52 protein-coding genes, 4 pseudogenes and 1 other annotated feature (1 of these 57 running past the window's edge) are annotated in these 57,671 nt (G+C 36.2%); of the genes and pseudogenes, 43 read left to right on the forward strand and 13 right to left on the reverse strand.

All coding sequences use genetic code 11. The features are described from left to right. Positions 1-232 precede the first annotated feature (232 nt). The 4 genes from AC3EA5_RS01185 (at position 233) to AC3EA5_RS01200 (ending at position 3,285) form a co-directional block, all read left to right on the forward strand. Complete coding sequence (locus AC3EA5_RS01185; RefSeq protein WP_488606723.1) at positions 233-607, forward strand: hypothetical protein; 375 nt, start codon at positions 233-235, stop codon at positions 605-607. A gap of 118 nt (positions 608-725) precedes the next feature. Further along, positions 726-1,076: a hypothetical protein gene (locus AC3EA5_RS01190; protein WP_488606724.1), complete on the forward strand. Its 351-nt coding sequence runs from the start codon at positions 726-728 to the stop codon at positions 1,074-1,076. 530 nt (positions 1,077-1,606) lie between these two features. Continuing rightward, positions 1,607-2,113 (forward strand): hypothetical protein, encoded by a 507-nt coding sequence (locus AC3EA5_RS01195; protein WP_488606725.1) that lies wholly within the window; start codon positions 1,607-1,609, stop codon positions 2,111-2,113. 464 nt (positions 2,114-2,577) lie between these two features. Then, positions 2,578-3,285, forward strand: coding sequence for a M48 family metallopeptidase (locus tag AC3EA5_RS01200; RefSeq protein ID WP_488606726.1), 708 nt, complete (start codon positions 2,578-2,580; stop codon positions 3,283-3,285). A 289-nt stretch (positions 3,286-3,574) separates the two neighbouring features. On the opposite strand, the gene AC3EA5_RS01205 is transcribed toward AC3EA5_RS01200, so the two are convergent. The 4 genes from AC3EA5_RS01205 to AC3EA5_RS01220 all read right to left on the reverse strand — a co-directional run bounded on the left by AC3EA5_RS01205 (position 3,575) and on the right by AC3EA5_RS01220 (position 8,066). Then, a complete protein-coding gene (locus AC3EA5_RS01205) occupies positions 3,575-5,518 on the reverse strand; it encodes an ABC transporter permease (protein ID WP_488606727.1) in 1,944 nt (647 codons plus the stop codon). After that, on the reverse strand, positions 5,508-6,269 hold the full coding sequence (locus AC3EA5_RS01210; RefSeq protein ID WP_488606728.1) for an ABC transporter ATP-binding protein: 762 nt from the start codon (positions 6,267-6,269) through the stop codon (positions 5,508-5,510). Before AC3EA5_RS01210 ends, AC3EA5_RS01205 begins: the two co-directional genes overlap by 11 nt. A gap of 104 nt (positions 6,270-6,373) precedes the next feature. Then, positions 6,374-7,378 carry a sensor histidine kinase gene (locus tag AC3EA5_RS01215; protein ID WP_488606729.1) on the reverse strand — a complete coding sequence of 335 codons (1,005 nt, stop codon included), beginning with the start codon at positions 7,376-7,378 and terminating at the stop codon, positions 6,374-6,376. Beyond that, the gene (locus tag AC3EA5_RS01220; RefSeq protein ID WP_488606730.1) at positions 7,368-8,066 is read right to left on the reverse strand and encodes a response regulator; all 699 of its coding nucleotides are present in this window, start codon (positions 8,064-8,066) and stop codon (positions 7,368-7,370) included. The genes AC3EA5_RS01215 and AC3EA5_RS01220 overlap by 11 nt, the downstream gene beginning before the upstream one ends. 586 nt (positions 8,067-8,652) lie before the next feature. Here AC3EA5_RS01220 and AC3EA5_RS01225 point away from each other — a divergent pair. The 8 genes and pseudogenes from AC3EA5_RS01225 to tnpB all read left to right on the forward strand — a co-directional run bounded on the left by AC3EA5_RS01225 (position 8,653) and on the right by tnpB (position 16,766). Further along, positions 8,653-9,417 carry a hypothetical protein gene (locus tag AC3EA5_RS01225; protein WP_488606731.1) on the forward strand — a complete coding sequence of 255 codons (765 nt, stop codon included), beginning with the start codon at positions 8,653-8,655 and terminating at the stop codon, positions 9,415-9,417. 21 nt (positions 9,418-9,438) lie between these two features. Further along, the gene (locus tag AC3EA5_RS01230) at positions 9,439-10,200 is read left to right on the forward strand and encodes a hypothetical protein (RefSeq protein ID WP_488606732.1); all 762 of its coding nucleotides are present in this window, start codon (positions 9,439-9,441) and stop codon (positions 10,198-10,200) included. A 642-nt stretch (positions 10,201-10,842) separates the two neighbouring features. Then, positions 10,843-12,090, forward strand: coding sequence for a serine/threonine transporter SstT (sstT, locus tag AC3EA5_RS01235; RefSeq protein ID WP_488606733.1), 1,248 nt, complete (start codon positions 10,843-10,845; stop codon positions 12,088-12,090). A gap of 608 nt (positions 12,091-12,698) precedes the next feature. Then, positions 12,699-13,733 (forward strand): Gfo/Idh/MocA family protein, encoded by a 1,035-nt coding sequence (locus tag AC3EA5_RS01240; protein WP_488606734.1) that lies wholly within the window; start codon positions 12,699-12,701, stop codon positions 13,731-13,733. Between the two features lie 382 nt (positions 13,734-14,115). Then, on the forward strand, positions 14,116-14,517 hold the full coding sequence (locus AC3EA5_RS01245; protein ID WP_488606735.1) for a hypothetical protein: 402 nt from the start codon (positions 14,116-14,118) through the stop codon (positions 14,515-14,517). Between the two features lie 459 nt (positions 14,518-14,976). Continuing rightward, a pseudogene (locus tag AC3EA5_RS01250) lies at positions 14,977-15,205 on the forward strand (ATP-binding protein); the annotation flags it as partial. 100 nt (positions 15,206-15,305) lie between these two features. Further along, a complete protein-coding gene (gene vanY / locus AC3EA5_RS01255) occupies positions 15,306-16,208 on the forward strand; it encodes a VanY-A/VanY-F/VanY-M family D-Ala-D-Ala carboxypeptidase (RefSeq protein WP_488606736.1) in 903 nt (300 codons plus the stop codon). 339 nt (positions 16,209-16,547) lie between these two features. After that, complete coding sequence (gene tnpB / locus AC3EA5_RS01260) at positions 16,548-16,766, forward strand: IS66 family insertion sequence element accessory protein TnpB (protein ID WP_488606824.1); 219 nt, start codon at positions 16,548-16,550, stop codon at positions 16,764-16,766. 361 nt (positions 16,767-17,127) lie between these two features. Here tnpB and ptsG read toward each other — a convergent pair whose 3' ends face one another. Further along, a complete protein-coding gene (gene ptsG / locus AC3EA5_RS01265) occupies positions 17,128-19,197 on the reverse strand; it encodes a glucose-specific PTS transporter subunit IIBC (RefSeq protein ID WP_488606737.1) in 2,070 nt (689 codons plus the stop codon). Positions 19,198-19,370: 173 nt separating this feature from the next. Continuing rightward, a complete protein-coding gene (glcT, locus tag AC3EA5_RS01270) occupies positions 19,371-20,213 on the reverse strand; it encodes a glucose PTS transporter transcription antiterminator GlcT (RefSeq protein ID WP_488606738.1) in 843 nt (280 codons plus the stop codon). Between the two features lie 324 nt (positions 20,214-20,537). Between glcT and AC3EA5_RS01275 the strand changes: the two genes are divergently transcribed. The 7 genes and pseudogenes from AC3EA5_RS01275 to AC3EA5_RS01305 all read left to right on the forward strand — a co-directional run. Beyond that, positions 20,538-21,407, forward strand: a complete 870-nt coding sequence (locus AC3EA5_RS01275; RefSeq protein ID WP_488606739.1) for an HAD family hydrolase — start codon at positions 20,538-20,540, stop codon at positions 21,405-21,407. A gap of 223 nt (positions 21,408-21,630) precedes the next feature. Beyond that, positions 21,631-24,246: a calcium-translocating P-type ATPase, PMCA-type gene (locus AC3EA5_RS01280; RefSeq protein WP_488606740.1), complete on the forward strand. Its 2,616-nt coding sequence runs from the start codon at positions 21,631-21,633 to the stop codon at positions 24,244-24,246. A gap of 644 nt (positions 24,247-24,890) precedes the next feature. Then, on the forward strand, positions 24,891-25,550 hold the full coding sequence (locus tag AC3EA5_RS01285) for a DUF1643 domain-containing protein (RefSeq protein WP_488606741.1): 660 nt from the start codon (positions 24,891-24,893) through the stop codon (positions 25,548-25,550). A 275-nt stretch (positions 25,551-25,825) separates the two neighbouring features. Further along, entirely contained in the window at positions 25,826-26,803 is a 978-nt protein-coding gene (locus AC3EA5_RS01290; RefSeq protein ID WP_488606742.1) for an SMEK domain-containing protein, read from the forward strand. Then, positions 26,784-27,029, forward strand: a complete 246-nt coding sequence (locus AC3EA5_RS01295; RefSeq protein ID WP_488606743.1) for a hypothetical protein — start codon at positions 26,784-26,786, stop codon at positions 27,027-27,029. The genes AC3EA5_RS01290 and AC3EA5_RS01295 overlap by 20 nt, the downstream gene beginning before the upstream one ends. Beyond that, the gene (locus AC3EA5_RS01300) at positions 27,005-28,762 is read left to right on the forward strand and encodes a DUF2326 domain-containing protein (protein WP_488606744.1); all 1,758 of its coding nucleotides are present in this window, start codon (positions 27,005-27,007) and stop codon (positions 28,760-28,762) included. Before AC3EA5_RS01295 ends, AC3EA5_RS01300 begins: the two co-directional genes overlap by 25 nt. Before the next feature lie 62 nt (positions 28,763-28,824). Further along, a pseudogene (locus AC3EA5_RS01305) lies at positions 28,825-29,018 on the forward strand (HAD family hydrolase); the annotation flags it as partial. A gap of 180 nt (positions 29,019-29,198) precedes the next feature. Here AC3EA5_RS01305 and AC3EA5_RS01310 read toward each other — a convergent pair. Then, a complete protein-coding gene (locus AC3EA5_RS01310) occupies positions 29,199-30,170 on the reverse strand; it encodes a S1 family peptidase (RefSeq protein ID WP_488606745.1) in 972 nt (323 codons plus the stop codon). 93 nt (positions 30,171-30,263) lie between these two features. Here AC3EA5_RS01310 and AC3EA5_RS01315 point away from each other — a divergent pair, with 93 nt between their 5' ends. The 3 genes from AC3EA5_RS01315 (at position 30,264) to AC3EA5_RS01325 (ending at position 33,324) form a co-directional block, all read left to right on the forward strand. Next, positions 30,264-31,079, forward strand: a complete 816-nt coding sequence (locus tag AC3EA5_RS01315; RefSeq protein WP_488606746.1) for a hypothetical protein — start codon at positions 30,264-30,266, stop codon at positions 31,077-31,079. A gap of 433 nt (positions 31,080-31,512) precedes the next feature. After that, the gene (locus tag AC3EA5_RS01320; RefSeq protein WP_488606747.1) at positions 31,513-31,620 is read left to right on the forward strand and encodes a four-helix bundle copper-binding protein; all 108 of its coding nucleotides are present in this window, start codon (positions 31,513-31,515) and stop codon (positions 31,618-31,620) included. A 276-nt stretch (positions 31,621-31,896) separates the two neighbouring features. Beyond that, positions 31,897-33,324, forward strand: coding sequence for an MATE family efflux transporter (locus tag AC3EA5_RS01325; protein ID WP_488606748.1), 1,428 nt, complete (start codon positions 31,897-31,899; stop codon positions 33,322-33,324). 195 nt (positions 33,325-33,519) lie between these two features. Here the strand turns inward: AC3EA5_RS01325 and AC3EA5_RS01330 are convergent, their stop codons facing one another. Continuing rightward, a complete protein-coding gene (locus tag AC3EA5_RS01330; RefSeq protein WP_488606749.1) occupies positions 33,520-34,995 on the reverse strand; it encodes a protein adenylyltransferase SelO in 1,476 nt (491 codons plus the stop codon). A gap of 548 nt (positions 34,996-35,543) precedes the next feature. Here AC3EA5_RS01330 and AC3EA5_RS01335 point away from each other — a divergent pair. Continuing rightward, the gene (locus AC3EA5_RS01335) at positions 35,544-38,702 is read left to right on the forward strand and encodes a DEAD/DEAH box helicase (RefSeq protein ID WP_488606750.1); all 3,159 of its coding nucleotides are present in this window, start codon (positions 35,544-35,546) and stop codon (positions 38,700-38,702) included. 81 nt (positions 38,703-38,783) lie between these two features. Here AC3EA5_RS01335 and AC3EA5_RS01340 read toward each other — a convergent pair whose 3' ends face one another. Then, positions 38,784-39,170 carry a hypothetical protein gene (locus tag AC3EA5_RS01340; protein ID WP_488606751.1) on the reverse strand — a complete coding sequence of 129 codons (387 nt, stop codon included), beginning with the start codon at positions 39,168-39,170 and terminating at the stop codon, positions 38,784-38,786. Between the two features lie 259 nt (positions 39,171-39,429). On the opposite strand from AC3EA5_RS01340, the gene AC3EA5_RS01345 reads away from it, so the two are divergent. From AC3EA5_RS01345 to AC3EA5_RS01370, 6 genes are all read left to right on the forward strand, one after another. After that, a complete protein-coding gene (locus AC3EA5_RS01345; RefSeq protein WP_488606752.1) occupies positions 39,430-39,951 on the forward strand; it encodes a DinB family protein in 522 nt (173 codons plus the stop codon). A gap of 126 nt (positions 39,952-40,077) precedes the next feature. Then, entirely contained in the window at positions 40,078-40,824 is a 747-nt protein-coding gene (locus AC3EA5_RS01350; protein WP_488606753.1) for a uracil-DNA glycosylase family protein, read from the forward strand. A 131-nt stretch (positions 40,825-40,955) separates the two neighbouring features. Further along, a complete protein-coding gene (locus AC3EA5_RS01355) occupies positions 40,956-41,486 on the forward strand; it encodes a hypothetical protein (protein ID WP_488606754.1) in 531 nt (176 codons plus the stop codon). A 248-nt stretch (positions 41,487-41,734) separates the two neighbouring features. Then, positions 41,735-42,118 carry a DUF4871 domain-containing protein gene (locus AC3EA5_RS01360; protein WP_488606755.1) on the forward strand — a complete coding sequence of 128 codons (384 nt, stop codon included), beginning with the start codon at positions 41,735-41,737 and terminating at the stop codon, positions 42,116-42,118. A gap of 200 nt (positions 42,119-42,318) precedes the next feature. After that, positions 42,319-42,837, forward strand: a complete 519-nt coding sequence (locus tag AC3EA5_RS01365; RefSeq protein ID WP_488606756.1) for a YcxB family protein — start codon at positions 42,319-42,321, stop codon at positions 42,835-42,837. 186 nt (positions 42,838-43,023) lie between these two features. Next, the gene (locus AC3EA5_RS01370) at positions 43,024-43,407 is read left to right on the forward strand and encodes a VOC family protein (protein ID WP_488606757.1); all 384 of its coding nucleotides are present in this window, start codon (positions 43,024-43,026) and stop codon (positions 43,405-43,407) included. Between the two features lie 194 nt (positions 43,408-43,601). Here the strand turns inward: AC3EA5_RS01370 and AC3EA5_RS01375 are convergent, their stop codons facing one another. Continuing rightward, entirely contained in the window at positions 43,602-44,537 is a 936-nt protein-coding gene (locus AC3EA5_RS01375; RefSeq protein ID WP_488606758.1) for a hypothetical protein, read from the reverse strand. Positions 44,538-44,686: 149 nt separating this feature from the next. After that, positions 44,687-45,919: an MFS transporter gene (locus AC3EA5_RS01380; protein ID WP_488606759.1), complete on the reverse strand. Its 1,233-nt coding sequence runs from the start codon at positions 45,917-45,919 to the stop codon at positions 44,687-44,689. 251 nt (positions 45,920-46,170) lie between these two features. On the opposite strand from AC3EA5_RS01380, the pseudogene AC3EA5_RS01385 reads away from it, so the two are divergent. The 4 genes and pseudogenes from AC3EA5_RS01385 to AC3EA5_RS01400 all read left to right on the forward strand — a co-directional run. After that, positions 46,171-46,494, forward strand: a pseudogene (locus tag AC3EA5_RS01385) (VOC family protein); the annotation flags it as partial. Between the two features lie 339 nt (positions 46,495-46,833). Next, positions 46,834-47,223 (forward strand): VOC family protein, encoded by a 390-nt coding sequence (locus tag AC3EA5_RS01390; protein ID WP_488606825.1) that lies wholly within the window; start codon positions 46,834-46,836, stop codon positions 47,221-47,223. A 124-nt stretch (positions 47,224-47,347) separates the two neighbouring features. Then, on the forward strand, positions 47,348-47,968 hold the full coding sequence (locus AC3EA5_RS01395) for an NUDIX hydrolase (RefSeq protein WP_488606760.1): 621 nt from the start codon (positions 47,348-47,350) through the stop codon (positions 47,966-47,968). 93 nt (positions 47,969-48,061) lie between these two features. Continuing rightward, positions 48,062-48,577, forward strand: a complete 516-nt coding sequence (locus AC3EA5_RS01400) for a hypothetical protein (protein WP_488606761.1) — start codon at positions 48,062-48,064, stop codon at positions 48,575-48,577. A gap of 83 nt (positions 48,578-48,660) precedes the next feature. Here AC3EA5_RS01400 and AC3EA5_RS01405 read toward each other — a convergent pair whose 3' ends face one another. Further along, entirely contained in the window at positions 48,661-49,251 is a 591-nt protein-coding gene (locus tag AC3EA5_RS01405; RefSeq protein WP_488606762.1) for a hypothetical protein, read from the reverse strand. A 248-nt stretch (positions 49,252-49,499) separates the two neighbouring features. Here AC3EA5_RS01405 and AC3EA5_RS01410 point away from each other — a divergent pair, with 248 nt between their 5' ends. The 5 genes and pseudogenes from AC3EA5_RS01410 (at position 49,500) to AC3EA5_RS01430 (ending at position 52,829) form a co-directional block, all read left to right on the forward strand. Further along, complete coding sequence (locus tag AC3EA5_RS01410) at positions 49,500-49,724, forward strand: hypothetical protein (RefSeq protein WP_488606763.1); 225 nt, start codon at positions 49,500-49,502, stop codon at positions 49,722-49,724. Positions 49,725-49,844: 120 nt separating this feature from the next. Next, positions 49,845-50,336, forward strand: a complete 492-nt coding sequence (locus AC3EA5_RS01415; protein ID WP_488606764.1) for a DinB family protein — start codon at positions 49,845-49,847, stop codon at positions 50,334-50,336. 181 nt (positions 50,337-50,517) lie between these two features. Next, positions 50,518-50,988: a GNAT family N-acetyltransferase gene (locus tag AC3EA5_RS01420; protein WP_488606765.1), complete on the forward strand. Its 471-nt coding sequence runs from the start codon at positions 50,518-50,520 to the stop codon at positions 50,986-50,988. Between the two features lie 94 nt (positions 50,989-51,082). Then, positions 51,083-51,335: a binding site (T-box leader), on the forward strand. A gap of 80 nt (positions 51,336-51,415) precedes the next feature. Then, positions 51,416-51,997, forward strand: a pseudogene (locus AC3EA5_RS01425) (GNAT family N-acetyltransferase). 28 nt (positions 51,998-52,025) lie between these two features. Next, positions 52,026-52,829 carry a methyltransferase domain-containing protein gene (locus AC3EA5_RS01430; RefSeq protein WP_488606766.1) on the forward strand — a complete coding sequence of 268 codons (804 nt, stop codon included), beginning with the start codon at positions 52,026-52,028 and terminating at the stop codon, positions 52,827-52,829. Between the two features lie 325 nt (positions 52,830-53,154). On the opposite strand, the gene AC3EA5_RS01435 is transcribed toward AC3EA5_RS01430, so the two are convergent. Next, complete coding sequence (locus AC3EA5_RS01435; RefSeq protein WP_488606767.1) at positions 53,155-53,628, reverse strand: SRPBCC family protein; 474 nt, start codon at positions 53,626-53,628, stop codon at positions 53,155-53,157. Between the two features lie 362 nt (positions 53,629-53,990). Between AC3EA5_RS01435 and AC3EA5_RS01440 the strand changes: the two genes are divergently transcribed. The 5 genes from AC3EA5_RS01440 to AC3EA5_RS01460 all read left to right on the forward strand — a co-directional run. After that, positions 53,991-54,704, forward strand: coding sequence for an alpha/beta fold hydrolase (locus tag AC3EA5_RS01440; RefSeq protein WP_488606768.1), 714 nt, complete (start codon positions 53,991-53,993; stop codon positions 54,702-54,704). A 216-nt stretch (positions 54,705-54,920) separates the two neighbouring features. After that, a complete protein-coding gene (locus AC3EA5_RS01445) occupies positions 54,921-55,220 on the forward strand; it encodes a hypothetical protein (RefSeq protein WP_488606769.1) in 300 nt (99 codons plus the stop codon). Positions 55,221-55,325: 105 nt separating this feature from the next. Then, positions 55,326-55,625, forward strand: coding sequence for a hypothetical protein (locus tag AC3EA5_RS01450; RefSeq protein WP_488606770.1), 300 nt, complete (start codon positions 55,326-55,328; stop codon positions 55,623-55,625). A 551-nt stretch (positions 55,626-56,176) separates the two neighbouring features. Continuing rightward, positions 56,177-56,854, forward strand: a complete 678-nt coding sequence (locus tag AC3EA5_RS01455; RefSeq protein ID WP_488606771.1) for a serine hydrolase — start codon at positions 56,177-56,179, stop codon at positions 56,852-56,854. 52 nt (positions 56,855-56,906) lie between these two features. Beyond that, a protein-coding gene (locus AC3EA5_RS01460; RefSeq protein ID WP_488606772.1) for an amidohydrolase family protein crosses the window boundary here: on the forward strand, positions 56,907-57,671 show its 5' portion. The gene runs 573 nt beyond the window's last position; the window shows 765 of its 1,338 coding nt (coding positions 1-765); its start codon is at positions 56,907-56,909; its stop codon lies beyond the right edge, outside the window.

Consider the following 57,671-nt stretch of genomic DNA (forward strand, 5'->3'; position numbering starts at 1 on the left):
GAAGAACGAAAAGATGCACATCAATTTTATATAAATATGGGTTATAAGGATAAAAGTATTGGATTTACTAAGAACCTTGTTTAACTAAAGGGGTCTTTACTTCATTAAGGAGTAAAGCCTTTTTTCTTATTGAACTAACGCGGCAGTTTAGTTGAAGAAGTAAACTGAGTTATAATTGTAGTAAATTGCTTTAACTTAAGGTAGAGGTAGTATTGTTAGGGAGTGAACGACAATGAAAAAATATGATAAATATGTAAGTAAAGCGAATCGTTACGAAATTATTGGATTTAGAAAAAAAGCAATAAAAATAATGGAATTAGCAATAGAAGAGCCATTTTCAAAATTAGAAATAGGAAGTGGATTAATTTATATTGGTTTAATGCATCGTAAATTAAAGGATTTAAACAAAGCGAATAAATATTTTGAAAATGCTCTAAATTTATGCAAAGACGAACAGTATCCATATAGTTCTAACTATAAAATTATTATTCAAAGCTTTTTAGATAATGAAGAATTAGAAAAGGCAACGAAATGGATTCATCATCTAACTGAAAGAGCCAACTATGATACAAAATTTTCCGAATTTAAAAAACTGAAATTAGAATAAGGTCATTCAACTAACGGATGCTTTATTTCAAGAAGAGGTAAAGCCTTGTGCTTGTTGAACTAACGAGGCAGATTAGTTTAAGAATACTAATTACAATAACGAAGGGAGGAGTCTTCCTATGCTTTCAGTCATCAAGAATTCCGTTATCTTGCTTGTCGTGTTTCTATTGGTAGGTTGTACTGGTATTCCAGGTGAAAATACACCAGGTTATTTAACTAAAGAACAAGTCTTAAAAGAAGACCCTGAGGCAGATTATTTTGAACTAAATGATAAAGTTTACGTAAGTGGTATTGACTGGATAGAGGAAGTCGAATTAACAAATCACGAGATAATTGGGGAAATTAAAGATGGGATGGCAAGTGATTTACCTGTGGGAACAAAAATAATCGCACCTAAGGAAAGAAGAGATATCCTCATAGCTAAAGATAATGGGATTGAGAAAAGATATTTAATAATGCTTGGTGAATAGTAAATCTATTTTTCAACTAACGCAGCAGGTTAGTTGAACAAAGAAAAGTTAAAAGACAGTGAGATAGTAGAAAAAAATACCGAAGGTGTACGATGGTTAAAACGAAAAAATGATATGATGAAGCTAATTGAGGAAGGAACAAAAGAGTTCCCTTACGAGGTTTTATAATAGGTAAAGAAGAAAGGGAATTATAAATTATGGACTGGCTAAGAATAGCTGAAATACTATGTATGATTATTGCTGGTATTTTATGGGGAATTTCAATTTTACGAATGCTTAAGTTCGAAAAAGAAGACAACATAACGACTTACGAGGTTTTATTGAAATATTTAAAAAACCAGGTTGTCATAAATTTTGGTGCAGCTTTTTTCAGTATTACTATGATAGTTCTTCACTGGATTGGGAGTTAGTAGCAGGAGACCGTCGGGTACGGTCTTTTTTCTTCTTCTTCTTCAACTAACGGTGCAGGTTAGTTCAAGAAGAAATGGGCTTAATATTATGAAGAATATGTAATAAAGGAGGCGATGAAAATGATAGGGAAAGGTAAAGGGGAAATTAACGAAATAGTTTACAATCACACTGTTTACTACAATGGGAAATATAGATATTACCCAACCATTACAGAGTTAAAAGGAATATTAGATGAGATTATTAGTTCTGATTCAACTACCGAATACATTAGGATTACACCATTCTATATAAATGAAGAAGTAGATATGCAAACTGAATTCGAGGAATTTAAGTTTTATATAGAATGTAGAGATTGGTTTGATGAGAAAATTCAAGAGAAGCACATTTTGGAATGCATAGAACCCATAGATCAACCAAGATCCCTTAATGATTTGAGATTAGGGGCAATTTTATATCCTTTATGTAAGAATAATGACGTGGATTCTTATCAAAAAGCACTTAAAAAATATAAAGAATCTTTAAGGGAAATCATGCCTCAAATGATGGAAATTGCAAAATCAGAAATGGAATTAAAAGAAGAACATTTGCCTTTTGGATATTTCTGCTTTGAAATTCATAGTGGGTAATACGTTGTTCAACTAACGGGTGCTTTACTTAAAGATTCGGAATTCGAATTAAACAACTTTAAAGAGCCTTACTACATAATCAAATGTGGTAAGGCTCTAGTTTTATTAGAAGAAGATGAAATGACTTTATTAATTTTATACAGGTGACAAAGGAACTTTATAACTACATCCAGATAGACAGAAGCACTATGTTTAAGCATAAAGGAAGAAAAAACGGGATACTTTTCAGGTAATAACTTTATTGCAGAATGAGCTTATATATCGGCATATGTTATATTGATAATGTAAATTAGGATTGTCGCAATCAGTGTACGGCCTAAAGTAGGCAGGTTTGTCCTACAATAATATTTTGATAATGAATTAGTAGTCGATGAGAATGACAAACAGAATGAAGTGGATTAAAGTACAAGGGTTAAACTATAAACATGAGGATAGGCGCGTGAATCGCTACTAAAGGTGAATAAATGAGACATACTTACTTAGGTGATACGATACAATTTGAAATCAAGTACAAAAAGCGGGCATCCATAGGGGTTCATATAGACGTCTATGGACATGTTGAAGTCCAGACCCCTAAAGGGACATCGGATGAAAAAGTGATTCAATTACTAGAGCGAAATTGGGATCAGATTCAGCAAAAATCAAAAGAGATGAAAGAAAGATTGCTTGGGCCAAAGGAGAGAGAATATCATCATGGTGAAACTTTTCTCTATTTAGGGAAGACATATCCGATTCAGATTTCCCAAGACAGTACGATTAAGCAAAACCATGTCGTTTTTGAAGAGGGTATATTACATATATTCGTGAAACAACTTGAGGATGAAAAAATTAAACAAGCTTTAAAACGATTTTATAATCAACGTTGTAAAGCATTGGTAGAGAAAAGTGTCAGAAACCATCAAAGTGACTTTAAGGTAAAACCGCGCTCTATTCGTATAACTGATAGTATAAAAACATGGGGCACTTGTGATTCACAACTACAGTTAACATTTAATTGGAGGCTGGCAATGGCGCCTCTAGAGGTGATTGACTATGTGGTCGTTCATGAAATGTGCCATATGGTCCATCTTAATCATGATCGATCCTTCTGGCGTCTTGTTGGGAAGATGAGTCCCAATTTTAAGGAACAGGAAAATTGGTTAGCCCAATCAAGCTGGAAGATGACCGTTTAATCGCGCGTAATCTAAGGAACCTGTGCACGTGGTAACTGGTGGGAAATGAAGTTTGATGTGTTACAGTACGGTGAAGTAGTCGGTAAAGTGAGCAAGGAGTGGTTCACTTGGGGAGACAGTTACAAGACTTCCCTAAACATTAACAATGAACTCAATTAAGATGTTCCTTGTAATCATAATATAAATATAAAGAAACTGGAGTCCAAACTTGGGCTCCAGTTTTTTGTCATATTAATAAGCTAGTAATTAGTGAGAAGACTCTCTATTTGATTGTTGCTAATCGAAGCTATTAAAGAGCTTCCTTAATTACCTTCTTGGAATACAAAACTGACAATAGTCCAAAAATCGAGTACAAAGCTGTGTAAAGTCCCATGACGATGAACATTGGTGCCCAAAGCTCCGTCCCGAACAGGAACCAGCCAGATTGGACCGCAAAGTAGCTATGTACAAGTCCGACAATTAATGGAATGCCGAAATTGAAGAGCTGTTTTAAGCAAATTCCTTTCAGCAAATCGCCTTGCGTGAAACCAAGCTTTCGTAGAATGGTATAGCTAGGCTTTTCTTCATCACTTTCACCCATCTGCTTGAAGTACAGGATACAGCCAGATGTGATGAGGAAAGTGAGTCCGAGGAAGCCGACGATGAACATGACAAGGCCCATTGAATTTTTTTGGTTATTGCTGATGTCTAGTCGGGATTCGTTTAAATAGGGATTACCATTTTTAGGCTTGATTTCCGTGAACAGTTTGTTTGCTTGTTCAAGCTTTCCACCATCGGAAATTTTTATGCCAGTATAGAGAGTGGATTCCAATTGAATCTCGGGGTCCATATCTTTTTTCAGTTGTTCGAAAAGAGTCTCATCTACGATTGCCGTGGGAAGTCCTCCGTTAGTGAAGTAGGAGGAAACCACGAACTCATCTTCCAGGCCAATGAACTTTTGCGAGATGGATTCATTAGTTCCAATGAGCTCTATATTACCGGAATCTTTGATGGTGATTATTTTTAACAAAATGGAGCTTATTCCAGTGAAAAGAGTTTCATCAGCTGAAAGATCCATGTTGACACTTCGTTCACTTATGACTGGAAGCTCCATGTCATATGCAGGTAGATCGGCAAGTTCAGTATCCATAATATCCGAAACATCGAATTTCACCTGGAGAACATCGATTTGTTTTTCTTTATACCGTATATCTGCCCTTTCTAGGGACTGTTTAAATTGATCTGCAGTTGCCGCATCAGTCAGCGCAAAGTCTTCCGGTACATAATCCTGTGCAACCTTTTCTGCCGAATAGTAGGAGATGTAACTCAAGGACAGCAGACCAATCGCAAGAGCAGAAACAGTTGTAATGATGGTTAGTAAAAGCGCATTTGATTTAAGACGGAACTGGATGGATGATAGAGATAAGACTTCATGGACCGCCAAATGTCCATCTTTCTTCTTTCTTATCAAATGGGCAATGAAACTGACCGAGCCTTTATAAAAGAGGTAAGTCCCAATAATAACCGAAGCAAGCGTGTAGACCATCGCAATGAGCAGTCCCGTCATTTCAGAGAAATCACCATCGAATAATTTCGATGATACGAAATAGCCTGAAAAGATTAAAAACAAACCGACGATTCCAGTGAGAATTTCCAGCTTAGAAGTCTTTTTTACATTGCTTTCAGTTGAAGAGGTCAAATTGAACAACGAGAGAATGCTTTGTTTTCGGATGAATAGGTAATTCATGACCAGGATCAAGAAGAAAATCAAAACGAAGACAATTAATGTCTGGCTGAGAGCCTCTGTTGAAAACTGAAGAGTGGCAGCTGTATCCACCGCAGTCACCTTAAATAAAGTCATCAGAATCAATTTTGAAAAGGAAAAACCAATAAAAATACCCACTACAATCGAGCCGAAATAAAGGATGAGGTTCTCGATACTCAATACACGGAATATTTTCGCTTTATTCATACCGATCAATTGGAACAACCCGATTTCCTTGCTCCGTCGTTTGATGAAAATTGTATTGGCATATAGCACGAATATCGAGACGATGGCAACGAGAAGGAGCGATGCAGCCCGAATTGATGCTCCGCCTTTTACAGAACCCTTCGTTTCATCCATTGATGGATCGTATTGTAGCGTGACGAAAGAGAAATACAGTGCGACGCTGAAAACGAGGGCAAATACATACAGGTAATAGTTTTTAAGATTCTTTTTCAGGTTGCGGAAGATGAGAATATTAATATTCATTCTGCACGCCTCCCAGCACACCTTGCGTTTTGATGATATCTTCGAAAAAGGTCTTTCTCGATTGATCTCCTTTATGAAGTTGTGTATATACCTGACCATCCTTGATGAAAATCACCCGGCTACAGAAGCTTGCTGCAGTAGGGTCATGTGTTACCATGGCGATTGTTGCAAGGCGCTGCCGGTTCAATTCGCTCAGTTTGTTAAGCAAATCGGAAGCAGATTTTGAATCAAGTGCACCAGTCGGCTCATCCGCAAAAATGATGCTCGGTTCATGGATGAAAGCCCGTGCAGCAGATGTTCGTTGTTTCTGCCCTCCTGAAATTTCATTTGGGTATTTATGCGCGATATCCAATATGCCAAGATCACGAGCCAATGTGGAGAACTTATCTTCAGCCACTCGTTTTGGCAACTTTGTGATCGATAATGGCAGTAGGATATTCTCCTTCACGGTCAGAGTGTCGAGCAGATTGTATTCCTGGAAAATGAAACCTAGATGGTTTTTACGGAATTCAGCCAGCTTTTTCTCCTTCATCCGTGTCATTTCACTGCCATTGATTTGGATGATGCCTTCGCTTACATGGTCGATGGTGGAAAGAACATTGAGAAGCGTCGTCTTGCCAGATCCAGATGCACCCATAATGCCCACGAATTCACCTTTACGAATACTGATATCAACGCCTTTCAAAACTTCCTGTCTATTTAACTTGTTACCGTAGCTTTTACGGATTTTCGTTGCTTCTAATATGTTCATATGCCCGTACTCCTTTTGTTGTTGTGATAACTTCATTATAAAAAGGAATGGCATGGTAATCCTGCGATTAGCCGAACAAAAAACAAAAGCATGTGACACTTTTGTCACATGCCTTGTAAGTTCACAAATTCATTTTGTTTTGGGAAAGATAGGGTGGCAGTCGTCCCTTTGCCAATCTGAGACTTTACATTAATTTTGATGAGAAGGGGGAATGCCGCTTTTTTCGCCAAATAAAGACCTATACCAGTTGAGACCTGCTCCCGGTGATTGGTAGTCGACGTAAACCCTTTGTCAAAAATCCTTGGAAGGTCTTTCTGATCGATTCCTCTGCCTGTATCTGTCACATCCAGGCAGATTTGTCCTTCTTTTTCATAGCTCCTAATGAAGATATCGCTTTTCTCACTGTACTTGATGGCATTGGTCAATAGTTGCCTAATGATGAAGGACAACCACTTGGCATCACTAAACACATTGGTACTGTCGAGCTGAATGTCAAAGCCGATTCCTTTTTGTATACACCACGATTGCATCGTCTGGATTTCATTGAAAACGATTGATTCGAGATGAATCTGTTCGATATAAAGATCGTTCTCGATAACCGTTAGCCGTTTTTGATGTAGTTGCTGGTCCAAAAGCAAGTGAATCCGCAGCCACTCTTGGTTCAGCTGAGATTTCAGCGTGACGTTTTCGACGCGTCCGATCATTAATTGCATGGCGGTCATCGGGGTCTTCACTTCATGAATCCAGGAGAGAAGATCGTCTTTTTCCTGCTCCAGTTGAATACGGTTTTCTGACAGCTCCGCTTTCAAAAGCGCAGTTTGCTCCGTGATACTACGCACGACGATTGTTTCAAAAGGACTGACCGGTTCAGCGACTTCCGAAAGGTCGAGACTGCTTTCCCAATCTTGCAGGCTTCTATAAAATCTTGTCTCTTTAAAATAACGGAACAACAAAAAGACAGCAAAGAGCAGGAAGGACAAGAAAGAAATATAGAGCATTGACGCGAATGGGATGGTCGAATCAATATAGGCAATGAACAGACTCATGCCTTGCAATACGACGAACAGGAGAATCCAGCTGATCCGTTCGCTCAAGAAATTACGAATCATAATTGTTATCCTCATCGAGTGCCAAGTATCCCTGGCCAACTTTCGTTTGTATGTATTGTCCAAGTTCCAACTCGTCGAGCCGTTTGCGCAGTCGGTTAACATTGACCGTCAGCGTATTGTCGCTGATAAAGCGCTTGTCGTCCCAAAGGTGGTTCATCAAATCATCCCTGGTAACAATCTTGTTTTTCTGATCGATGAGAAGTTGAAGGATAAAGCTTTCATTTTTTGTCAGTTCAACGGATCCTAACTCATTTGAAACCATATTTTGTTCAAAATCAATTGTAGCTCCGCACCATTTTCGGATGCTGCTTGGTTCAGTATTATAGTTATAGGTACGGCGAAGAATCGCCTGGATTTTCGCAATCAGTACCTCGAAATGAAAAGGTTTTTGAATAAAATCATCCGCCCCCAGCTGCATCGACATGACCATGTCCGTGGGATGGTCCCTGGAGGATAGGAAGATAATCGGAACATTCGATTGCGACCGAATCGTTCGACACCAATGGAAGCCATCAAATTTGGGCAATTGGATATCTATGATAACTAGGTCCGGCTTTACCGAAGTAAACTCTTCCATAACATGACCGAAATTACTAATGCCAGTCACGTCAAATGACCACTGCGAGAGCCTGTCCTCCATTTCATCAAACAAGGAAATATCATCTTCAATCAACAATAATTTAAACACGAATATCACCACTCAGTTGTTTAGTCATACATAAAGTGTATAGCAAATTCTGTCAGTTTGCGAATGGAAATGAACATAGATATAACGAAAAAAACCAACTCGGGGGCAGTGCTGGAATGTACGTGCATTAATTAAGCAAAAATTAATCTTGTTTATTAAGACCTCCCTCATCTAGAAATCGAATGCGCCCCAGTTCTAACTGCCAAAGTGAAAGAATATGCATGTGGCCTAAATTTGAAAAAGTTAACTTTAAATAGTATATTTGCTAGGAAATAGTTACAATTAAAATAAATGGAAAATAATCATGCATGTAAGTAGAGATAAGATGTGGTAAATAAATACTCAATTAAGATTTGAGAAAATCCTGATGGTGATGAGATTATTGCAACAGCAGAGTAGTATCTCCCTAGGTTGGATGACAATCGGTGGATTTAGAAGGTCTATAGAAGGTTTTACATATTCTCTCGTAAGCAATTGTGTATTTACTAGAGCGTTGACGTTTTCATAGCAATACTAGACGTTTTGATCTGAGCCAACAGAACGAACCACTTTAAACTAAACGGTAATCAATAATGGAGGTAGTCATGTGTTTTCCAAACTGAAAGAAGAAGATTTCGAAGTACTAAGAGGACCTCTAGAATCGGGTAGACAGAGCCCATCAAATTTTGGTTTTATTCTAATACTAAGTATATTTATGCAATCATTGCTCTTTACCCTAGTATATTTTATGGCAGCTGCTACTACGATTTACCCGTATAAAGAGGAGATTTTAAACGTATATTTTTGGATAACTCTTATACTTATTGTTCTTTGTGTAATCTATGCGATTCCAATAGTTTATAAAAGAAGCGAAAAAATACAGTATTTAATTTCAATCCTTGTTACTCAAAATATGTCATCTATTCCCTTTCTACTAATGGCTTTATTTTTAATAGGAAAATCTAGAGAAGGAATGATCGCTACTCCAGAATCGCTTCTTAATTTTACATATATTTTATTATTCATAGGTCTTCTTGTTTTCGTAGCTACTTGTATCCGTTTCTATATTTTGTTGCGTAAGGGTCATTATAGAAAAGGCTCAAAAAAAGGAGAGTTAAGAGGGAAATTTGAAAAAACTTCTTATATCCCAACAGCGATCATTACAGGAGTAGGGCTTGTTTTTATCATCCAATACATCGCTCGAAATTCAGCAATTGATGATATTAATGTGATGATACTTATTGTTGGAGGAATTCTTGTATTTTTTGTAATGCTCTTTATATTACCAGAGCAGCTCGTTATTTTGTATTGTAAATATCGTTTCAAGAGCTTTAACTTTGATAAGCGAGGTTATATGAATAGTAAAGACTAATTTAAAGAGAGGGTGCTTTCATTGCTCGGAAGACTAATTGAAGAAGATTTCAAAGTATTAAGAGCACCACTTGAATCAGGGCGGCAGAGCCCATCCGCATTAGGTGGCGTTCTTGCATTGTCTACCTTCTTGCAAGCACTATTATTTGCTTTAGAATATTTTGTTGCGGGAGATTCAACAGTCTATCCGTATAAAGATGAAATTCTGACGGTGCATTTCTGGTTAACAGTGGGACTTATTGTGTTGTCTCTAATTTATGCAATTCCAGCAATCTATAATAGATATGGTAGAATTCAATATTTGCTATCTATTCTAGTATCTCAAAATTTGTTTTCTCTTTGTCTGTTCATGAGTGCACTATTTTTACTTGGGAAAGATGGAGATAAACACGGGATTACTTCGGAATCTTTACTTAATGTTACCTATATTATTCTAGCAATTGGGTTACTTATTTTTATTGTGACTTTTATCCGATTCTATCGATTATTAAAAAAAGGAGAGTACCGAAAAGATTCTAAAAAAGGCGAGTTAAGAGCAAAGTTTGAAACTAAATCATACTTTCCAATGGTTAGTATTGTTGGATTAGGTTTAGTTTTTGTCATTCAATATATGGTAAGACATTTAGCCATTGATGACATAAATATAATAGTAATCATTGTAATAGGTATTAGTTTGTTTTTTGTAATGCTCTTTGTATTACCTGAGCAAATGGTCATTTTGTATTGTAAGTATCGCTTTAAGAGCTTTAACTTTGATAAACGTGGTTATTTGAACAAGCAGTAATAACTGAAGTTCATTAAATTTTGATGACGTAATAACTTATGAGACTTAAAAGAAAGAGAACTGGCAAGAAGCCATATTTATGTTGGAAGGTTTTGCTCTTAATAAAGATGTTTATAAAAATCGGCCTTCCAAAACTGTCTAAGCGCTTGAACGTGGACAAGCCTTTTGGGGATATAAGTTTGAGTAGAAAAACGGGCAGTGTTTTGAGAAATCAAAGCACTGCTTTTTCCTTTGGTTATGAAAATATGATTTATGGTGAAGTCCATAAATTCAACAAATATTATCTTTATGGGAGTAATAAATATATTTGAATAGTATTAATTCACATAAATATTAACGCTAAGTATTGTATTTGCTTTAATCGTTTAAAAGAATATTCATATAATTACAATTAATTGAATAGTAATAATAGTATTGTAAAATACAGAAATATTCATTACAATACTAGTGATTGGATAAGTTTTTATAGAGTGGAATGTGAGGAAGGTAGTTACCTAACCTTATTCCTAGAGTTTAGCATTATATTTTCTCCGTCGATCTTATTTATTTGTCATAGACTTAATTCAATTAGGGCTATGAGAAATGAATAGCGCGATATTAGCAATGTTGTAATTTTATATGAAACTAGTGGGGGGAATATCTATGAAAAATCTAATGAAAAAGTGGAATCAAATAAGTATAGTAAAACAAATATCTATTGGTTTGATTATTGGGATCATCTTAGCTGTATTGATTCCGGAACAAGCCAAATCGTTAACCATTTTAGGTTCTTTATTTGTAGGTGCTTTAAAAGCAATCGCACCTGTCTTGGTACTGTTCTTGGTTATGTCTTCCATCGCTCAACACAAAAAAGGTCAGCAAACGAATATGAAATCCATTATATTCCTCTACCTTTTAGGAACGTTCTTAGCTGCATTAGTCGCAGTTATTGTAAGTTTCATTTTCCCTGTAAGTATTACACTTACAACGGGCGCAACGGATTTGGCAGCTCCTGGCGGTGTGGTTGAGGTACTGAAAACGTTAGTCTTGAACGTTGTCGATAACCCTGTCAGTGCTCTTTACAATGCTAACTATATTGGTATTTTAGCTTGGGCGATTGTTCTTGGATTGGCGTTGAGAACTGCTTCTGAAACAACAAAAACATTGATTACTAATTTTTCAGATGCTGTAGCTAAAATGGTTGGTTGGGTCATTAAGTTTGCGCCATTTGGTATTATGGGTCTAGTGATCGAGTCTATTACTACTAATGGAATTTCGTCACTGCTAGGCTATGGGAAATTGCTTGCGGTTTTAATTGGAAGTATGCTCTTTGTGGCTCTTGTGGTTAACCCACTCATCGTGTACGTTAACATACGTCAGAATCCATATCCACTTGTGATAAAGTGTATTAAGGAAAGTGGTATTACAGCATTCTTTACACGCAGCTCTGCTGCTAACATTCCTGTAAATATGACATTATGTGAAAAACTAGGTCTGGATAAAGATACCTATTCTGTATCCATTCCATTAGGCGCAACGGTCAATATGGCAGGTGCTGCGGTTACCATTTCAGTATTGACACTTGCTGCAGTGCATACACTTGGCATTCAAGTCGACATCCCTACAGCCATTATTCTCAGCGTATTGGCAGCAGTAAGTGCTTGTGGTGCCTCTGGTGTTGCTGGTGGCTCACTATTACTGATTCCTCTAGCGTGTAGCTTATTTGGAATTCCTGCTGATGTAGCTATGCAGGTAGTTGGAGTAGGTTTCATCATTGGTGTTTTACAAGATTCATTTGAAACGGCCCTTAACTCATCAACAGACGTACTCTTCACAGCAACAGCTGAATTTAAGAAGCGTCTAAAGGACGGGAAAAAAGTAGATATGAAAGAAGTATTAAATAACAAATAATAGCATGAAAAAACATTTTGCTGCGATAAGCTGCACCCCAATTGTTAGGCTTCACTAATAATTGGAGGTGCAGTTTTTTTTGGAAATTGTACTTTAGTTCAAAAATAAATTGTAGTTGGTGCATGTGAAGATAATACTTAATAAACCAGGCGTAAACTCACCAACACCCTATATGTTGCTACATAACTCTCGACATTGCGAAACAGTGGCTTGGTTGGAATTGAATGGCAGTTTAACAAAAGAGGGGATCTCACAAGTAATTCAATTGATTGCAAAAAAGCTCCAGTGTTTGTTTACTGGAGCTTTTGCTATGGTCATAAAGAGCCTGTTTGATGACTTTCTTTGAGTAAATTACGGACAATAGTCCAAAATTATAGCAGGGTATAAATTCCCATGACAATTAACATAGGTTTCGGGTGAAGTAATAGGGACTTTTTTATGTGAATATAATATGTCTAAATATAGTAGTATTAAATAATAAATAGAATTTTCTGAGTTTATTACAAGGGGGATGAAAATGGGGAAAAATGATTGGCTAATAAAAACAAAAATGCCTAAGTTAGTCGGTTGGTCTGAATCTAACGGCAGATCAATTAGGAGGAATCCAATTGAATATTAAAGTTGGTATTATCGGATGTGGCTCTATAGCCAGACATCGTCATGCCCCTGAATATAAAGCGAATCCATATGTAAGTGAAATTGTTTTTTTTGACAGAAACCCAGAACGAGCTGAAGAACTAGCTATGTTATTTAGTGGGAGTGTAGCTACTTCAGTAGAGGAACTTTTAGACGACCCGACGATACAAATCATCAGCGATTGCTCTTCTAATGAGTCTCATCATATATTTTCTGCGAAATCCCTAGAAGCGGGAAAGCATGTATTATGTGAAAAGCCAATTTCTTTAACCATTGAATTTGCAAACAAAATAGTCCAAGCTCAGAAGAAATCAGGAAAAAAATTGATGGTCGATCATAACCAACGATTTACCAAAGCACATATAAGGGCAAAAGAAATGCTTGAAAACGAAGAGCTTGGCAAAGTACTAACATTCAGAACAACTTTTGGACATGCTGGTCCTGAGCATTGGGGAGTAAATAAGACAAACTCTACGTGGTTCTTTAAACATAATCGCTCTGCCCTTGGAGTGGGTGGTGATTTAGGTATTCATAAAATCGATTTAGTGCAATATTTATTGGGTGATGAAATCGAGCAAGTTAGTGCATTTCAAGGCGCACTTGATAAAGTTGACGAAAATGGTAAGCCTATCGAAGTATGCGATAACATTGTATGTAGTCTAAAAACAAAACGAGGTTATATAGGTACAGCTTCTTTTTCCTGGACGTATTACGGTGAAGAAGACAATAGTACAATTTTCTATTGCGAAAAGGGAATCATGAAAATTTATCACAGTGATGAATATCAAATTGAAGTGATTACTAAAGATGGTGAAAGAGTAAAATATCAAATAGAATGCATACAAACTAATGATCACCAAACAAGCAGTGGAGTAATCGATGCGTTCGTTGAAAGTGTCCGACTTGATAAAGAACCACTTGTTTCAGGTGAGGATGCATTATCTTCACTAAAAGTCATATTGGCAATATTAAAAGCAGCTGAAACGAATACGGTTGTGACTATATAAGAGATAGGTCTATCAGAAGGATTCAGGAGTTTCATAACAGACTAATAAATGCGCTTGGAGATCCATTTCTGAGCGTATTTTTCTATGCAAAATCAACCAATAACTTAAACATAGCCTATGACAAAGAGCAGATTTTGCAGCCCGATGTTTGAAATAGAAGTTGATAAACCCATTAATATCCATTGTTTTGCCACACACCCCGCACATTGTGAAGCGGTGGCAATGGGAGTCATTTAATATTTATTGTAACTAGAGAAAAACGTGAAGAAAACGTGAATGAGGTTGAGTTTAGCAAGGAAAACGTTGCAATACGGTGAAAAATATAGGAATAGAACATTAACAGCTTAAGTAAAATGATAACGGGAAGAAATGAGGTGATTGCATGATAGAAAAGCTTAGAAGAATTAATATGAAAACTGCAGTATTAATGGGGCTTAGTTTTTACTTTTTAACCATCTTGATCAATGTGCTTATTATTAGCGGAGTTATTCCATTCACCTGGGTTAATGGTGGCCGGTCTGAATCATTCGCTACTCAGCTACCAATCTCTATTATCAATATCATGATCTCTATTATTGGAGGAGTTTTTACGCTAATTGTTGGCGGGAATTTATTATATAAATACAGAAGAGGAATAACCATTATATGTTGGTTTTTTGCTGTACTTTGGTCTTTTGGATTTATACTACAATTGTTAGGAACACCTTTTGAAAAATTGGTTTGTTCATTCATATTGCTTCTTGGTGTTATCTCAAATTTGCGCATGGCGATTGAAAAAAGATAGAAATGAACACTATTAAACATGAATTAAAGGGATTCATTTTGAGTCCCTTTGATTCATGTTATATTTCTTTAAACAGACCCTTTATATCAAAAAAATCTTATTCAATAGCAACAATCTTTTAGAAAAGAGCATTCTATTAAGATTTGCAATCAATCAGGCAAATTTAAGGTTAAATAAAGTCTTAAATGATCAAGGGAGTCTTACTTGCAAATTTTGATTGGAAAAAACCCTGGGAACAAGCGAACAATTGTCGCTAGTACCCGGGGTTTTAATTTTAAAAAATCACATGTTTCAGTTCGTTCCATCAGTAAGCACAAAATGCCAGAGTGAAATAGAGTCAAATAACTTTTTTCGCTTGGACAGAAGGATGAGCATGGCGCTGATTTAGAGGTAGCCCGTCGAGCAACCAATTCAACTGCTGTGGTGTGAAGGGAAGTGGCTGGACAGTTCAGGTTACAGAATTATGGAGATAGTATTTCTCCGAAAGATCTGCCGCATCTCTTTGATATATTTTATACAGGCGACCAAGCGCGAACACATCAAGAAGATAGAACAGGACTTGGCTTGTTCATTGCGAAGAATATTTGTAGAGCAGCATAATGGAACTATTTCTGCAGAAAGCACTTTAATACTTACGCTATTTGAAGTTCGTTTACCGAAGAAAAGTGTACCAAAAGTTCAAGTTTGAAGCCAAGTAAAAATTTAAGGAAAACTTAATATTTACCCTACTTTTTTCTTCATAAGTTTATTCTATCCTATAAGGAAGAGGAAGAAGGAGGAAACTGAAAATGAAGAAGTGGGGATTTTTATTGATTTTAATTTTGTTTCTGGGTTTTGTAGTTCTTAATATAGCCCCGACTTTTGAAAATAAAGTAGAAGTTCAGGAAATTGAACAAAATCACAAAGATAATTTAGATTATAGAGGAACTACTGAAGATATCCAAAAGAAAGAGATTGTAAAAGAACAGATCTATCAAGGAAATCTACTTTTAGTAAACAATGAATATCCTGTTCACCCAGAGAGTGTGAAATCGGATGTAGTAAATTTATTTAAGCATAAAGAATTGGTAAAAGGATATGGGTTGCTTGATACTAAAATTTATTTATCAGAGGATGTGGCACTAAAATTTTCAGAGATGATAGATGCTGCAAATAGTGAAGGGGTTCTTCATTTTATAATTAATAGTGGCTATCGAGACTTTGAAATGCAAAGAGTTATTTACCAAAAAACGGATAAAGGATATGCCTTGCCAGCAGGCCATAGCGAACACAATTTAGGCTTATCTCTTGATGTAGGATCTACTCAGAAGGAGATGAATGAAGCACCTGAAGGTAAGTGGATAGAAAAAAATGCTTGGAAATACGGCTTTATTTTACGTTATCCAAAGGATAAAACGGATGTTACAGGAATTGAATATGAACCGTGGCATATCCGCTATGTTGGTTTGCCTCACAGCGCAATTATGAAGGAAAAGAATTTTGCTTTGGAAGAATATTTGGATTACCTAAAAGAAGAAAAAGACATTGTTACTAGTATCAATGGAAATAAATATTTTATTTCCTATTACCGCGTTTCTCAAAGTCATACAATTAAAGTGCGGGTGAATCACGATTATGAGATTTCAGGCAACAATATGGATGGAGTAATTGTGACCGAGCACGAAAGATATACGGATAAAATGGGGGATTAGAGAAACCTGGATGACCTGTTTATTGAGTTAGTATGTATGATTATTTGGTTGCTCCAGTCGCACTGTGGAACCTAACGACATATATTCGGACGCGAACAAAATAATAAAGCACTTCACTTTTTCGGTCGAATGATGTGTTTAAGCGGAAGCTAAACGAGTGAGACACCTTCAATGACAAACAAAGCGGAAAAGATTTCGAACGGACTCAATATCAACTCAGAAAATAGAAGCAACTGAGCAAATTATTCATAACATGTAAGTGGAATCAATGATTGAGGTGACAAGTGGCTTTCAAGAGGAACTGTTGCTCCAGATCATACGGACGCTTGACCGACTATGATGAATGGACGGTCAGTCGAACGGGTCTATCTGGCGGCTGGTCCGACAGACCTGAGAAAGTCGATCGATGGACTTGCTGTCATCGTACAGGAACTCTTCCAGCTCGACCCGTTCTCGAATGCACTCTTTGTTTTCTGTAATCGAAAGAAGGACAAGCTAAAGGTCCTATTCTGGGACACCTTAAATATCTTTTCGAAGAACTTCCTCAGCTCGATATGAGTGCGAATTTAGAAATCGACCATCTCAAGCCCTGGTCCAAGGATCTTCTGGCTGATTGTTATATCCAATCGAAGAAATAGAAAATGCCTTTCTGACAAAAGTCAGAAAGGCATTTTCTTTGAGAAGATACAATGTGTTCATTATTTGACGCTTACCATTCTTTAGCAGTGTCTTGGTTAGAATTAAGAAAGTAATTTAAAAGGAAGTCCTAGAATCAGATGAAGATTCTGGACTTTTTTGTTTTTATGATAAAAGTTTTGGACTTGTAGAACTTAAATATGTACTAATGAAAGATAAACCCCCCGAGTACCTGCGAAAATTCTTTGCAAGTACCCGGGGGGTTAAATTAATAATTTACTTATCAGTTGTTTCCATCAGTAATCTCAACAATGTTTTGATCATTTGCCTTCACATTGCCAGACTTCGTGATTTTCACAGCTTGTCCTGCTTCCAAATTCGTAAAGACGATTGGAGTGATGATAGATGGTGCGTTCTTTTCTACATAATCTAAATCTACTTCCATCAAGATTTGGCCTTGTTGTACGAGGTCACCTTGTTCAACCTTAGAAGTAAATCCTTCACCTTTCAGCTTAACGGTATCAATCCCGATGTGGATCAGGATTTCTGTGCCGTTATCTGCTACGAGGCCAATCGCATGTTTGGTTGGGAAAACAGTTACGACTTTACCGTTTACAGGTGAAACGACTTTACCATCTGTAGGTTTAATTGCAAACCCGTCGCCTACCATTTTGCCCGAGAACACTTGGTCAGGGACGTCGGTAATTGGTAAGATTTCGCCTGTTAGAGGACTACTGAACTCAAGTGCAGCCATGTTAACAGTAGCATCTTCAGTTTCGTTGACTTGCTTAACAGTTTTCGGTACGTTTTCTTTCGAACGTGGGGCTTTGCCATTCATAATATCTTGCATTTGCCCACGCAGACTGTCTGAAACGGGTCCGAAAATAGCTTGGATATTGTTGCCGACTTCCATAACACCAGAAGCGCCAAGTTTTTTCAATCTCTTTTTATCTACATGTTCTTTATCGTTAACACTGACACGTAGACGTGTGATACATGCATCAAGGTTGGTAATGTTTTCTTTTCCACCCATTGCTGCAAGAATCTCATAAGGAAGATCATCGATTACTTCGTTTGTATCATCGTCAGCATCGTCCTCTTCACGACCAGGAGTCATCAAGTTGAACTTCTGGATAGCAAAACGGAAACCAAAGTAATAGATGACCGAGAAGACTAGTCCTACAATGATTACCCAGAACCATTCAGTTCTGCCTGGCATAACACCGAAGAGCAGGAAGTCGATTAGACCACCAGAGAAGGTCATACCGATTTTAACGTCAAGTAAGTGCATCGTCATAAACGATAGTCCTGCGAAAACCGCATGGATACCGAATAATACGGGTGCTACAAACAAGAAAGAGAATTCAAGTGGTTCAGTAATACCTGTTAGGAATGAAGTAAGAGCACCAGACGCCATGATACCGCCGACAAGCTTCTTCTTCTCAGGACGAGCAGTGTGATAAATAGCAAGTGCTGCTGCAGGAAGACCGAACATCATGAACGGGAATTTACCCGTCATAAAGGTACCAGCAGTGAACTCTGTACCATCTTGTAATTGAGCAAAGAAAATACGTTGGTCGCCACGGAAGATATCTCCTGCAGCATTTGTATACGTTCCAAATTCAAACCAGAATGGTGAATAGAAAATATGGTGCAATCCAAATGGGATTAACGAACGTTCAACTAAACCGAATACGAAAGCCGCAAGTGTGCGGTTTGTTTCTAACATGAAATGTGATAATGTATTCAAGCCACTTTGTGCGAATGGCCAAACCATGAACATCACGATACCAAGTAAAACTGCTGAGAAAGCGGTAACAATTGGGACGAAACGCTTTCCTGCAAAGAATCCAAGGAACTGCGGCAATTGAATATTGTAAAACTTATTGTATAGAAAAGCCGCTAAAACACCGACAATAATACCACCAAAGACACCCGTTTGAAGCGTAGGAGTACCTAAGACGGTCGCATACGCAGGGGATTCGGTTACCATCTCTGGCGTTATATTGCCAATGGCTTTCATGGTTACATTCATAATTAAATACCCGATAATAGCTGCGAGACCAGCTACACCGTCACCACCTGCAAGTCCAATGGCAACCCCGACAGCAAACAGCAATGGTAGATTATCAAATACGACTCCACCAGCTTGGGCCATGATGTACAACAACTTTTGAATCCAGTCAGCACCCATGAATGGCACTGCTTCAATAAAGGTATCTTGTGCAAAGCTTGTACCAAATGCTAGCAGAATACCTGCTGCAGGCAAAAGGGCAACCGGAAGCATCAACGCTTTTCCGACCTTTTGCATAACGCCAAATAAATTAGATGATTTAGCAGTTTTAGTTGACATGACCATTCCTCCTTTATAAATAAGTTTTGATGAGTGAAAGCAAGTATTGAATAAGCCCAAAATAAAAAAGGCATGAGTAGAAAAGACAAGGTTAAAAAAGGGAGAAGTTCCCCTCGGATTTAACCAGGAATCTTTTCATACTCATGCCTGATCGAATCAGTAACACGTATGGTTTAGGATTTATTTATTAGGCGTTGAAGATGAATCGTTAAATATAGGACTTCAGCTTCATCTACAGGCTTATTCAATTGGTTTTGCATCACTTTTATTAGCTTCCATGCAAGATTATAGCATACAGGGTATTCGTTTTTCAACAATTCCTCCAGCTTATTCTCTTCTCCAATGGCTTGACCTTGGTGAGCACGGTCAATAGCTCGGTGCAGGTGCTGGATTAGGCGATGATAATCGACATCGTCCTTTTTCAATTGAATCGTAAGATTTATTTCGATAATTTCAACAAGTTGTGAAATTAAAAGATTGTAGCGGTTGATGTCAAGCAATGATTTATCTGAAACCGCACTATGGATATGAAGTGCGATAAAGCCTATTTCGCCATCTGGGAATACGATATCCATCCGATCTTCCACTTTTTTTACGACACCTTTTGCGACTTGATATTCTTTTGGATACAAAGCTTCGATTTCATATAAAAATGGATTGGAGAATTGCATGTCTTTTTTTGCTCGGCTGATGGCGAAAGCAAGATGGTCTGTCAATGCCACATGAATATGCTCATTCAGTTCTTTGTCCATTTGTTCTTCAACAAAAAGAAGCAGTTCATGGATAAAGATGATTAAGTTTTCTTCAATATGAGGGAGTAGGTTGACGTATTGTTCCTTTTCTTTTTCATCCTTCAACAAAAACGTTTTATCCGCTTTATCAAAAGATATAGGATCTCCTCTATTGGTGTTGAAGCCTATGCCTTTGCCAATCAAGACTACTTCTTTATACGTATCATGAACGGCAATTACCACATTATTGTTTAGCACTTTCTCAATGGTCAATATCTGTTTCATTTCAACCTCCATCCGCCGTCTGGTCTCTTTTTTCTGCCAGATTGACTTGCGCAAACGGACATTTTTACTTCTACACTCGATATGGTACCTTCATTATATTCAATAAATACGTTTAATCATACTGGGAAGTTGTTGGGAAATAGAACTTTTCGCCTTTACCTTCTATTATATAGGAACACTTTTAAAGAGCAGTGCCTCTCTATCATTCCACAAAAGAAATCAAATTGTTAGTTTTATTATGTTTTTGTGCATTCATTGAGTTTAGAAATAGCTAAGCGTATACTTGCTAAATAAATTATATTTACATAATTAGGAGGAAGTATTTTGGTAGTAAAACCTAAAGCGATATTTTTAGACATGGACGGAACCATCTTAAACCATCATAACAAGGTAAGCATTCACACGAAAGAAATCATAGACGAACTGCGAAACGAAGGGATTTTCGTTTTTATTGCCACTGGGAGAAACGCTGCGGAATTAAGAGAGATGCTACCTGAAGGATTTGCGGTAGACGCAATTATCACGGCGAACGGCATGGCCGGCTATATCGGAGAAGAAGTCGTGTTTGAACATTCACTATCACGTGAGCTAGTGGAAACCATCATTGAGAGAGCACGGGAAAACAAAGTGTATTATGAGCTTTTCCCATACGGCGAATCTCGAATGGTTTTACAGCAAGATAAAGATTATGTGTTACATGAAATGAGAGAACCCAAACCTGAAAGCGTAGAAATCAATGAGTGGATTTCACGCCAAAAAGCCATTAAAGATGAAATTGAGTGGACGGAAGAGATTACAGGAACTCATTTTTCGAAGTTCTATTTTTTCTCGAGAACCAAAGAGGCAATCAATAACTGGAAAATGGACCTTGAGCAGCTTCAGAGAGAAATGCCATTCACAATGACGCCTTCTTCTAAACACAATGCAGAAGTAATGGTCGCTAACGTCAGCAAAGCATCAGGTATCGAGCAGATGTTAGAGCGCTTTGGTTTAACTGGCTGTGAAACGTTAGCTATTGGCGACAGTGATAACGATTTGAAAATGTTCGAGTTTGTCAGTCACGCAGTAGCTATGAAAAATGCATCTGATCACGTTAAAGCAGCAGCTGATGACGTAACGGAATTCACTTGTGATGAAGATGGGGTTTATCATTACCTTAAAACGAATGTCTTGGCGCTAAAAATCCAGTCGTAATAGCTACAGTCTTTTTCGTAGAGAAAGACCATCTATTTAGTAGGATAATGGCAGGTATGAAGAGCCGTATTGTTGATTTCAAGTAAAAGAATTAGATACGTATAGTAGAACCTCATTCGCTACTGGAATGAGGTTCTACTATACTAAAGGGAAGCACCTGATTGTTCGGGGGAATTTTGCAGGTTTTATACATTATAAGCCTCTAATAAAAGGAGACAATTAAATGAAGGATGTTTTCAGAAAAACATCAAGTGAAGTCTTGAAGACTTTGGATGTAACAGAAGCGGGTTTGAATACAGATGATGTTCACAAAAGGCGTGAGCAGCATGGCTATAACGAGTTGGAAGAAAGCAAGCGAAAGAGCAGTTTACAAGTATTTGTTGAGCAACTTAAAGATTTCCTTGTCATCATCTTAATTGTTGCTGCCCTTATTTCTGCTTTTTTAGGTGAAATAGAAAATACAATTGTGATCATGATCGTCGTGATCCTTAATGCAATTCTCGGAACGGTCCAGCATGTAAAGGCGGAGCAAAGTTTAAACAGCTTAAAGGCTCTTTCCTCACCAACCGCTAAAGTTTTACGCAATGGGACAAAAGAGGAAGTGCCTTCTAGAGAAATCGTTGTTGGGGATATTCTTTATCTGGACACGGGTGATTTGGTCAGTGCAGATGGAAGATTGCATGAAAACAATAGCCTTCAGATTAATGAAAGTTCATTAACAGGCGAATCGCTTAATGCGTCAAAAGATTTGGAGCCAATCGATGAAGATGACGTCTCTATTGGAGACAAAAAGAATATGGTATTCTCGGGAAGCTTCGTTACATATGGAAGAGGCGTTGTCGTAGTTACAAACACCGGAATGAAGACTGAGATTGGCAAGATTGCCAATCTGCTGGAATCAGCTAAAGAGAAAAAGACACCTCTTCAAACTAGTCTTGATACATTCGGAAAATACTTAGCGGTTATCATTATTGCGATTGCCGTTTTAATATTTGCGATTGATTTATTTAGAGGAAACGATGTCGTTGATTCGTTTATGTTTGCAGTAGCACTTGCAGTAGCTGCCATTCCAGAAGCTTTAAGTTCCATTGTTACAATTGTGCTTGCTTTTGGTACTCAAAAGATGGCAAAGGAAAATGCAATCGTTAGAAAACTTCATGCCGTTGAAAGCCTCGGAGGCATATCTGTCATTTGTTCTGATAAGACAGGAACGCTTACCCAGAATAAGATGAGCGTCCAGCAGGTTTATGTAGATAATAAGGTCGTTGAGCATGACCAACTGGATCTTGATAAGGACATCGAAAACCGAATCCTATTGATGTCGCTTTTATGTAATGATTCGGAAACGGTTGATAATAAGGAAATTGGCGATCCCACTGAAATAGCCCTCGTCAACTTCGGTGATGATTATGATTATGATGAAAAAATCATTAGGGATAAGTATACGCGAGTTGAAGAGCTCCCATTTGATTCAGAACGGAAACTGATGAGTACCGTAAATAAATATGATGACAAATACTATATGGTCACTAAAGGGGCACTCGACGTCCTTATAGACAGATTAGTGAAGATTGAAACCTCTGAAGGAGTTTCACCATTTACCGACAGTACAAAACAAGAAATAGAGAAGGTAAATAAAGAGTTTTCAATGAATGGTCTTAGAGTGCTCGGATTCGCCTATAAAGAAATAGCTGAAGGCGAAAAGATTGATTTTAAAGATGAAAATGACTTAACCTTTATCGGGTTGATTTCCATGATGGATCCGCCACGAACTGAATCTGCTGATGCAGTTGCAGCATGTATTGACGCAGGTATCAAACCGGTCATGATCACAGGTGATCACAAAATTACCGCTTCAGCCATTGCAAAAAAGATTGGGATATTGAAGCATGAATCGGAAGCAGTCGAAGGGTTTGAAATCGAAAAGTGGAGTGACGATGAACTCAAGGAAAAAGTAGCCAATATTTCGGTCTATGCTAGAGTATCACCAGAGCATAAGATTAGGATTGTTCGGGCATGGCAAGAAAAAGGGAATGTAGTTGCCATGACTGGGGATGGCGTCAATGATGGGCCAGCTTTAAAGCAAGCTGACATTGGAGTAGCCATGGGAATCACCGGCACAGAAGTAGCCAAAGAAGCATCTGCCATCGTATTGACTGATGATAACTTCTCGACAATTGTCAAAGCCATATCAAATGGTCGGAGCATCTACGCCAATATCCAGAATTCAATCAAGTTTTTGTTAGCAGGAAATACAGGCGGGGTTTTGGCCGTCCTATATGCGTCCATATTAGCATTACCAGTTCCTTTTGCAGCTGTGCATTTGTTATTCATTAACTTGCTAACCGATAGCTTGCCTGCAATTGCGGTTGGACTTGAACCACATGATAAAGACATCATGAAAGAAAAACCAAGGGGTATCAACACACCTTTGCTGAACAAAAGCTTTGCCCTACGAGTTCTATCAGAAGGGCTAATCATCGCAAGTGCAACCTTGATTTCCTTCCATATTGGCTTATCAACGGGAGACCACATGGTAGCGAGCACAATGGCGTTCTCTACTTTATGTTTAGCACGATTGTTCCATGGATTTAATGCTAGAAGCAATCAGTCGTTATTTAAGATCGGGCTTTTCACAAACAAGTACCTTTGGTTTGCTGTCATTCTCGGTGTAGTCTTACTGCACATCGTACTATTGCTACCAGCACTTCAGGGAATATTTAAAATTGCCCCACTCAACGCAGCACAATTCGGTACAATTTACGCGATGTCACTAATGCCACTCGTAGTAATCCAGTTGTACAAAGTATTAGTTTGGAAAATGAATTTAGTTAAATAGAGAGTGCCTGATTCCTTTAGAGAGATAGAGGGATCAGGTTCTTTTTTATGAATACAGCCGTGAAAATGAGACATGCTCCAGGGCTGGAAACAACTCAGCGAGGGTAAAACCCCAATTCCGTAGCAGGATCAGCACAAGTCGTAATACCAAAATAGTACACAGAAGGCGACATACTAGTAGTCGATTCTCTATCAAAGGCTGGAGAAGCATTGCTTAAAACTATTATGGAGAAAAAAACAAAATGGGTTGTTTATGTATCATGTAACTCAGTAACATACCGTGATTTGAGAATTTTACAAGTTGGTGGTATTGGTTTGCGATACAAAATCAGCCAGAAGTGATTTGAATTATTGATTCTGGTACTTGATTTATTGTTAATAAGAATTGTTTTTAATAATAGTTTGTATAGATAAATGATTCAATTATTATATTATCAGGATTCGACAAATAACTACAAAAAATTAGGAATAATTGTGTTATTTTACAAGTAAGACTTTTTGAGAGTGAAAGAAATCATTAGATATTACAATAGATGGTCAATAAATCTATTATCACACTAGATAATCAAGGGAAATGCAGTATTGTGCAGCTGAGCCTTAGCTAGAATATCGCTTATAAATATTAGAATTGAAGGTGATGTATACTTGTGTACTCCATATCCTTTTGGAAAAATCGAGACCGTACTAGAATGTGAAAAAGAACTTCTCACAAAAAATATAGAGGGCAGATATATACTGAAAATCAAATTGAAAAATAGTTTTTCAAATACACTTACTGCAATAATGATGAATCCAAGCAAAGCAGATAATACTTGTTCCGATAACACTGTTAATAAGGTAATCTTATTCGTTTGTGAAATGAATTTATTAATTGACTCACCAATTAGAAATATCGGTTTTATTAATATTCTAAATATCTTTCCGGCATATGAATCTAATTCTATAGGAGTAAAGATGAAACTAGATGAAGTTATTACAAATGGAAAATGGAGTACTATGCGAAAGAATAATAATAGTGCACATATAACTGCTCTGAAAGAAGCGAACCATGTGCTTCTTGCATGGGGAGATGTTCCGAGTAAAGTAAAAGCTACTCTTCACAATCAAGAAGCGATGATGGTTCATGACTTAATAAATTTGTATGGTTTAGAAAAAGAAACATATGTATTGAAATATAAAGAATATGAAAAAGTTTTAACAAACAAAAAAAGACCGCGTCACCCTAGTAGAAATAAACCCGAAATGTATGTGAGAGTTAAAAGTTTCAGGGTACATAGAAGATTTTTGTATCTTAACCTCATCTAAATTATAAATTTAATATCCATTTGAAAAGCGTCTGAAATGTTTAATTGTTAGCGTCCATAAATCTTCCAAACAACCGATGTGTTATATCAACAAGGACTATACTATGCACAACAACTAACCGGTACATAAGCCGTCGTAAAAGCCAACTTTGGAATCTAAACCATGTCTCTAATCAATGAAATAAGAGACAGAAGATACCTATTCTCTCTTTGGGGATTTGACTACTATTTTGAGTAATTGCAACTTTAAATTAAAATGGAAAGTAGAGATGAGCCATGAATAAAGAAGTTTATTTAAAGTTAATAGCCGATGCTCTGGGAACACTTTCACATCAAGTGGAATATAGAAATTCAATTAATCTTTATGATATTAATATTATTTCTGAGGATTTTTTTAAAGAATTCTTAAATTTAGTTTATGGATATCGTTTAATTAATTTGAATTACTCTGAAAAAAATATTGCAGCAATTGATTTGGGTGATATAAATAAGAAGATTGCTATTCAAGTCACTTCTGATAGTTCAAGTACAAAGATTAATGAGACGATAGAAAAATTTATTGAGAAAAAATTATATGAAAAATATGAAAGAGTAATAATACTTATTATTACTCGAAAAAAAAAATATACAAAAGAATTTAAAACTCAAAACAAGTTTTCTTTTAATAAAGAGAAGGATATTTTAGATAGTAAAGATCTCCTCCACTGTATAAAAAACAAAAATACTGAGGAGATGATTTCAATATCCAATTTTCTGCAAAAAGAACTTGTCGTCCATGTTAATAATGAAAAAAAAAGACAAGCAAATGAAATTGTAACAATTATAGAACTCATTGAATATTTGACCAGTAATAAAGTAAAGATATCTAAAATATTAGAATCTCCCACAGATCCTGAGCATAAAATAAATAGAAGATTTAATGAATATGCAGACTTTTTAAAAGGCTTATATATAGAACTAGTGACTTTGTATGGTACAGCAGTTGAACAGGTAAATAATATTTTAGGACTCGATGAGGTCAAGTCAATGTTAATTGGACTTTACTTAAGAGATATTAGTAATCAATACTTAGAGGAATCAAATGGTAACCCGAGAATAGCACTTGAAAATATGACTAAATATTTTGAAACAGAACTTAGTGAGTCTGGAAAAGAATACGACCAAATGGCAATTAAATTTTACCTAATTAATGAAACAATAAAATGTAATGTTTTCCCCAATGGAGGATATCAAAATGAATCTATTAGTATCTGAAAAAGGACAAATAAAATCCTCATCGGTATTTATTGGTTTTTTAATATTGAAAGAGATTAATAAAAATAAAAATCAAAGAGTTTCTATTTATAAAATTTCCGATATGTTAAAAACACATGGAATTATTAATAGCAGACAGCTTATATTTGGTTTAACATTTTTATTCTCGCTAGGAATTATTAAGTTTGAGGAGCCATATCTATGGATAGACAAGTCAATAGAATAAGAATAAAAAAGCTTTATTCAAATCCTGAGATATTTATTCCAATCGTTTTTCATGATGGAGTAAATATTATTTTAGGAGAGAAATCCGATTCTACAACAGTTAAAGGAAGAAAAACAAATGGAGTAGGGAAATCTTTATCTATAGAGTTTTTAAATTTTTGTTTGTTAAAAAAATTTAATGAAAGTCGTGTTTCTTTAATACCTAATGAAGTATTCGATGATAGAGTGGACATAAAATTAGACATTGAAATTGGATCTAATCAATTAACGATTATTAGAAATAAAAAAAATCAAGATCAGCCTTCCATTGAAAACGATGGGAAAATAATTTTCTTTGAAAGTCTTGAAGATGCACAAATATATTTAAAAAATTTAGTATATATTAATTTTATTACAGAAACGGTGCCATCTTTCAGATCACTAATTGCTCCTCTTTTACGTGATGAAAGATCGGAATTTAAAAATATTTTAGAATGTTTCGATGTTACAAAAAAAATACCAATCGATTTTATACCTCATTTGTTTTTTTTGAATATTTCATTAGATGCTTATAAAAAAACACAAATCACAGTAAAAAAAATTGAAGATATTAAATCAGTTTCCTCAAACGCAAAAAAGATTATAACTGAAGGGAATAAGAAGAAACTAGCAGGGGTAAGGGCAGAATTAAATTCCCTGGATGATGAATTACATAAAATAAGTGCTGCTATTGAAAGTTTTAAAAGTAATGAAGCCTTTAGTTCAATTGAAAAAGATTTAATTAGACTAGAAGATTTATTAGATACACTTAGAAAAAGGCAAAAAGCTATTAGGTATGAACATAATAAAATAAAAAACTTACCGAAGCCTGAATTTATTGATAATAAAGAAATTGAAATAATTTACAATCAATTTAAAGAAGGGTTAGGAAATTTGATTGTCAAATCTTTAGAAGAAGCAGTCGGATTTAAAACAAAGGTAGAAAAATTTCAAAGTATTTTATTAAATCAAAGAGCCTCCGAATTGCAGGAGCTGTTAGATAAAACTACAGATGACATAAGTAGAATTGATGATCAATACTCAGAAAAGTTAAAAATTATTGATCAAAAGGGAGTTTTAAGAGATTTAAAAATTAGTCTAAAAATATATAATGATAAAAATGCTGAGTTTTCTAAAACTAAAGCTTTTTATAGTGATTATGAAAGTGCTGAAAAAGAAAAGAAAACATTATATTTAAGAAAGTCGGAAGAAATTTTGAAACTAGACGATGTAATAGAAGAAAATGATAAAGTACTAAATAGCTTTCTCATCACGTTACTTAATGTACATGAATTTATTATGGGAAATAAAGAGTGCTCCTTTTCAATTGATACAATAAATAAAAAAACAAGTAAAAAGACAATTGAAATAGATATGAGAATTTTTGATGATGGGAGTCACAGTGTAGAAAGAACCAAAGTTTTTATTTATGACATGGCATTAATGTTTAATGAATTTACACGAAAAAGACATCCAGGATTCTTAGTACATGATAATATTTTTGATGTTGATCAAGATACCCTTGTCCAAAGTCTGAATTTCCTCGATAACCAGGAAAATAATCAATTAGATTTTCAATATATATTAACTCTTAATAGAGACAAAATTGAAAAAGAAGAACAGTCGAATACAATCAAGATGAATATTGATAACCGCAGTGTTGCTACTTTCACAAAAGAATCAAAATTCTTAAAGCTGAATTATCAAGAAAATTAGATGATAAAAATTTTAATATAGTTTGTTTTAGGTGCGAGGGAATTATCCTCGGGATGGAAACAACTGGTTGTGAAACTTTAACAATTGGCGACAGTGACAAAGATCTGAAAATGTTCAAGTTTGTCAGCAACGCGGTGGCCAGAAAAATGCAACGGATCACGTTAAAGCAGCAGTAGATGACGTAACAGAATTTCCTTGTGATGAAGATGGAGTTTATCATTTTCTTAGAATTATTGTATTGGCTTTGAAAAATTAGGCGGCTTCAGGATTAGTAGAGTATTTAAGATTTTCGTTTCCATAGCTTGCAGAAGCATTTGATTGCAATAATCACTTTAATTAGACCATTAAATGGAAAACGCATAAGGGAACAGATTCGAAATAAGCGAATCTGTTCCCTTATTTTTTTGGAGAAATTGATCCAATGAATTATTTACTCCTATGTAACAATAGCAACTTCTTTAGGAAGTTTATTAAAGAGCTCTAATACATCCTTAATTCTAACTATAGTACTGACTGCAGTAATGTCTTCAATAGTATCAGCGGATATTCCTTTAAACCCTACAGTAGCGATTCCTATTACTTCATTGTTGGAATTAATAACAGGTCCACCACTATTACCTGAAACAATTCTAGAACTAATAATTGTCCTTTCTTGAGTCATTCCTAATTCTCCTGTTGCATCATTAATAATTTCATTAAAAAACACATCTCTAAATTGTAAAACTTTACCTTCTTGGATGTACAATGAATTGTCGCCTCCATGGTTAGGATAACCAAGCAAAGTTATATCTTCACCTTGAGAATGAAAAAGATTATTATTAAATCCGCTATCGACCTCATGATCATATACTTGAAGAATTGAAATATCTTTATTAGGATCACTTATTAAAATTCTTGCTTCTTTTTCTTCAGGATTATAACGTGATTGGGTTACTTTAATTTTATGAAGGCTCACATCAAAATTCTTTAGGACATGTGCATTTGTTATAAATCCTACACCTTTTAAAAAGAAACCTGTTCCTTGACCTTCTGGATAAAATTCTTCATCTACCTCAAATCCGAATTCTATAACTGCTACATTTGTGGTCCAAAAAGAAAACCAAGTTGAATACTTTTGATTGACATTAAATACAAAAGAACCAGCTATATTGTTATATCTACCGGCGATCCTTTGAAATATGATGTCGTCCATACCTTTGACATAACCAATGTAGTTAATCATACCTTTTACAACGTTTAATATATGAGGTTCATTCTTTGTCAGTCGACTAATGTGTTTTTCTCTAAATATTTCTTGTGCTTTTTCTATATCGTTAGTTTCTAAACATCTAAGAATTGCGCGTGTTTTTTTAATGTAATTCCTATTTAAATTAAGTCTTTTATTTACCGTTATCCCGGTGACACCCATATGTTGATATCGGTTTTGCAAGCGTGTTTTTTTATGATTAATTGTAAGGTTAATCATATTAATATAAGAATTGTTTTATAGAAAGGAGATTATATGGGTAAAAAGACTAATAATGCACAACTTATTTTTAATGTTTTTGATAAAATCAATGAAAGGAAAAAATGTGAAGCGTGCAGGAAAGAAAGATCTGATTATATAAAGCATGATTTAGTGCATGGTCAATTTTCTAACTTATCCCTTGGACTAATATCTTCGAATATCTTAGAGGGAACTCGTACATTTGATGTCATGATTGTATTAGATTCTCATGGTGGCCCTGCTAAAGATGGTTCTTTTCGAACAATTCAATTAAATACAAATGATGAATTAAAAGCGTATAAGAGATACTTTCAAGAAGACAAATTAATTTCTTTCAATCAGCAACAAATTCGTATTCTTCTCCAAGCATTAGACGATCAGGGATATACATATGTTGCAACGGATCTAGTTAAGTGCTTTGTAGCAAAAGCGAAAAAATTAAAAGATAAAAAAACAAATCTGGAAATTAGTATTCCGAAAGAAAACTTTAACATTGCAAAGAAGCATTGTTCTCCATATCTAATGAATCAAATAAAAGCATTTTCACCTAAAGTAGTACTAATGTTAGGAGACAATGTAAATAATCAGCTCCAAATTGCAAAATTAGAGCATGGGGATTATTGGCCAGCTAGTATAGTAGATGGTAATATTCTTACCGATAAAGAAAAGTATCAAAATCGTGTAGAAAAGGAGAGTCCTCTGTCTGGAGGAAAAAGAATATTCTTCGTCAAATCTGCCTTTCCATCACAAAGGACTGTTGATAATTTTATTGGAAAGGGAGAATGGAAACCTGTATTAAACAGAATTCATTCCTTACTGTCTGTTTTTTAAAATTGATACAATTATTAAAACATTGCCGGATAGTTGGTCATCCATTTTGGCTTCATATACGAATTTGGTGACAACTAGACAGCCAGATATATTCAGTAATTTCTTTATAGAACACTAAATGTATTTTGGCTATATGGTCTATGTCGTTCCGGCAAAGTGCTTCCTACTGTTAATGCGTTGAATGGAAGTGGCTTTTCTGGTGGGGATGACCATATTGAGCATATCAGGTTACTGGATAAGTTAGAGATAGAGACAGTTAAGTAGCATTGCCCAAAGCAATGCTATTTTTTTGGCCTTTCTTAGACAAGGAGGAATTTTTATCCCCTGATCCTCCCCATTTGTCTGCCACTAAAATCCTGTAGCCTTTGATTATTAGATTGATTAAACACGAACCTTCTCCTGTCTTGAATAGTATTTTATGTCAGCTGAAATAATGCCAAAATTATTGGGTTTTTTAATCAAATTCAAAGACCATCATTGCCAAGAATGTGCTAAGATTTGTCGCTCATGTGCTGAAATGTGCAGACAAATGGCATCATAGCATAAACCTGTGTAGCTAAAACACTGGTTTTACGTGATTTCTTTCAAATAATCCTAATATAAAAACTACCTTACTTTTATCCTTGAACTGTACCCCGAATAGTGGACACTTAAAAAACCCCCTATTCAGGGGTTTTTGTGTTTATCATCGATATTCCATTTTTAGAAGTAGAAACAATCGAAAAAAGTCTACATTAAAACTTGTGAATATTTTTGCGCTAATCTAACGAGTAAGGAATTGGTTATCGGGAACACTAACATTATTGGGAGGATTATCGTGAAAAATAATGATGTTACCATACCAAATTCAGAAAATATAAAGGATAAAATTAAGATTATTTTAGTGCTAGCAATGCCAGCAGTGATAGAAAATTTTTTTCAGACGATTCTCGGATTTGTTGATACTTACTTTGTCTCGAAAATTGGTCTTACTGAAGTTTCAGCAGTTGGTGTTACGAATGCTTTGCTCGCCATTTATTTTGCGTTGTTTATGGCAATTGGCGTTGCAGTTAATGTACGGATTGCGAATTTTATTGGAGCGAAGCAGCCAGAAAAAGCCCGACATATTGCCCAACAATCGGTTATATTAGCTATTTTGTTTGGCATATTGACAGGGATTATAACTATGTTCTTTGCAGAACCGTTATTAAAGTTGATGGGAATAGAAGATAATGTGCTAGAGGCAGGTGTTATTTACTTTAAAATCGTAGCAATTCCCTCTGTATTTATGTCTTTAATGTTTGTACTAAGTGCGGTTTTAAGAGGAGTTGGTAATACACGTGCTCCAATGAAAGCTAGCATTTTAATTAACATAGTTAACGGTGTGTTGGACTATATTTTAATTTTCGGCTTCTGGATAATTCCCGAAATGGGCATTGCCGGAGCTGCAATAGCAACTGTTGTCTCAAGAATTATTGGTAGCATCGCGCTCTTTTATTATATAAAGCGCTCTCCTGTTCTTGCTTTTAGGAAGGACTATTGGAAACCAGATAAACAACATATACGGGAATTAGTAACTCTCGGAGGCCCTGCTGCTGCTGAAAGGCTAGTCATGAGGCTTGGTCAAATCGTTTACTTTGGATTCGTTGTCGTACTTGGTACAAATATTTTTGCTGCTCATCAAATTGCAGGAAACGTGGAGGTTTTTTCGTATATGATTGGTTACGGTTTTGCGACCGCTGCAACCATCCTAGTTGGACAGCAAATTGGTGCCGGAAACATATGCGAAGCAAAGAAATATGCAGTCCTTTGCACAGGGATTGGTATTAGTTTAATGACTATTATAGGCGTTCTGCTTTTTACTCTAGGAGACTTGGTAGGCAGCATATTTACAAATGATGCTGAGGTAATTAAAAATATAGGAACCTCCTTAAAAGTATCGGGTGTTTTCCAACCATTCCTCGCCTTACAACTCATTCTTACTGGCGCATTTCAAGGAGCAAATAATACTAAGTTCCCAATGTATCTGACAGCAGTCGGCATGTGGGGGATTCGAACATTACTTGTGTATGTACTAGGAATACAACTTGGATGGGGCCTTCTCGGTGTGTGGATAGCAATCGGGATAGATATTGCTTTTAGAGCAGTGGTCTTAACTATACAGTTCACACGTGGGAAATGGATTTCTGTTAAAAAAAATCCGGAAGATGAATCTCATCCTCAGACGTCAAAAGAAACTATTTCCGGATGCGTTAATAACTATTAAATAAAACTGGAAGAATGTGTGATGTAACAACATTATAAAGATCATCTAAATTTCAGCAGTGGAAAACACGAGTAGCTCAATTTCATGGCTGTATTCAGAATTCAAGCATTATAAAAAATGCCTGTCACCAGACGAAGTAATTTCATACTTCATTCGATGACGGGCATTTTCTCTTGCAATTATTTTGATTATTATTCAAGTACCACAATAAGTACGATAAGGCCGAGATGATTCTGCCGGTACTGTGCAGAAATCCGTCTGCTCTTGTGTGTGTGCAAAAGGTTTTGAAAGAACTTCAAGCAGCTTCTCCATCACGCTATAATCTCCACGTTCAACTGCAGCTTCAAGTGCTTCTTCTACCCGGTGGTTGCGAGGAATGATTGCAGGATTGCTGTTTCGCATTAACTGTTGAGAGTCAGCTTTTGACTCCTGCTGTCTGCTTAGTCTTGCTTGCCAGTGCTCATTCCACTGTGCAAATTCTTCACTTTTAAACAGATCCGAATCTTCTAGTGTATCTAAAGTCAGTGCACGGAAAGTATTGGTATAATCCGTACTAAACTTCTGCATCATATTTAGGAGATCCTCAATAAGTTTTTCATCCGCTTCTTCTGCGTTGAAAATACCGAGTTTTGCTCTCACTCCCGCATACCAGTTCTCGTGATAGAACTTATCAAATTCCCCAATCGCCTCTGTGGCTATTTTAATTGCCTCATTCTGATCATCATGAAGAAGCGGTAATAGAGTTTCTGCAAATCGTGCGAGATTCCATCCACCAATATACGGTTGATTGCCATAGGCATAGCGACCTTGACGGTCAATGGAGCTGAATACGGTTGCTGGATCATAGGCATCCATGAAGGCGCAAGGACCGTAGTCAATCGTTTCTCCGCTAATGGTCATGTTGTCGGTGTTCATTACCCCGTGGATAAAGCCTACCAATTGCCATTTAGCAATGAGCGAAGCTTGACGTTTAATCACTTCTCGAAGGAACGATAAATATCGATTGTCATCAGCATCTACTTCAGGATAATGGCGTTTTATTGTATAATCAGCGAGTTCCCGCACTTCCTCGATTGAGCCAAAGTTTGCAGCATACTGGAACGTACCGACACGGATGTGACTAGCAGCAACACGGGTCAGAATTGCACCTTGCAGTTCGGTTTCGCGGAGTACGGATTCACCAGTTGTCACCACTGCCAGACTCCGGGTGGTAGGAATATCAAGTGCATGCATGGCTTCGCTAATGATGTATTCGCGTAGCATTTGTCCGAGTCCCGCTCGACCATCGCCGCCTCGTGAGTATGGCGTTCTACCTGAACCTTTGAACTGAATATCAAACCGTTCACCATCAGGAGTGATTTGCTCTCCTAGTAAAAGAGCTCGACCGTCTCCTAACATGTTGAAATTCCCGAATTGATGCCCTGCGTAAGCTTGAGCAAGAGGTGCTGCGCCTTCTGGAATTTTGTTACCTGCAAGTTCGGCTACACCGTATTTGCTTTGCAATGCATCAGCATTTAACCCTAATTGGGAAGCTAATGGAGTATTGATAATAATCAAACCTGGCGAACGTACTGCATCAGGAGTGAAGCTTGTGAAAAATACTTGCGGTAGTCGAGCATAACTATTGTCGAAGTTCCATCCTGTTTCTAACATCGCTTTTTCCTCTGTCATCAAATCACCTTTTCTTCTAATGTCTTTTTGTTGATTTTTCACATATGATTTTTTATTATTTTAGTCGATTTCATAAATGCCTTTTGATGAGTAGTGCACGAATAGTTGAAGTGTATTCTTTTGAATTTGTTAAGAATTTCTGCCCTTTGATTGGAGTGAAGAGCGGCGACTCCGGCGGGAAAAGTGTGTCCAGGTGTGACCCCGCAGAAAGCGAAGCGAACGAGGAGGCACACGGACCACCCGCGGAAAGCGTCCGCTCGTAACGGAAATCGACTTATTTACTTTCTATATAAAACACATCTCGTTTAATGTTTACTTCTTCCAATTTATTATACCCTTCAAACACTTAGATAGCGTCCAATTAGCATTTTCTAAATGTGTACTTAAATCAGAAACGGTAGGATTAAACACGAGAAAGCGAGCAGTGGAATTCAACGTTTTGTGGCACGATGCTTGTAACGACAACCTCAGTTCGAGATAATAGGGAAAACACTTAAACATTAACTGGATTTTTCTAATCAACCTTGAGCTTCAGGAAGGATCACCCCATGAATTTTTCATTAAATGAGTCAAAAATAAAAAGACTATGCGGAATGGTCGCATATAAAAAAGGCAAAATCATTAACCAAGCAGGGAAAATCTTGCTCGAGCCCGATGCAGAAGACGATTTATCCATAAAGGCTACTGTAGAGGGAAGGGACAAGTTCCAGATAAGCGTGCGGCAAACGCAAGATGGAAAAATTCTAGCTTCTTGCAGTTGTCCGCCGGTCGGATTCGTAACGACTTACTGCCATCATATTGCGGGCGTTCTTTTGGCAATCGATGAAAACCAACAACGGGAAAATCCCATGACTGCTAAAATGCTGGATTTATTCACTCAGCAAGCACCGAGACCAAGAGGAAAACGGCTTCATTTTGATAAGAGACAGGTTCTCCAAGTTGAATTTAGCTGTAGCCCTATATTTCTCGGGAAGGCAGGCTATGTATTGGGGATAACCATAAAAGCCGGGACCGAAAGATTTGATAGAATCGAAAACGTGAAAGAATTCTTGAAAAAAGTCGAGCACGGCGATTCGTATGAATGCGCTCCAGATTTCTTCTATAGTCCCGAAATTTATAGTTTTGACAAAGAAACAGAGGAAGTCATTGTATTCTTAATGAAAAGCCAGCGTATTGCAGAAGGTTTGAATTCTGCAAAAGATACATTGGTCATATCCACCTCCGATTGGGAGCAACTTCTGCCTTTATTACTGAAAGTTCCTTTAGTAAAAGTGATTCATGCCGGAACGACGGTTGATGGTCTTCACTTAGAGAAACAATTGCCTTTGTCTTTCCGATTTGACCAAGCTCGTTCGGGTGGCTATCAACTAGATGTTGACGGATTAGATGAGATTCTCGTGTTAAAAGCTTACGAAACGGCATTTTCTCGAGGGGCATTTATCCAAATGTCCACAGAAGATATCAACCGTCTGGGCGATTTAAAAGAATTGATGGAAGGGTCAGGAAAACAGCTCATCATTTCTTCTACTCAAATGGATCATTTTCTGGAAACGGTTATTCCAGGATTAAAGCGACTAGGGACCGTACATATTGCAGATTCGATTACTGAACTATTGGTGGAAACGCCGCTCCGTGCAAAATTGTTTTTGGACCGCCTCAAACATCGCCTTGTAGCTGGGGTGGAGTTCCATTATGGACATTTGGTTATTAATCCATGCGAAGAAACAGAAGATGAGTTCCGACATTATCCGGGAGTCCGAAGACAGCGCAATAAAGAACAAGAAATTATGAAATTAATGCAAGGCAGCTCTTTTAATCAAACAGATGGTGGTTTTTACATGCACGACGAAGAAGCGGAATATCATTTTCTGTTTCACGTCGTTCCAGATTTAGAAAAATTGCTTCAAATTTATGCCACGGTCGCGGTGAAATTAAGGGTGCAAAAAGCGTATGCCGGTCCGAAAATCAAAGTAGAGATTAAGGAAAGAACAGATTGGTTGGCGTTCCGTTTTGACCTTCAAGGGATTCCAGAATCAGAAATCAAGAAATTATTGAAGTCTTTGGAAGAAAAGCGGAAGTATTACCGAATTCCGAGTGGTACGTTAATGTCTCTAGAGACAAAGGAATTCTTGGCGTTGAACGATTTCCTGCGCGACTTAGGAATAACTTCAGAGAACTTCGATGAGGAAAAAATTCGTGTACCTTTAATTCAAGGAATGCAACTGGTGGAGACTCTTGAAGACGGCCAACTAGTGGATCCAGGGAAAACATTTGCTAAGCTAATGAAAAATTTACATGCTCCCGAGGACTTGGTTAGTGAAGTGCCGGAGAGTTTAGAGGACGTGCTGCGTGATTACCAGAAAGTCGGATTCAGCTGGTTCAAGTTACTGGCTAAGTATAAATTTGGAGGCATTTTGGCTGACGATATGGGACTTGGCAAAACGGTGCAAAGTATTGCTTTCATCATGTCGGTCCTTCCGGATATTCGTGCCCGGAAGTTGCCAGTATTAATTGTAGCTCCATCTTCTTTGATCTATAACTGGATGAATGAACTGAAAAAATTTGCTCCAGAGATACAAGCTGGAATAATAGATGGCAATAAAGAAAAAAGGGCTTTTTTATTAAAAGCAAGTGAAGGATTAGACGTCATCATTACATCTTACCCAGTGTTACGAATGGATAGGGCGCTATATCGTGATAAACACTTTCATACTTTATTTTTAGACGAAGCACAGGCATTTAAAAACCCGGTTACCCAGACGGCAAAAGCAGTCAAAGTGATTCAGGCAGAATACCGTTTCGCCCTTACTGGGACACCAATCGAAAATTCGTTGGATGAATTATGGTCGATTTTCTCTGTCGTCTTTCCGGAACTGTTACCGAATCGAAGACTCTATAGTGAGATGAGGCGGGAAGCTATTGCTAAACGAGTACGTCCGTTCATTTTACGGAGGTTGAAAAAAGAGGTCTTGAAAGAACTGCCTGATAAAGTCGAAATCATTCAGATGTCCGAATTACAAACAGAGCAGAAGAAGTTGTATGCTGCTTATTTGGCGGAATTGAAACAAGATGCTTTAAAGCATTTGAACAAAGACAGCTTTCAAAAAAATCGCATCAAAATCTTAGCGGGATTGACGCGCTTAAGACAACTATGCTGCCATCCTGCTTTATTTGTTGAAGGATATGAAGGTGGGTCGGCTAAATTTGATCAATTGATGGAAATTGTGGAGGAATGCCGAGTCTCAGGAAGACGGGTATTAGTGTTTTCCCAGTTTACGAAAATGCTTGGCATTATCGCACAGCGATTGAGTGAAAATGGCCAACCTTATTTTTATTTAGACGGTAAAACACCCCCTAGAGAACGTGTAGAATTATGCAACCGGTTCAATGAAGGCGAAGGGGATTTATTTCTAATTTCCTTAAAAGCAGGCGGTACTGGATTGAATCTGACAGGAGCCGATACGGTTATCCTCTATGACCTTTGGTGGAATCCGGCGGTCGAGCAGCAAGCTGCAGACCGGGCACATCGCATGGGGCAGGAAAATGAAGTACAGGTCATCCGCTTAGTGGCGAAAGGGACCATTGAAGAGAAAATCACCGAACTCCAACTGAAGAAGCAAAATCTGATTGACGAAGTGATCCATTCTGGCGAAGAGCCATTAAAGGCTATGACAGAAGAAGATATCCGCGAAATATTAAGGGTATGATATAAAACTAACTTTACTGTTTCTGTCAGCAGTATCTAGATATTGAGCCTCCTGAAATCACATCAGGAGGCTTTTCTACGTTTACTGTTGTTTTCTTTTAATAAAATGGCTAACAACTTCCGTTACTAAAGCTAAGACAGTTCCAACTCCAACAATAAATAGATAACCTATAATGCTGGTTAAATCGCCCCATCCAGGTGCAGTATTACTTAACACTATATAAAACATATAAAGGATGCCTACTATGGCAGAAAGTGTATAGATACTAAAGAAAATCCGCTTCCCTAAAAACCCACCAATACTTGGAATTAGAGCAGAGACAATGGCTATTATAAGCAAACTAAATATAGAACGATTCAAAATATCACTTCCAAACAGTACCCTAGTTGTAAGCAAACCTATAAATATTACTACCGTATAAAGAATAAAAACCCCAATCCACTGATTTGATTTTTTGGGTGGTATCATGATTAACCTCCTTTTAATTTCAAATTTAGAACTCGTGACTTTTAATAAACTTAATTCACTATATTCCCTATCAAATTAAATTCACCTTTATTCTTTTGCTGCTGATTTCAAGTTAGAAAGTGACTGTTTTTTAATTGACCACAGTCATAACTTTACGGTATAAAACTCTCTTCATATATAGATAGAGGAATGGTTATATATAAAGTAAATCCCTTCATCAGGGAAAATGATAGACTATTTAAAAAGGGAGGTTATCATCATGAAGTTTCAGATTGATGAGGCAATTGAAATACTCGAACGTACGCCAAAAGTACTTAGTAATTTGCTCTTAGGATTATCAAATTCATGGATTGATTGTGACGAAGGCAACACAACTTGGAGTGCATTTGATGTAATTGGTCACCTTATCGAAGGGGAAAAATATAATTGGATTCCACGCATAGAAACAATTATTTCTAAGGGAGAGACGGAAACCTTCCCTGTCTTTGATCGCTTTAGTCAACTTCACCAAAACTCAGAAAAAACAATGGAACAATTACTTAGTGAGTTTACAGAACTTCGTTTGAATAGCCTAGAAAGGTTAAGCAGTTTAATTAATGCTCATACGGATTTAGAACAAACGGGTTTACATCCGGAATTTGGAAGTGTGAAACTTAGAGAACAACTATCAACTTGGGTTGCACATGATCTCGATCATTTATCCCAAATTGCAAGAGTCATGGCAAAACGGTATAAAGAAGATGTTGGACCTTGGAAGGCTTATCTGCGCATCCTTAATTAATAAACTCTGGAAAAACGTTTAACAATACAAAAAGATCAATTGTAAAACAGAAGAATCCAGCAACTAAGCTAGTAGCTGGATTTTTATACTATTAGCTACACAAAAAAAGGGATAGGGGAGACATTCATGAGCATCGCTGATTATTCTAAATTCCATACATACAAAAATCTGATTCAATCTTTACCTGTTTCTTTTAATGATGAAAATTTACTCAATGAGCAGTTTTTACTGGAAAAAGACGATAAGAAAAAACTTGAAATTTATTATGCTCCTTTTGAATACGTGAACGAGAATGCCAAAGTTGTGATTGTTGGCATTACTCCTGGTTTACATCAAATGAAAAAATCCTACTCAACGGTATTGAATGTGATGGATCAGCAACTATCGGATGAAGATGTTCTTCATGAAGTGAAGAAAAACTCTAGCTTTGAAGGGCCGATGCGAAAAAACCTGATTCACATGCTGGATGAACTTGGCTTGAACAATAATTTGGGGTTATCATCTTCGAGTGAACTTTTCGATACGGCAAGCCATTTAGTTCAAACGATGTCGGTATTACCTTATCCTGTGTTTTATAACGGAAAAAACTATAGCGGGTCGACACCTAATATCCTCAAAACAGAAGTTTTAAAAAGACATATCCTTGACTACACAGCAGGCGAGCTTAACAAATTAAATGACTCACTTATCATTCCACTAGGAGTAAACGTCTCGAAGGTATTAATGTATCTTGCTGATAATGGCTTTATTAACAAAGAATCGATTTTAAATGGATTTCCTCATCCATCAGGTGCTAATGGTAACCGACATAAGCAGTTTGCTGCGAATAAAGAGGACATGCAACGAAAACTTCAAGATTATTTTGGAAGCTAGCTTCAATAAGGAAAGGGGAATTTTTCGAGATTTTTAATGGAAAATTTCGTTATAATTGTAACTAATGTTCTTTTCGTTCGTATTACAATTACAAAGTGAAATTACAAGTAATTATATATGGGGGAATAGCAATGAAATTCAAAATGTTAATTTTGGGTTTAATATCAATTGTTTTATTGGCAGCTTGTTTAGACCAAAATTCTGAAAAGGAATACAAGTTAGATGACGTTGTTGCTACTTTTAAAGGTAACGATATAACTGTAAAAGAAATTATTTCACAATTTTCTCTTACAGATGAAAATATTGAAAATTATTTGAAGCAGGAAATTATTATAGATGAAGCTAAAAATACTGGGGTTACATTTTCTGAAGAATCTATAAAACAATTGAAAAATATGGTATATCCTAATGCTGAATCAGTTGAAATGGAAAATTTCAATGCTAAAGAAGCAAAAGCACTGGGAATGACAAATGATGAATATTTCGATATGTGGACTTTGACTTATCTAAAGAGAAATGAATATTTTCAAACCTATATAAAATCAAAATTCGGTGATCCAACTTCCATTGAAGAAGGAGAAGAATGGGGAAAAGAAATCGAATCCTATATTAACAATCTTTACGATAGCTATATTGAAAATGATGTGTTAATTATTCATTAAACAAAATGGTAAGATTTATTTAGTTTGAGACTAGTTGAATACTTCCCAATCTGGTGGTTCCGTCAACTGGTCGTGCATAGATTAAATAAGTTCGTTCGACGATGGGATCATCCTTAATAAGACCCTTTTATTAAAGAAGGCTTTTTCTAGGTGACAAAGAATTATTAATAATTAGATGAAACAAAGGAGGCGTTAACATTTCGAATATTCATTTGAAGAGATGGAGTTTTCTTTTAGTTGTTTTAGTCTTGTTACTGTCAGGATGTACAGAAGATAAAGAGTGGACGCTAAGTCCTACATTTAATGTTGATAATCTCACTTTGCATGGAACGGAAGGAAAGTTTGGTATTACGAAAACGAATGGAGAGAGCGATGAATCAGAGTTTCCAGTAGTAAATCAAGGGAGATTGTATAATGTTTATTTCTTGGACAGTGCTAAAGATTTCAACGGTAAAAAGTATAAAATGATCGCAACTCATAAAGACACAGAAGATGCTGTTGAACTTTATGAATGGAATATAGAAAACAATCAAAGTGGAGCGAAATTCGGTCTTGATAAGACGGGTCTTTGGAAAATTGATGTAACTATTGATGAAAAGTCTTATACAAGTTTTGTTGTTGAAGCGAAATAAGGGGATTTCTTGAAAGACTAACTGGTGCTTAGTTATAGACCCGGCTGCTTTTTACAGGGCAGTATGTTTTTAATGAACCTAGTGACACTATTTACTTCGAGAACAATAGAGGTGAACTTCTGTCCCATCTGATATAGGATTATGCAACCGTCTTAATTATTAACGTGTGATGTTTGAAAACAACTTAGAGGAGATTATCAATGGAGATAAATTACAAGCTAACAGAAGAGGATTATCTGAAATTTAATTTGTTTCATATTAAAAATTCTAAAACTGCCATTAAAGCATTGAATATACAAAGGTTTTTACCACCTATATTCTTTATCATTGCAGCTTATATATTTACAACAGTTATGAGTGCGTCTCTCCCAGTGATGCTTATCATTTTTCTAACAATAAGTATTCTGTGGATTATATTCTATCCAAAGTATTTCTATAATTATATTATCCGTAATACTAAGAAAATGTTAAGAGAAGGTACGAGCGATGGATTATTAGGTGAACATCACTTGATTATGACAGAAGAAGGAATTGAAGATACTACTTCAAATTCGGATTCAAGAGTAAGGTGGTCTGGTTTTATAAATTTCGAAGAGGACAGCTACAATTTCTATCTTTATAACAGCTCGGTCAGTGCTTATGTAATACCGAAAAGAGAAATAAGCGATGTAGAGGGAATGAAAGATTATCTTAACTCGCACATTACCAGACAGAAATAGATCAAATTAAAAATGGGACTGCCTTTTGTAGCATCCCCTATCTATGAAACCGTTGCCAATGTCATGCCACAGTTCTTTTGCTAATTTTCATTGTCTCTAACATTTCGTACTGACAGAAACAAACTACATTTTGTTACATAATTAAAAAATGAGACAAGTACAATAAACAAGAAGAGAGTGAATTTTATGATTAGTAAAGTCGGTCAAATTATGTTGTATGTAAAAAACCAAGATGAAGCAGTGGATTTTTGGACGGAAAAAATGGGGTTTAGTGTAATTTCTGAAGAAGATAATGGTCATGGAATGAGATGGATTCAAATCGCTCCAACAAAAGAGGCTGAAACAAGCATTATTCTTCACAACAAGGAATTCATTGCGAAAATGGAATCAGGCATAAATCTAGGAACACCGTCATTAATGTTTTTTACTGAAAATCTCGATACATTATATACAGACTTCTCCAATAAAAATATTACTATCGGAGAAATTGTAAACATGCCATCTGGAAGAGTATTTAACTTTGCGGATAGTGAAGACAATTACTTTGCGGTGATGGAAAAAAGTGAATAACAACTAAATGGAAGAATGAAATTAAAACGACTGAGACTGTTTATATTGATAGATAATACTCGGATCCCATATATGAAAAAACCCCTAGTAATTCACTAATTGCATAAACTAAAAGACACCACCAATCTCTTTGATTGGTGGTGTCTACTTTAAATACATGAATTTTTAGATTCGGCTTATATGTGATTTTATGGCTATGACTCCGTTAAATTATTTTCAAGAATGTATCCACTATCCCAAGTACCGACGAGCAAAAATTCATCGTCATTGCCAAATTGAACGAAACAAGTATATGGAATACGTTCTATTCTTATAATTCCCAAATGTTCGCTATCCAATATAACGACACATGTACTATATGCGATAGCAATGAATTTCCCGTTTTTCGAAAGGGACATATTGAATACAATTGAAACCCCATTATTTGGAATTCTTAGGTTTTCTTTTTTTATTATATTTTTAAGGTCTGGGCTCAGTAAATGAATTTCATTTTTGTACAATGAGATATAAGTATTTAAATGATGATTAAAAACTAGTTCATCCCAAAACACACCTGGAGGTAGATTTAAGGTTTCCATGGAAAGATCATCCTCGTACACTTTCAAAATTTGATAATCCCAGTCATCGGTGAATTTGTTGATTTGAGAAATTTGAAATAAATGAGCATTCTCTTTTTCTGAATAGCTCGAATAACTAATATGGTAATGTTCATTAAAGTCCGTAATCGGATACCAGTTGGTGGTTTCCAAATCAAATGCCAGGATTTGCTCACGTGATTGGACTATCGCAATACATAGCACAATTTTTTTATTTCCTACAAATGCGCATCCACCATGTTCAATCATTTTATAGGATTTATTTGAAACAATTCTTTTTATGGGGCTGAAATTTTCTGTCTCGTATATATAAATATTCCCACTCGTATTTTGAATGATTACAAACGAATTATCCGGAGAGAATTTTACATCACCAGGATTTGTTGGTTTCGTTAATAAAACTTGATGATCCCAGTTTTGGTTTTCATAAAGAAATGTTTTCGAGCCTATCGTACGGCATACAAATTTAGCATCACTGGACATGACTAAATTGTAACTTTTATTAAATGTTTTCACGGTTTTCATTCCAAGCAAAGAATTTCAACTCCTGATCATATGGTTATAAGATAAGTTAACTATACTACAATTGCATAAACCACAAGACACCACCAATCGACTGTTGATTGGTGGTGTCTTGTGTATAAATGAAGTTGAATAGTCTCTATTGCACTACATACCTCAAATCATTTAGAAGGTAGCGTCTCTGAAGTGATTTTCAAATCTCGGGGTAGTGCAAGTCCTACAAGTCCAAGAATAGGTAAAAATGAAATGATGATCATCGTCTGATAGATACCAATGTGGTCCATTAAAATACCGATTGCGACTGCACCAATTGCCCCCATACCAAAAGATAACCCAACTGTTAGCCCCGCCATTGTCCCGATTTTACTCGGAACCAGTTCTTGTGCATAAACTACTGTTACTGAAAAACTTAGCATGATGAAAAATCCGATAAGTATTAGCAAGACAATAACTGCAGCTAGTGGCACATACGGCAAGAGAAGGGCTAATGGTATCGGGACTAAAAGCGATAGTACGATGACGTTTTTCCGCCCCATTTTATCTGCCAATGGTCCTCCAAAAAATGTCCCTACCGCTCCGACTGCTAGAAATAGAAAGATGATGAGCTGACCTTTTTGAATCGTTAAATCATAAGCTTCTATTAAATGAAAAACATAAAAGCTGGTTATATTCGTTACGTAAATGGACCTGGAGAAAATAATCATCAGTAAAAGACCAAGAGCAATACCTATTTGCTTATTCGTTAAATTGGCCATTGAAGACAATAATACTCTTTTACGATTTAGTAATTTTTCTTGTTCTAATTGTTCTTTATACCAAGCTGAGATCTTCATTAATATATAAACACCGAGCGCCGCGACTAATAAAAATAGAGCTGCTCCTTTTTGACCAAGTGGAACTAAGATAAATGCACTGATAAGTGGTGCTAAAGCTTGTCCAGTATTTCCACCAACTTGATAAATGGATTGTGACAGACCTCTTTTAGGTCCTGCTGCCATAAAAGACACACGAGAGCCTTCTGGATGGAAAATGGCAGAACCAAGTCCTATGAAAATGACGGATACAAGAATCATCCAATACTCCGGGGCAAACGCTAGGCCTGCCATTCCGAAAAATGAAAGTGTCATTCCAAATGGAAGTGAATAGGGCCTTGGTTTTAAGTCACTAAAATAACCAACAACCGGTTGTAGCACGGAAGCGACCATATTCAAGGCGAAGGCGATGAGTCCTAACTGTGTAAACGTAAGTCCAAGATCTTTTTCAAGGACAGGAAACATCGCCGGTATAACGGATTGAAGAGAATCATTTAGTAGATGGACTCCACTTATCGCAAATATGATTGGATAGACTGGATTGGAGGCCAGTGAAGATGAAGCTGTTTTTGCTTTTGTCATTATTACACCCTCAATCCTTCTAGACTCGAAATAAATAGATGAATATAGTATAGCAACCACTTTGAGAGAATGAAAGGTGACAAATACTCAATCCAAGGGTGACATTAGTTTTTCAGGTAAACATCTTTTATAATGATTGCTTGAAAAGGAGCTACTTTATTTCGTTCATCCTAAAGGCGTAGAATTCGTTCATCCGATAGTACATAGGGTTTGGTCATGAGGTTTTGTACAATTGACTTGAGGTGTTGAAAATGAAAATTCTGAGACTCGTATTGGAGACAGGCAATATTGAAAAAATGAAAAAGTTCTATACTGAAATTTTGGAGATGCCAATATTAAGATCAAAGGAAAGCTTTTTTACGGTTAGAGCTGGGAATACACATATTACGTTTCAGCAATCCAGCACTGATGAAGTTCACTTATATCATTTTGCTTTAAGAACTACTCTTTCTTTCTATGAGTATATGTTCAGGAAAATGAAAGATGGGAACGTGAATTTTTTACCTGATTCCGAAGGGAACTTGAGTCGGTATTGGAAAGGAAAACAAGTGTATTTTAAAGATCCAGACGGCAATATTGTCGAGATTTTAGAGCGGAAGATTCCTGATGATGAAGCTGCTTCGGGGTGGGTTGATGTTTGTGAAATCGGAATTCCTTCTGCAAGTGTTGAAGACATGAGTGAGTTCCTAACACCGATCAACAATGTGAATCAAGCAGAATCTGATACGTTTCGCTTTTATGGGGATGAGCTTGGAACTTTTATTTTGGTGAAAGAAGGTCGTAAGTGGTACCCGACAGATAGACCAGCTACGATTCATCCAATTGTGGTTGAAGTAGAGGGAGATACTTATCAAGTTTTGAAGCATTCCAGTTTACCCTTTACCGTTAAGTTGAAAAAGTCATGGTCTAGGGAAATGCCTGTGGTTCAGATGAGAATCGCAAGACCGACAGATCAATTAGACAAGATTATTGAGTTTTATGAAACAGGATTGGGACTGCAAAGAGTCGGTGATTTCTGGCAACATAATGGATATGATGGTGTGATGTATGGGCTTCCTGACACGAATTTTCATCTAGAATTTACTGCGCATGAAGTAGGTTCACCTTGCCCCGCTCCAACCAAAGACAATTTGCTCGTTTTTTATTTACCGAGTTGGGATGTAATGAATAAGGTAGGAAGCAGGTTGGAGGAGATGGGGTATCCAGAAGTTAAAGCGGAAAATCCTTATTGGGAAGATGCCGGAATTACGATCGAAGATCCAGATGGATGGAGAATTGTCCTGTTTTGTTCAACTGGGCTGTAATGAAAATTTCTGGACATTTAGTTGTGCGACTAACTTAAATTTGAATTAGCATCTTCTTTTATCATTCGAATTTTTTTCATGCTACCATAGGAGTATATGAAACTAGAAAATGGGGTGTTAACTTATGGACTTGGAAAAAATTAAGAATGGGTTAACTCAAAATCAACCTCTTTTTATAGGAGAGGAAACTGCGATGCGTTCGGCGGTTTTGATTCCGCTTGTTCAAGTAAATGAAGAGTGGCATGTCCTTTTTGAAGTTCGTTCACTTACAATGAGGAAACAGCCAGGGGATATTAGTTTTCCAGGCGGAAGAATTGATCCAACAGACGCGTCTCCAGTAGACGCAGCGATTCGTGAAACTCATGAAGAGTTAGGTGTTGCTCCATCAAGCATCCGCATTTTGGGACAGATGAGCGCGTTTATACCAACGTCGTCATTTGTTGTTTATCCATTTGTCGGGATTATCGATGACCATCTGACACATCAACTCAACAAAGTAGAGGTAGAAAAGATATTCACAATACCAGTCAAATGGCTATTGGATCATCAACCTTATAAACACTTGGTCCCTATGCAACCCAAGCCGTTGACCGATTTCCCTTACGATAAAATTGCGAACGGCAATCAGTACCAATGGAGACCACGGGACATAGAGGAATGGTTTTATGATTATGAGCAGTATACAATCTGGGGATTAACGGCTCGGGTATTGAAACATTTTATCGATACCTTAAAAAAGGAATAGTTATGCATATCAATCAACCTTCAATGATATACTTCCTGTAAGTAGTGGGAAGTATAGTGAAAAGCTCAAGGGATATAAATTGGAGGAATCTATATGTATGATCCAACCATTTTTGAGAATTTAAAAGTATCTTTTGAAAATCATGTGTATGACCTACACAATGTAATCCCCAAAATTAATATTACGAACCGGGTAGATCGAATGGACCTTTCCGTTATGGCGAGAGATTTTGCCATTGAATTTACACTTGTCGATCAACAAGACGTGACAGCGGAAATTGTATTAGAAGCTTCTTTAGAAGATCTATCAGCGGAGATATTGGAGACACCTGGTAAAAATCCTGGTTGTACCCTGGTATTACGCTTTAACAAACGTGTTGAAGATGTAACTGGTCAGTGTAAGAAGATTGAACAAGCCCTAACAGAGATTTGGGAATCTGACGTCCAGCTAACTCAAACACTGAGCTTCTTATACGGACAAGAAGAGTCGAGATACTTAAACACCATTGAAGTGGCATTTACTCATAAAATTAATGAGAAGCATATGGATGACATTGAAGATTTTCTTGAACATGTTTTAGAAACTTTGGAAGTTTTGAATGATATTTAAATAATCAAATAGCAGAAATGGGAAATGAGCGGTGACTTAGTCATCGCTCATTTTTTCAATCTATAGGTTTGGTTTCCTAGAGCTTAGCGTAATTCGACAGAAATGAGATACGCTTGCTCATAATCAGTAGCCCTTTGCAAATCTTCTTTTGTTTTTATATTATAAGTAGAGCTTCCAATACCAAAGTATGAAATTGCCCCAATTACTTTACTTTCTCCAATAATCAAGGGGCCTTCATTTACACCTTCAGAGGTTGAACCGAATTTCATTCTTTCTTTTCCATCGATATTATTCTTAAAAGAACCAGATGTTTGACCATCGTCTGTCATGGTCGATATTAACCATTTTTCCTCATTTTCATTTACAGGTTGTTGAATGAAGGCAACTCTTATCGTATCATCAATATTTTCTTTTTCGATTCCTGAACCCATTTTGCAAACCTGACGCAGAAGTTTCCCATTTTCATAATAATCAATTGTCCCAATGATTTCCGTGATTTCATCATTATTTATTTCCATATCAAAAATAAAGGAACGATCACTCGTTAGATCAACAAGACCTTCTTCAAACTTTGTCAGCTCTACATGTTTAACAACTGCATCGCCTTTTGATTCCTTTGTACAACCAGTGAGTAGTAATAATGAAAGGACCATAATAGTTGTTAAATACTTCAAATGAAAACCCCGCTTTTTAATATAGTATATTTTAATGACCGTTTTTATGATAACTATGAAGTAATAGTTATTATTTCCGTATTTACATATTTTAACATATGGTGAAGGGTTATCCAAGAGGAAAAGTCAGATAATTTATTTAAATGGGTTAAAACAAACGTGCTGCAGGGAAGTATTGTTTTATTGACGAAGTGAAAGATGCATTCGATTATTGATCTCAATAATGTCCAATTGGTGAGGGGTTCATGATGAAAGAATTCAAAGTTACATATTTCTTTGATGAAGAGCATTACATCAGAAGGTTTATCCATATGGAGACCCAAGAAAAAGCAGAAGAGTTGATTCAAAGTGAGCGGGACCAACACATTTCGTTTACGGACAGCAGAGGAATTTATCATGAACTGGATACACAAAATGTTCGAGTCATTCAAATTTCTGAGTATCACAGAGTGGATAAAAGTAAGAAGAAGTAATGATAAATCGAAGTTTACTAACAGGACAATAAATATACTTTGTTGAATCTACTAATGACACATCATTTTATTAAGAATAATTCTGGGGTGTATAGAAAAGTACATAAAGGGGTGTATGGAGTGAATCAAACTGAATATGAATGGGTTAAACAGACTAGAGAACTAATTCTTGATTTTTGTCATGATCTAGATCCAAATGATTTTATTCGCCAAGTGGATGGATTCGGATTTCCAAGTATGAGAGATTCACTGGTACATATATCAGACTGCTATCATGCTTGGCTAGGCTCATATGTTCTATTGAAAACCAAGAAGCCAATTACTACAAAGGAAGATATGGCTGAGATGGGTTTGGATGAAATAAAAGTTCGTTTTGATCAAGTAGATTTGTATGTGAAAGAGGTATTTGAAGTATTCTCGAATCACATGGATGAGTCAATTCAAAGAAAGATTCCTTGGAGAGTAGATGGAGAACTACTATCAATTACGCCTGGTAAATTACTTATGCATACTATCACTCACGAATTCCATCACAAGGGTCAAATAGTAGCCATGGCGCGTCACCTCGGTTATGAACCTCCAAGTACAGATGTGTTAGGAACAAGGGATTAAAGAGATTCAGCGGCTAAACGATGGATATGAATATATAGGTGAATATCGCGTAAAAGTTGATAGTCACCTTGACCACAACAATACCTGGATACAAAAATTGTTGATAATAACGAGATTTTTAATCTCTTATTAATGTTTTCTGTTCTCTTTTAAAAAGTAAGGAAATGGAAGTGGAAATAAGATGGAAATAAGACTAGCCACTTTAAACGATCCGCAACAAGTGTTGAGTGTATTAAATAAGGTTACGATAGATTTGCAAAAAAAAGGTATTAACCAATGGGATTATCCTTGGCATGAAGATAAAATTGTAAGCGAAATTAAAAATAACCATACATATGTTTTGCTAATGGGCAAAGAAGTAGTTGGTACATTTTGTATAAAAGACATAGATTCTTTAAGCGAATTAACAATTAATTCTAAGAGTATATATTTGTCTCAAATTGCCATCCTCCCCGAATACCAGGGTGATAATTTGGGTTTAGTAATAATGGACTTTGCATGTTCTTTTGCAATCGAAGTAAATAAGACGATTTATTTAGATTGTTGGGCTGGAAATGACAAGTTAAAAGAATTTTATTTGAATACTGATTTTAAGTATCAAGGCGATTTTCCAGAAGACGATTATTTTATAAGCATCTTTAAATTCAATTAATTCAATCCTTTTTAAACGGCTAAGTGGTGAATTGTAAATAATATATTATTTACAATTGTATGAAAAATTGTTAAACTCAACTAAATTAAATATTGTTGATGCGTTGAAGAGAAGAGTAGTTAAGAAATAGATTATTTTCAGAGAGCTTCCTGCATGGTGAAAAGGAGTAATAATCAACTTAATGAATAAAGTCTCGGAGCTTCTTACCAAGCTAATTTTTCTATTAGGGATAGTAAGACGGAATCTGCCGATATACGGATAGGGTATGGCTGTACCCAAAGAGGTTGATGTAGTGATATGTTAACAAACTAAGGTGGTACCACGAAATTACAACTTTCGTCCTTAAGATTAAATTCTTAGGGGTGAGAGTTTTTTTATTGTCTATTTTTGAATTTCTTTAGAGAGAAGTATAAAGGAGAGAAATTATATGAATTCAACACTATTAGAGGTGCCATCTTCTTTAGATACAGAAAGGTTAGTACTAAGAGCCCCAGCATATTCTGGAGAAGGTAGCGTAGTGAACGATGCAATCAAAGCTTCTATAAATGAACTAAAGGCTTGGCTCCCATTTGCACAAGCAATTCCTACACTTGAAGAAACTGAAAGTAATCTACGGGAAGCCCACATGAAATTTTTGCAAAGGGAAAATTTCCGGTTTCTAATCTTTCTTAAAGAAACCCAAGAATTCGTTGGAACTGTGAGCCTTCAAAATATTGATTGGGGTATTCGGAAATGTGAAATTGGCTATTGGGGAAACACAAAGAGTAGTGGCAATGGATATATAACTGAGGCCGTGCAAGTATTAACTGATTTTGGGATGAATCAAATCAATCTTAATCGGATAGAAATCAGGTGAGAATCTATTAACTTTCCAAGTCGTGCAATACCTGAAAAGTTAGGATACAAGTTAGAAGGTATTCTCATTAATGACAATCTGTCAGCCGATGGAAAAAACCTGACCGATACTTGTATTTATGCAGTAACTCCGAAAAGTTACTCAATAGTCTAGTTATTCAATAATAAAGGAGGAAATTGGTATGGATAGCTTGGAAACGGTCAGAAAATTTTATGATGAAACAGTTAACGATGAATGGGAACGACTCGATCGACACAAGGTCGAGTATGAACTTACTAAACGTTACTTAAATCGTTATATAAAACCGAATGACAAAGTCTTGGATCTAGGTGGTGGTCCTGGAAAGTACTCGCTCTATTTGGCGGAACTTGGCTGCGAAGTAACATTGGCGGATCTTTCACAAAAAAATGTGGATTTTGGGTTGAATAAAGCAGAAGAGCTTGGACTCCCTCTAAGTGGTATGTGTGTAGATAGTCGTGATTTATCAAGTATTGAGGATGGGCAATACGATCATGTTCTTTGTATGGGGCCGATGTATCATTTGAAAGATGAAAATGATCGGGTGAAAACGATAAATGAATGTTTAAAAAAATTAAAACCAAACGGAATTATTTTTGTGGCATTCGTTTCATCCTACTCATTCGTTTGGGATTATTTAATACGAAATCCGGATTTAATTCTAGCTGATGAACGGAAATCACAACTAAATGTAATGCTAGATGATGTGAATTTTGTGGGAGAAGGGTTTACAGATAATTTCTTTATTCGTCCTAATGATGTTCTTCCATTTTTTGAACAATTTAATCTTAAAAAACTTAATTTAATTAATTGTGAAAGTTTTTTATATCTACGTGAAGCAGAACTCCTTAATCGATCACCCGAAGTGGTATCAGCATGGTTGGACTTGGCAGAGCAAGTTTGTGAACGTAAAGATATGCTGAGTTTAGCAGAACATATCATGTATATTGCTAGAAAAAAAGAATAATTTTTTCCAATTTACTGTGTTTTAGTTGGAGAAACGGCTGCTTTTTAAATGGCAGTCTCTTTTTTTAAACCTAGTAGAATTCTTCCTAATCGAGGTGTTATCTCATCCTAAGCTGTATGAGCGATACAACCCGGGCTCAGTTATTCATAGTGGATTGATTTTATTAGCGAATCTAGTTTTTTGTTCAACTCCCAAGAAAACAAAATATACTTACATCGTAAAAATGACTAAACAAAAAGTGACGCTACTCGTTAATTTATAAAAAGGTAGCGTCCTTTTTTGGAATGTAATCCTTTGAAATCACCCTTCACCATACACCTACTTTTTACAGTGAAATTAACTTAACCCCCAATGAATCTGATATCCCTTTTGCACCTTCATTCATAACCTGATTGTGGTTCCATACGAAAGCAGGCCGTAATAGAGGAGCCAACTTATTCATCCATTGTTTATTGGTATTAACTTTCCAAATGTATTGTACGTGAGTGATTGAGCCTTCTTGTGACAATGTCCAAATACCTTGTCCTTCTAACTCTCCAAATGCCTTAATTTCAAGGTAGGTGGGGCTTACCAGTTTCACTACTTCGGATTCGAACGCCAACTTATAAGGTAACTTGGTATTGAAAAACAACATAAATCGATCCCCAACCGCGAGTTTGGTTGACTCTTTCTTAATCCTTTTTGAGTCCAACCCCTTCCACCATTCTCCGTAGTTAAATTCATTAATAAGGTCCCAAATTTGTTCGATGTCTGCTTCAAACTTCCAGTTGGTTTCAAAATTATAATGATAAATCGACATATGTATGACCCTCCGAAGTACTTTTTGGTTTATATGGATGTATACCCAAAAGAACATAGGTCATTAACATCTATTCAGGTCAAGTTTTGACACTGTGCGGTGGCTCAGTTGTAAAAATCGAGGGTCACGTAGGAAAAAAGCGTAGTGACGTAGGAAAAAAAGAGGTTCACGTAGGAAAAATAGCCATTGACGTAGGAATTCCCCGAAAAACACTGGAGGTAGATTAAATCAATTGAATTGGGATTTAAAGGGATATCGATATTTATAGCGAATGTAATAATTAAACAGTTTCATTTATATAGGCTTTCATAAGATGAAAAATGAAATGGATAAGTGGATAAATTTAGAAAAGTGGGATGACTTTGTTATTACATACTGAAGTTTTTGGGGATGGGGAACCAATTGTATTCCTTCATACGGGATTACAAACTGGTTTACTTGATTTTACATATCAGAGAGAATATTTTAAAAATAATTTTAAAGTCATTCTTCCGGATTTAAGAGGACATGGTAAATCAATTGAAGATGATATTTCGAATTTCTTTGAGGACTCTGCAAAAGATTTATTTGAAACTCTCGATTATTTAGGAGTGGAATCAGCACATATTGTTGGGTGCTCATTGGGTGCATTAGTTGGCTTATACTTTGCTGAAATGTTCCCGCAAAACGCAAAAAGTCTATGTTCTGGTATTTTACCGGAGAAACCAAACAACTGGCTGGAATTGCACAATGAAAACGTAGAAGGTCAGACTCAATTATTACATCATGAAGAATCGGTAAAATACTTTGATCGTATACATAGGTCTGATTGGAAGCAGTTTCTCTATATGGGGCGAAATGAAGAATGGTATCCATTTGAAGAGACAAAAGATTTGGATGGAATTGCTTGCCCTGTTCTATATATGGTTGGTGAAGGAAATAAAGAAGAAACAAAAGGCGCTATCGTGTACCCGTTAATGAAAGAGAAAGTGCACGTATCAATCATTCCCTTTGCAGGCCACTTAGTTCATTCTGATCAACCAGAAATATACACAAAAGTGCTAGAACTATTTATTAATAAGGGAGATAAAGTTTAATTATCTTATCGATATCAAAAGGGAGCTTAGAATATGGGATGGTTAATTTTTGTTGTAATTGCCTATTTGCCGATTATTTATAGAATCAATAGACGTCTAAATTATTTGGAAAACGAAGTGGAAAGACTAAATAGAGAAAAAGACATCATTTAACTTTAACTAGAAATCTTTTTTATCAATACTAGAACAAAGTGAAATAAAAAAGGAGGGGGATTTTTGGAAACGTTTAAAAAGTATTTGCTAAGTAATATCCTTTTAATTGGCTTTCATATTTTAATGTACTTCACAGCAGCCATGGGTTTTGGCAGTGGGAGTCCTAATCCGCCTCAAATGGTTGTTTTTCAAGCGATTCTTATGATGTCTGTTACTGGAGCTTCTCCTAACCTTTTTATCTTTCTATATTCCTTATTTAAAAAAAAGAATATTGTAGAAAATGCGCTATGGGCATTAGTGTTTTCATTGATTGTAATGGTAGCTTATTTCACAGTATTTTGGGAGCTGCTCAGGTTGTCGTGATAGTTTTTGAAACAATCAGGACAGCCATGTATTAAGAGTTTACATAGTTAAAGGTTATATTTCCCTCTAATTATTAACATAGTGAAATGAAAAAGGAGGGGTCTTTTGAAAACGTTTAAGAAGTATTTGCTAATTAATATCCTTTTAATTTTCTTCCACGTTACGATGTTATTCATCGCCGTCATGGGGATTGGTGGAGGAACTGGCCATCCCTCTAAAAGTGAAATGATTAAATTTATACTGTTCTTTTCTAGCGTTGGGGCGTCTCCTAACCTATTGGTTTTTCTGTTTTCTGCGATAAGAAGAAAAAGCATAAGAGAAAATGCACTATGGGCAACTGTATTTTCATTGATTGTTATGGTAGGTTACTTCACTGTATATTGGAAGCTGCTCAGGATGTCGTGAATGTGATTGAAACATATCAGTTAAGAGTTTATATATTTTGAAATTTAAATTACTGATCATTTATAAAATAAATGGCAACTGAGTTATTTAGAAAATGATGTGGAAACACTATAAAGAGAAAAATTCGATAGTTTATTGTGGTCTAGACGGCCAGAATTATAGATGAGCAGACGGTAAAAATCTAACCGATACTTGTATTTACAATAACGGAGTAAGAGACTAGACAACTAATGAAGTATTTAATGGAATGTTCATTTTGATGCAATATACTTATCACCAAAGTCGTTAATAATTTTGGGAAATCCAAGCAACCGAAATTAAATTTTCGGTTGCTTTTGTCGGTACTAACATTTCCTTATAAGGTAATTATTACAATTATATGAAAATTAAGCATTTTGAAGGAGATGTTGATGTGACTGGCGAAGTAGGGGGAGATAAGAATTTAAAGTCGGATTTAACCTAGGGCTTACGCCATTTTGGAAGTCTCACTAATTTAAATAACCAAGAAGAAACCTCTGCAGTTGGTAAAGGAACTTTTAAAGGAGCAGCACATGAATACTGAAAATGAGATAAGAGAATTAGTCCCATCAACTAGTAAATTAGGATTCTATTTATATGACACGATGTCGGATGAACACTTAGTAATTAATGGAAATGACTGGTTTCCATTAGCAAGTATATCGAAGTTACTTACAGCCATCATAGGATTATTAAAGAATACGAACATCGAGCGAGAAGTAATTATAGATACAATAAGCAAACATTGTGGTACATCATATAAAAAAATAATAGAAACCATTTCAGATAAAGAAATAAACCAGGAGCTCAACAAATTGGATATTGACTTACATGTTCATGAAAATAATCAGGACAAAGTAAGGAATTGCGGAACTGCCAAAGGAGTTTTTGACATTCTGTTTGGTCTATTGAAGGGAAAAATTATAAGTGATTATTCAAAGGAGCTGATAATTGAAGGACTAGAGCTCCAAAATGATTTGGATGGTTTTAGATTTACAAAAGAATACAATTGGATTCACATGACAGGTGGTCTTGAAGGGGTCTGCAATGATGTTGGATATGCTGAGCTAGGGGACCGGGAAATTATTGTGATTGGCTTACTTGAAACTAAGGATCCCAATGTAGAATGGCATGAACTCGAATCGGCATTACAGAAAATCGGTAAATACTTAATGGAAGATTATAAAAATCGTAATGACAGGGGTAAATAAATACATACATTTTAAGAGTTTAAAGTTAATAAGCGTCAAGAAGGAGAACTCTATGTATCACTTGAAAAATGGTTTTGTATTAGATATTGAAAGTGGGCAATTTAAACAAGCTAACATAGTGATTGATCATGGGAAAATAATTTCTATAAACCAAGACCAAGATGTGCATCCGGATACATCGGAAAAAATAGACGTAACGGGAAAGTTTATCATTCCAGGTTTAATTGATATGCATGTACATATTAAGCATAAATTTGCACATTTATTTACTGCTTCAGGAGTAACAACAGTTCGAAATACGGCTGGGAATGTAACGGAGTTAGAGACGTTGCGTTATGCGCCTTATGATGCGGCAACCCCTCGAGTTATTTCAGCGGACCGACTTATAGACGGGCCACCAGGATTATGGGGTGATACGAGTCCTTGGAATCTTAATGTCTCCACGGTTGAAGAAGCAAAGAATGAGGTAAGGAGACAAGTAACTGCAGGTGCAGATTTAATCAAAGTGTACGGTTGGTTATCTGAGGAGAATATGAAAGCCATTGTAGATGAAACAAAGATACATAACTTGGAAGTTAGTTGTGATTTGATTTATTCCACGAATGTAAATGCAGTAGATGCTGCTAGGATGGGAATTAAATGGAATGAACACGCATCAGGCATTCTTCAAATATTGTTTCCGAAGTGGTCCATGCAAGCTGAGGATGCAATATGGAATGAAATCGATTGGGAAAAAGATTATGTGAGTAAAATAGAGCCGATTTGTCAGGAACTAATCGATCATGGAGTTATTATTTGTCCGACATTAACACCTTAC

The organism is Paenisporosarcina sp., assembly GCF_057785155.1.

What these genes read in the sequence shown, in the direction of transcription:
- AC3EA5_RS01350 (WP_488606753.1), top strand. Translation starts at nt 40,078, where the DNA reads ATGAGCATCGCTGATTATTCTAAATTCCATACATACAAAAATCTGATT.
- ptsG (WP_488606737.1), bottom strand. Translation starts at nt 19,197, where the DNA reads ATGTCAACTAAAACTGCTAAATCATCTAATTTATTTGGCGTTATGCAA.
- AC3EA5_RS01340 (WP_488606751.1), bottom strand. Translation starts at nt 39,170, where the DNA reads ATGATACCACCCAAAAAATCAAATCAGTGGATTGGGGTTTTTATTCTT.
- AC3EA5_RS01310 (WP_488606745.1), bottom strand. Translation starts at nt 30,170, where the DNA reads ATGGGTGTCACCGGGATAACGGTAAATAAAAGACTTAATTTAAATAGG.
- AC3EA5_RS01400 (WP_488606761.1), top strand. Translation starts at nt 48,062, where the DNA reads ATGTATGATCCAACCATTTTTGAGAATTTAAAAGTATCTTTTGAAAAT.
- vanY (WP_488606736.1), top strand. Translation starts at nt 15,306, where the DNA reads ATGAAGAAGTGGGGATTTTTATTGATTTTAATTTTGTTTCTGGGTTTT.
- AC3EA5_RS01410 (WP_488606763.1), top strand. Translation starts at nt 49,500, where the DNA reads ATGAAAGAATTCAAAGTTACATATTTCTTTGATGAAGAGCATTACATC.
- glcT (WP_488606738.1), bottom strand. Translation starts at nt 20,213, where the DNA reads ATGAAACAGATATTGACCATTGAGAAAGTGCTAAACAATAATGTGGTA.
- AC3EA5_RS01390 (WP_488606825.1), top strand. Translation starts at nt 46,834, where the DNA reads ATGCCTGTGGTTCAGATGAGAATCGCAAGACCGACAGATCAATTAGAC.
- AC3EA5_RS01205 (WP_488606727.1), bottom strand. Translation starts at nt 5,518, where the DNA reads ATGAATATTAATATTCTCATCTTCCGCAACCTGAAAAAGAATCTTAAA.
- AC3EA5_RS01300 (WP_488606744.1), top strand. Translation starts at nt 27,005, where the DNA reads ATGGATAGACAAGTCAATAGAATAAGAATAAAAAAGCTTTATTCAAAT.
- AC3EA5_RS01435 (WP_488606767.1), bottom strand. Translation starts at nt 53,628, where the DNA reads ATGTCGATTTATCATTATAATTTTGAAACCAACTGGAAGTTTGAAGCA.
- AC3EA5_RS01335 (WP_488606750.1), top strand. Translation starts at nt 35,544, where the DNA reads ATGAATTTTTCATTAAATGAGTCAAAAATAAAAAGACTATGCGGAATG.
- sstT (WP_488606733.1), top strand. Translation starts at nt 10,843, where the DNA reads ATGAAAAATCTAATGAAAAAGTGGAATCAAATAAGTATAGTAAAACAA.
- AC3EA5_RS01430 (WP_488606766.1), top strand. Translation starts at nt 52,026, where the DNA reads ATGGATAGCTTGGAAACGGTCAGAAAATTTTATGATGAAACAGTTAAC.
- AC3EA5_RS01370 (WP_488606757.1), top strand. Translation starts at nt 43,024, where the DNA reads ATGATTAGTAAAGTCGGTCAAATTATGTTGTATGTAAAAAACCAAGAT.
- AC3EA5_RS01185 (WP_488606723.1), top strand. Translation starts at nt 233, where the DNA reads ATGAAAAAATATGATAAATATGTAAGTAAAGCGAATCGTTACGAAATT.
- AC3EA5_RS01355 (WP_488606754.1), top strand. Translation starts at nt 40,956, where the DNA reads ATGAAATTCAAAATGTTAATTTTGGGTTTAATATCAATTGTTTTATTG.
- AC3EA5_RS01295 (WP_488606743.1), top strand. Translation starts at nt 26,784, where the DNA reads ATGAATCTATTAGTATCTGAAAAAGGACAAATAAAATCCTCATCGGTA.
- AC3EA5_RS01190 (WP_488606724.1), top strand. Translation starts at nt 726, where the DNA reads ATGCTTTCAGTCATCAAGAATTCCGTTATCTTGCTTGTCGTGTTTCTA.
- AC3EA5_RS01380 (WP_488606759.1), bottom strand. Translation starts at nt 45,919, where the DNA reads ATGACAAAAGCAAAAACAGCTTCATCTTCACTGGCCTCCAATCCAGTC.
- AC3EA5_RS01330 (WP_488606749.1), bottom strand. Translation starts at nt 34,995, where the DNA reads ATGACAGAGGAAAAAGCGATGTTAGAAACAGGATGGAACTTCGACAAT.
- AC3EA5_RS01280 (WP_488606740.1), top strand. Translation starts at nt 21,631, where the DNA reads ATGAAGGATGTTTTCAGAAAAACATCAAGTGAAGTCTTGAAGACTTTG.
- AC3EA5_RS01395 (WP_488606760.1), top strand. Translation starts at nt 47,348, where the DNA reads ATGGACTTGGAAAAAATTAAGAATGGGTTAACTCAAAATCAACCTCTT.
- AC3EA5_RS01315 (WP_488606746.1), top strand. Translation starts at nt 30,264, where the DNA reads ATGGGTAAAAAGACTAATAATGCACAACTTATTTTTAATGTTTTTGAT.
- AC3EA5_RS01455 (WP_488606771.1), top strand. Translation starts at nt 56,177, where the DNA reads ATGAATACTGAAAATGAGATAAGAGAATTAGTCCCATCAACTAGTAAA.
- AC3EA5_RS01200 (WP_488606726.1), top strand. Translation starts at nt 2,578, where the DNA reads ATGAGACATACTTACTTAGGTGATACGATACAATTTGAAATCAAGTAC.
- AC3EA5_RS01245 (WP_488606735.1), top strand. Translation starts at nt 14,116, where the DNA reads ATGATAGAAAAGCTTAGAAGAATTAATATGAAAACTGCAGTATTAATG.
- AC3EA5_RS01210 (WP_488606728.1), bottom strand. Translation starts at nt 6,269, where the DNA reads ATGAACATATTAGAAGCAACGAAAATCCGTAAAAGCTACGGTAACAAG.
- AC3EA5_RS01290 (WP_488606742.1), top strand. Translation starts at nt 25,826, where the DNA reads ATGAATAAAGAAGTTTATTTAAAGTTAATAGCCGATGCTCTGGGAACA.
- AC3EA5_RS01215 (WP_488606729.1), bottom strand. Translation starts at nt 7,378, where the DNA reads ATGATTCGTAATTTCTTGAGCGAACGGATCAGCTGGATTCTCCTGTTC.
- AC3EA5_RS01195 (WP_488606725.1), top strand. Translation starts at nt 1,607, where the DNA reads ATGATAGGGAAAGGTAAAGGGGAAATTAACGAAATAGTTTACAATCAC.
- tnpB (WP_488606824.1), top strand. Translation starts at nt 16,548, where the DNA reads ATGAATGGACGGTCAGTCGAACGGGTCTATCTGGCGGCTGGTCCGACA.
- AC3EA5_RS01365 (WP_488606756.1), top strand. Translation starts at nt 42,319, where the DNA reads ATGGAGATAAATTACAAGCTAACAGAAGAGGATTATCTGAAATTTAAT.
- AC3EA5_RS01345 (WP_488606752.1), top strand. Translation starts at nt 39,430, where the DNA reads ATGAAGTTTCAGATTGATGAGGCAATTGAAATACTCGAACGTACGCCA.
- AC3EA5_RS01320 (WP_488606747.1), top strand. Translation starts at nt 31,513, where the DNA reads ATGCCAAAATTATTGGGTTTTTTAATCAAATTCAAAGACCATCATTGC.
- AC3EA5_RS01420 (WP_488606765.1), top strand. Translation starts at nt 50,518, where the DNA reads ATGGAAATAAGACTAGCCACTTTAAACGATCCGCAACAAGTGTTGAGT.